The organism is Zoogloea sp. (genome assembly GCF_044344315.1).
Lineage (GTDB): Bacteria > Pseudomonadota > Gammaproteobacteria > Burkholderiales > Rhodocyclaceae > Zoogloea.
The window spans coordinates 1-44,436 of sequence record NZ_JBIJDC010000029.1 but is presented as its reverse complement, the minus strand read 5'-3'; the positions used below and the strand labels follow the sequence as shown (position 1 = coordinate 44,436).

Sequence of the window (44,436 nt, the reverse complement as noted above, 5' to 3'; positions counted from 1 at the left end):
TGATTTCCGCCAGGGAGCAATCGGTTTCCATGTACGTGGCATACAGCTTCTTGAGGGTGTCCACAGCCTGGGCGGTGGAGCCTTCGGGAACGCCGATACCGTTGGAGAGATACAGGGCTTGTTCGTCAGTCAGGCCGACGGCCGGATCAACGAAGACCTTGAGGATCTTCTCGGGGGTGGAGTGAGCGACTTCCTCGATGTCCATACCGCCTTCGCTGGAGGCCATCATGGCGACCTTCTGCGTGGCGCGGTCGGTCAGCGCGGCAACGTAGTATTCCTTCTTGATGTCGGCGCCTTCCTCGATAAGCAGGCGACGCACCTTCTGGCCTTCGGGGCCGGTCTGGTGGGTGACCAGTTGCATGCCGAGGATCTGCCCGGCGTACTGGCGCACTTCGTCCAGGGACTTGGCGACCTTGACGCCACCGCCCTTGCCACGGCCGCCGGCGTGAATCTGGGCCTTGACGACCCAGACCTTGCCGCCCAGCGTTTCCGCTGCCTTGACTGCCTCATCGACTGAGAAGCACGGCACGCCGCGCGGCGTCGTGACGCCAAATTTTCTCAGGATTTCCTTGCCCTGATATTCGTGAATTTTCATGGTTGCCCTTCGATCGAAGTCTTGGCCTTTTAAAGGCCGCTCACGCTTGGTTGATGGGACTCTTCGGAGCACACCCGTGCTCCGCGATGCAGTACGCCGTTCTCCCTCGTCCAGCGCACACACCGCTCCGTTCTTCATGCATCTGGCCACCATTGACCAGAGGCAGGAAAAGACGATCCTGACACCGCAGCAGCCCGGACATGCCGAAGTACTCCGGTTTTCGGATCAAATGATTATATACGAAAGAGAACGCGCGACCGGATTCACGCTGCAGTGCACATTTGCATGCCCCCGCTCATTCCTCAGCGGGGCCCCGATACCATTTCGGGTAGTGACGCATGACCGTCTCCGAGGTCGTCTCAAGGGCATGACAGCGATCCAGCTGGAACGGCTTTTCACCGTTGTCCTCGTTGTCCCGTCGAAAGGTGGCAAAGGTCTGGATGGCCGCCGTGGGCAAGGACAGCAGCAACTCGGTCAGGTGGGAGCAGCCCCGCACGTCGGCGAACATCTCTCCGACCGTCCGCCGAAACCCCCGGACGAGATTCAGGCCGATCAACTGACGATACGCCGGCCCAATGGTGTCGCACCCCCCGGGATACGGCACCCAGTCGGACACCGCCTCCACATCAACAATGAAAAAGTTCGGATCGATGGTCACCCGCACCAGCAAATCGTGCACGGGGTCGCCCACCCGGCGTATGCCGGAAGCGATAGGGTAATCGACGTCCTTGAGGTCCGTGATGCGGGCATCCAGGTCGAGCAGACCATCGTCACGCATGAACCCCTGGATCTCGATCTTGCGGGTATGAATGCGGGTGCGCCGGGGCGCGGGCTCGGAAAGAGGCATGACAGTAGGGAGAAAAGGGTCGATCAGGCAAAATAAGGTAAAAAGGGGCGTGCATGGCACCACCTGAAACACTCCGCGCCATCAACAGCCGACAAGTCGGCGCGGCGGGCTGCAAACTTCTTTAGAATACTGTAGCTTCGGCCGTGGCGCGAAGGTTCCGCCACAGCCCAACATACCCACAAGGCCACCTTAGCCGGATGTCCAACGTCCCCTTGATGAATAGCGCGCGCAAAACACTTCCCCTTCTGATCGCGACGCTTGCCCCTCTCTGCGGAGCCGCCGCCCACGCTGCCGGCCTTGGCGAGCTCACCGCCCATTCATCCCTGGGAGAACCCCTGCGGGCCGAAGTGAGGCTGATGCGGGCACAGGGAGAGGACATCGACGCCAGCTGCGTCAAAGGGGTGACCGGCAGCAGTGACGACATTCCATGGATTCGCAATCCGCAGATCAGGCTTACAGGCGATCGCCTGTTGGTCACCACCCGCGAACCTGTCAATCACCCCATCGCAATGCTGGGTCTGCGGGTCGCTTGCGGTTTTGAACTGCGCCGGGAATTCACCCTGCTGCTGTCGCCACCGACAATACACAACGCTGTGGCACCGGTCGACGCCCCCGTCAGCACGGCCATCACGGCCCCAGGCAAAGCCCTGCCCGACGCGCCGACGTCAACGCCGGCAGTAAGCCGTCGTACAGCAATGCCCTCGGCCGCAGCCCAGCACAGCCCCCGGACACCTGCGCCAGCCAAGGCGCGGCCGGCCCAGTCTTCGGCCAGACCTGTTCCTTTGGCGCGCCTTGCCGAGCCCCCCCCGACAGGAAGCCCCACCGCGGCTCGCGCTGCGGCTCCGCGCACCTCTGAACCGGTCCGTCAGGACCGCCTGCTCATCGGCGCAGGCGATGAAGCCAGCCTTGTCCCGCTACGCATGTCGCCGCTGCTGGCCAACCCGCCGAAGGCTGAAGACAGCGGCACCCAGCCCCCTCCGCGTAGCCAGGAGCAGCGCACCCTGGCAGAGATCGATGATCGCATTGCTGCACAGATCGAGCTGGACGAGAAGATCAAACGGCTGGAGGAGTACCAGGCCCTGCTCAAGGAAAGGGTGGCGCAGCTCGACCAGAACCGCAAGCCGGCCACCTTGCCGGCACCGGCCCCGGGCACGCCCGCGGCAGCCCCGGTGACCGCAAGCGATGACATGCAGACGCTGCTTGAACAATGGACCGGCCCGGTCGCCGGCCTCCTCGCAGTACTGCTGGGTGGAGGTGCGCTGATCTATCTGCGGCGCCGACGCAGCGCCTCCGACGCACCGGTCATGAGCGAGCCCGAGTTCCACACCACACTGCAGCATCCTGGCCAACCCGCCACCTCCGGTCCAGGCGCCGTCATCGCGCAGGCAACGCCCGCCGTCAGCATCGAAGCCGAATCGTCCCTGCCCGAGATGCGGGCACACGCGGTGTCACACAGCACGGCACCGACTCAGGCAGACGCGAACGGAGAGTGGGCCGAGCCCACCTTCGCTCCCGCTCACCCCATTCCCTTCGATGAGAACGTCGACGAGCATGACTCGGCCCTCGAACTGGCTGAAATCATGATGTCCTTCGGGCGCACCCAGGGCGCCGCCGAGACCCTCGCCGACTACATCCGCAACAACCCCAGGCAGGCCGTCAAGCCCTGGCTCAAGCTGCTCGAGGTGTATCACGTAGCCGGCATGCGCGCCGAATTTGAAGCCCTGACCCGCCAGCTCAACAAGACCTTCAACGTCAAGATGATCAGCTGGAGCGATTTCAAGACCATGCGCGGTGGCGCCGATACGATCGAGCAGATACCGCACGTCATCCAGCGCCTGCAGGAGCTGTGGGGCACCCAGGAAGCACAGGCCTACATCCACCAGATCCTGCGCGACAACCGCAACGGGACCCGCCAGGGCTTCCCGCTGACGGTGGTCGAAGAGCTGCTGCTGCTGCTGCTCGCCATCCTCGACGACGAGCTCGGCACCTACAAGCCGCCCACGGAACTGAGCCTGGTGGACATGGATCCGCCCAGCGCCGAGGACAGGAATACGGCTGCCGCCTGACGCCTCAGACCGGGTTATCCACCTCCACGAAAGTCGCATCCAGCCCGAAGCGCTCAACCAGGTGGGCACCCAGGGCCTGCACCCCGTAGCGCTCACTGGCGTGATGGCCGACAGCCAGATAGCTCACCCCGGACTCCCGGGCCAGATGGGTAGTCTGTTCGGACGCCTCGCCAGAAACGAAGCAATCGACCCCGCAGGCAATCGCCTGCTCGAAATAGCCTTGGGCGCCCCCGGTGCACCAGGCTATCCGCTCCACCGTGCGCGCCGGGTCACCCAGCAGCAGGGGCTCCCGCCCGAGCCGCGCAGCAACCTGCCGGGCCAGCAAATCGCCTCGTATTGCGTGGGGCAGGCGCCCCGTCCAGCCGATATCCTGCTCGCCGAAGCGCCCCTCCGGCATCCAGCCCATCAGACGCGCCAGCTGAGCGTTATTGCCCAACTCGGGATGGGCATCCAGGGGCAGGTGATAGGCGAACAGGTTGATGTCCCGGCTCAGCAGGGTGCCCAGGCGCTTGCGGCGCAAACCGGTGATCACCCCGTCCTCCCCACGCCAGAAGTAGCCGTGATGCACCAGCACCGCATCCGCCTCCCGGGCCACGGCGGCATCGAGCAGGGCCTGGCTGGCCGTCACCCCGCACACCACGCGCCGGATTTCAGCGCGTCCTTCCACCTGCAACCCGTTTGGGCAATAATCCCTGAAGCGCCCGACTTCGAGCAGATTGTCGAGATAACGCTGCAATTCGGCTCTTTCCATGGCCACTTCTCCTTGAAACCCAAGCACTCCGGCTGCGCACCCGCGCGCCACCTGTTAGCGATTTTACGATGCATCGCCTGTGGATAATCTTTGCCCAAGCCGTCACGGTCTCGGTAGCCGTGCTGTTTGTGGTCAGCACGCTCAAGCCCGAGTGGACCGGCGAGCGCCCTGCCCTGCCCTCCGTCACCATCCAGGAGAGCATCGCGCCAGCCAGTGTCGCGGGCGGGCGTCCGGTGGCGTCCTATTCCGACGCGGCCCGCGCTGCCTTGCCGGCGGTGGTGCATATTTTCACCAGCAAGGAGGTCAAGGCCCAGCGTCACCCCTTTGCCGACGACCCCCTGTTCCGGCACTTCTTCGGTGATCGCCTCGACAATCGCCCCCAGCAGCGCGCCTCGGGCCTTGGTTCCGGAGTGATCGTCTCGCCGGAAGGCTATGTGCTGACCAATAACCATGTGATCGAAGCCGCTGACGAAATCGAGGTGGCCCTCAATGACGGCCGCAAGCTGCCCGCCCGCATCGTCGGCCGCGATCCGGAATCGGACCTGGCCGTGCTCCAGATCAAGTCTGACGGCAAGCTCAAGGCCATCACCTTCGGGCGCACCGAGCAACTTCACGTGGGCGACGTGGTGCTCGCCATCGGCAACCCCTTCGGTGTCGGCCAGACCGTCACCATGGGTATCGTCTCGGCCCTCGGCAGATCCCACCTGGGCATCAATACCTTCGAGGACTTCATCCAGACCGACGCGGCCATCAACCCGGGCAACTCCGGTGGTGCCCTCATCGACACCGGCGGCACCCTGGTGGGCATCAATGCTGCCATCTACTCTCGCTCCGGGGGTTCCCTGGGCATCGGCTTCGCCATCCCCGTATCCCTGGCCCGCAGCGTGATGGAACAGATCATCCAGAACGGCTCGGTGACGCGGGGCTGGATCGGCGTCGAGGTTCAGGCCATCACTGCCGAACTGGCCGACTCCTTCGGCATGGTGTCCAGCGAGGGCACCCTGATCTCCGGCGTCATACGCGGCAGCCCCGCCGAGCGCGCCGGGGTGAAGCCGGGTGACGTTCTGCTGGCCGTGGAGGGCCGCAAGGTGAATGATCCCCAGGCCATGCTGGAGGCCATCGCCGCTCTCGCCCCCGGCCGCAAGGCGGGCTTCGAGCTTCGCCGGGGAAAGGAAAAGCTCGACCTCAAGGTGGAAATCGGCCGTCGCCCGGCCCTCTCCCGCGCCGACTAAGGCAGCTTTCTCGCTCCGATCAGCCGCCCGCCGCCACCCACTCCGCCACGCTGTCTGCCAACAGGCCGGCCACGAAACCGGTCAGCGGGTCGCTGCGTTCCCGGCGGTGGCGCACCAGGCTGATCGGCAGACTCAAACCCTCGATGCACAGGGGCTCGAAGCGCAGATCCACATGGGCCAGGAACATCCGGGCCAGCATGTCGGGCAGGATCGCCACCAGCGGGCTGCGCTTCAGCACAAAGGGGATGGACAAGGGCATGGCGCTGCGCGCCACCACCTGACGGCTCAGCCCCTGGGCCGTGAAAACCCGATCCACCAAGCCCGGCGGCTCCCCCACGTAGTTGGTGTGAATATGCGGCAGCCCCGCCAGATCGGCCAGTGAAGGCCCCGGCGGCACCTGGATCAGGGCGGGGTTGAAGACGCACGAGAACCCCGACTCATGCAGCACCAGGCCCTCATGCACCTCGCGCAGCTGGGGGAAATGCCCGACCACCAGGGTCACCGCCCCCGCGTCCAGTTGCTCCAGCTGACGTGACGCGGGGATCGGCAGCACCGACAGGATCAGGCCTGGCGCGCGCGCCCGCAGGCGTGCCACCAGGCCGGGCAGCAGCAGGGCCTCCAGCGGGTCGGTGAGGGCGATGCGCACGCGCCCCTCGGCCTCCGCCGGGTCAAAGGCCCGCGCTCCGCGAGCGAGGTGCTGGATATCGTCGAGCACCTGCCGGACGGCTCCGGCCAGCGCCAGCGCCCGGGGTGTCGGCCGCATCCCGGCCCCGTCGCGAAACAGGATGTCATCACCGAAGGTCTCGCGCAGACGGGCCAGGGCATGGCTCATGGCCGGCTGCCCCACAAACAGACGGGCCGCGGCGCGGCTGACGCTGGCCTCGCTGACCAGGGCATCGAAGGCCACCAGGAGGTTCAGGTCCAGGCGACGGAAGGCGGCGTAATCAATATCGACCATATTCATATTATGGATCGAGCAGATCGATTTGAGACATTCACTCACCCCGCCTAGACTCGAAGCACCTTTCTTCCGGCTCCCGCCCATGAACGCAGACCCCGCCCTCACCCTGCCCCGTTCAGGCCATCCACCCCACTCCGTGCGCGTGCTGCTGTGGGTGGTGGCCGCCGTGACCGGCATCGAGTTCATCGAGACCGGCATGGTCACCTTTGCGGCGGCCCCCATCATGGGCGGGCTGGGTATCGACGCCCGGGGCTTTGCAATGGCCTGGACCGTGTATGGGGTGGGTGCCATCTTCATGCTCTACAAGCACCAGTGGGTCGTCGAGCGCATCGGCTACCGGGACTTCATCCTTGCCTCCCTCGGCGTCTTCGCCCTGGGCGCCCTTCTCTGCGCCACGGCGGCAGGGCCCGGCCAGTTCACCCTCGGCCGGGCCCTGCAGGGTGCGGCAGGTGCCACCTTTTTCACCGCCGGCCGCATGCAGATCAACCGCCTGCCCGAAACCGCCCGCTTCTCCGGGCTGCTGACCTTCATCGGTACCCTGCTGGGCGGGGCTGCCATCGCCCCGGTGCTGGCGGCAGGGTTGATCGCTGCAGGAGGATGGCAGGCCATTTTCTGGGTGATGCTACCCCTCGCTGCCGGTCTTGCCGCCTTCCTCGCCCCCCGCCTGCCGCGGGACACGGTGGCGCCGGAAGCCCGCAGCCACGAACACTGGGGCTGGCTGATCGGGCTGGTGGTGGCGGTGTTCGCGCTCCAGTACTCCATCCAGGCCCTGCAGTTCAGCCTGTTCTCGGCCCCGCTGCCGGTGCTGGCCATCGGTATGGCCGCAATCGTTGCCCTGAGCCTCTTCGCCGCCCGCCAGTGGCGACGGGAACGGCCCCTGATCGACTACCGCAAACTCTTCCAGCAACGCTATCTGCTGGGCATCCTGTTCTATTTCGGCGGCTACTTCCTGATCGGCCTGAGCGGCTTCCTGATGCCCATCCTGTTCCAGCACGGACTCGGGCTCGACATGGGCAGCACGGCCTGGATCCTGAGCGGGGCCATGGCCTGCAGCGTGCTGACCGCCCTGGCCCACGCCGGCCTGGCACGTCACTGGCCCCGCCTGCGGCCCTTCATGCTCGTCGGCCTGGCCCTGATCAGCGGCGGTAGCCTGTGGCTGAGCCACTCGGCCACCACGGGCGACTGGCACGCCCTGCTGCTGCCAGCCTTCCTCACCAGTCTGGCGCTCCCGCTCTACATGGGGCCGGTGGCCTTCGGCACCTTCGTGCGCATTGATCCGGCAGTGTTCTCCCACGCCTACCAGGTGAAGAACATCGTCCGCCAGCTGGGCCTGTCATCGGCCATCACCAGCGGCACGGTATTGCTGGAGTGGCGTTACACCGCCCACCTGGGCCCGGACAGCACGCCGGGCGAGTGGACCACGCGCCTCCCTGACAGCCTGACCACACCGCTCGCTTCGCCCACGTCGCCAGCCCTGGCCCTGGCCTGCGCCGATGCCTTCATTGCCTGCGGCGTGCTGGCCGGCGGCATTTTTCTGGTGGTCGCCCTCCAGCGCGCCTTCCGTTAGGGCAAATTGACATTCCTCCGGCGGGCCTCTGAAATGCGCGGCACAAGCATAAATGGAGACCGCCGCCCATGACTCGCCCCTCGCCCTACCCGCACCTGCTCGCCCCCCTAGACCTGGGTTTCGCCACCCTCCCCAACCGGGTGCTCATGGGCTCCATGCACACCGGCCTGGAGGAGATGGACCACCCCTTCGAGCGCATGGCGGCCTTCTACGCAGCGCGGGCACGCAATGGCGTCGGCCTGATCGTCACCGGCGGCTTTGCACCGAATCGCGACGGCGGCATCCACCAGGGCAGCTCGGTGCTCGACAGCGAGGCCGAGGCCACCCGGCACCGCATCATCACCGACGCCGTACACGCCGAGGGCGGCCGCATCTGCCTGCAGCTCCTGCATACCGGACGCTACGCCTACGGCCGCCAGCCGGTGGCCCCCTCCGCGATCAAGGCGCCCATCAATCCGGCCACACCCCGGGCCCTCAGCGAAGACGAAATCCTCCAGACCATTGCTGACTACGCCCGCAGCACCACCCTGGCCCGCCAGGCCAGCTACGACGGCGTCGAGGTGATGGGCTCGGAGGGCTATCTGATCAACCAGTTTCTCGCCCCCGGCACCAATCTCCGGGACGACCGCTGGGGCGGCAGCTTCGAGAACCGCTGCCGTTTCGGGCTGGAAGTGCTGCGCGCCGTGCGGGCCGCCGCCGGCCCCGACTTCATCCTCATCTTCCGCCTGTCCCTGCTCGACCTGGTGGAGGGCGGCAGTACCTGGGACGAGGTCGAAGCCTTCGCCAAAGCCGCCGAAGACACCGGCATCAACCTGCTGAACACCGGCATCGGCTGGCACGAGGCACGCATCCCCACCATCATGAGCAGCGTGCCGCGGGCCGCCTTCAGTGCCTTCAGCGCCCGGCTGAAGAAGGTGGTGAAGCTGCCCGTGATCACCAGCAATCGCATCAACGACCCCCAGGTGGCCGAAGACATCCTGGCTCGCGGCGACGCCGATCTGGTGTCCATGGCCCGCCCCTTCCTGGCCGATACCGCGTTCGTGGCCAAGGCCGCCGCTGGCCGCGCCGACGCCATCAACACCTGCATCGCCTGCAACCAGGCCTGCCTGGATCACATCTTTGCCGGCAAGGCGGCCTCCTGTCTGGTCAATCCGGATGCCTGCCGGGAGTACGAGCCCGCCGCTCCGGCCAGCACCGCGGCAAAAAACGTGGCCGTGGTGGGCGCCGGCCCGGCAGGGCTGGCCGCAGCCACCACCCTGGCCGAGCGCGGGCATCGGGTCAGCCTGTTCGACGCGGCCGAGCACATCGGCGGCCAGTTCAATTACGCCCGCAAGATCCCGGGCAAGGAAGACTTCGCCGAAACCCTGCGCTACTTCCGCACCCGCCTGCGCGAGCTCGAAGTGACGCAGCAGCTGGGCCGCACGGTGCAGGCCGACGACCTCGCCGGCTTCGACCACGTGGTCCTGGCCACCGGGATCATCCCGCGCCGTCCGCCCATCCCAGGCCTGGATCACCCCAAGGTTGCCAGCTACATCGACGTCATCGAGGGGCGCCACCCGGTGGGTCGCAAGGTGGCGCTCATCGGCGCCGGCGGCATCGGCTTCGACGTGGCCGAACTGCTCACCCACCCGGGCGACAGCCCCGACCCCATCGCCGCCTACCAGAATGAATGGGGCATCGACGCGGCCTACACCGACAACCGGGGCGGCCTCACCCCGGCACGCATGCCGGCGCTGGTACGCGAGCTGTGGCTGCTCCAGCGCAAGACCGGCAAACTGGGTGCGGGGCTGGCCAAGACCACGGGCTGGGCGCGCGGCCTCCTGTTGAAGAAACGTGGCGTGCACATGCTTGGCGGGGTGGAGTACCTGGGTATCGACGACGCCGGCCTGCACATCCGGGTAGACGGACAGGACCGCCTGCTGGAGGTGGATACCGTCGTGCTGTGCGCCGGGCAGGAGCCCCGGCGGGAGCTGGCAGAAAGCCTGGTTGCCGCGGGGACGCCCTTCACCCTGGTGGGCGGCGCCGACGTCGCCGCCGAACTGGATGCCAAACGGGCCATCTGGCAGGCCACGGAGTTTGCCCGGCAGTTCTGAGCGATCGCCTGACAAGCGTCTGCACCGCTTCTCCCGTAGGGGCGACTTCAGTCGCCCACCACACGCGGATCAGAGGCAGGCCGTCGATTGAACCGCGGGCGACGGAAGTCGCCCTTACAGTCCCTCCAGCAAACGTCATACCGCCGTTGCAAGGGCTCGGTGCGTCCGGCAGCCCGAGCTAACGCAACATGCGCCGGCCCCAGAAGTCCACCACGTCGATCATGCGGTTGGCAAAGCCCCACTCGTTGTCGAACCACACCAGCAGGTTGAGCAGGCGATCACCACTCAAGCGCGTCTGGCCGCCATCCACGATGGCCGAGTGCGGACTGTGGTTGAAGTCGATGGAGGCATGGGGGTGATCGGTGTACATCATGCGCCCCGCGCCGCCGCCTTCCGCCGCCGCCCTCAACAAGGCCTTCACCTCGGCCGCAGTGGTGCCGCGGCGCAAAGTCGCCACCAGGTCGATGGCCGACACATTCACCACCGGCACCCGGATCGCCTTAGACTCGATACGCCCGGCCAGCTCGGGCAACATGCGCTGCACGCCCCGGGCCAGCCCGGTGGATACCGGGATCATCGACTGCATGGCCGAACGGGTGCGGTGCAGGTCGGTGTGGTGATAGCCGTCGATCAGGGGCTGGTCGTTCATCACCGAGTGCAGGGTGGTGAGCATGGCGTGATCCAGCCCGAAGGCCTCATCCAGGATGGACAGTACCGGCACGATGGCATTGGTGGTGCAAGAGGCCGCCGAGACGATGCGCTCCGTCCCGCTGAGCAATTCGTGATTCATGCCGAAGACGATGGTCTGATCCACGTCCTCCGCCGTCTGCCCCGGATGCGACAGCAGCAGACGCCGGCAGCCGGCAGCCAGAAAACGCTCCAGATCCTGGCGCAGGCTGTAACGGCCGGATGCCTCCACCAGCACGTCCACCCCCAGCTCGCCCCAGGCCACGCCCTCCGGCGTATCCGCATGAAAGACCGGGATCGTCCGTCCGTCGATGCGCAGGCTGCCCGGCCCCACCTCCACGGTGCCCGGGAAACAGCCATGGGTCGAGTCGAAGCGCGTCAGGTAGGCCATGCTCTCCAGGTCGGCCGGCTCATTGATGGCCACCACCTCGAAGTGCCCGCGCACCGGCGAGGCCAGCAGAGCCCGCAGGAAACACCGCCCGATCCGTCCGTAACCGTTGATTGCAATCCGCAAAGCCATGCCCGTCATCCTGTCCTGTCCGCCGGCCGCCACCTGACGGCCGGGCCTTACGTCCGCTGCAGATCCAGCGCACCGAAACGATTGCCGATGACCATGCCAAGGCCCATCGCCACCCCGTAGCCGAGCGCCTCGGCACTGCCGGCGCTGGCGGCCACCAGGGCCGGCCCCGGGCAATAGCCCGAGAGCCCCCAGCCAATCCCGAACAGCACGCTGCCCACGATCAGGCGCCCCTCCACCGGGCCGTGGGGCACAGCCGGATGGCGCCGCCGCGCCAGCTGGAACACGGGCAGGGCCACGGCAATCGCCCCGCCCATCACCAGCGCCAGCGACGGGTCCCAGCGCCCGCCCACATCCAGAAAGGCCTGTACCTTGGCCGGATCCATCATGCCCGAGACGATCAGGCCAAGACCGAACAACAGCCCGGCCACCAGCGGCACCACCCACCCCACCAGGTGGCTCATGCGGCCTCTCCCGACAGAACCCGCAGCACGGTCACGGTCACCATCCCCGACGCCATGAAGCACAGCACGGCCACCAGCGAACGTGGCGACAGGCGCGACAGGCCGCACACCCCGTGGCCGCTGGTGCACCCGCGGGCAATGCGCGTGCCGTAGCCGGTCAGCAAACCGGCAACGAGGAGCAGCGGCCACGACACCGGGAAGCGCGCCTCACCCGTGGCACCGGCCAGGCCCGGCACCACCCAGGGCGCCGCCAGCAGCCCGGCCAGGAAGGCCAGCCGCCAACCCAGCCCGTCGCGGGCACCGTTGAGGACCTCTCCGAAGATTCCGCTGATGCCGGCAATCCGGCGGGTGCCGATGACCAGGATCGCTGCGGCGAGTCCGATCAACGCCCCACCGCCAAGGGACGCCATGGGCGTGAACTGAGCCCAGTCGATGGTCATCCGAAAAACCTCCACAGTAAGCCGGCAGGCCAGCCCGAAAATACGGCCCTGCATTCGAAAGGCCGCGAGTGTACCCCGGACCGGCCCATCCCACCCACCCCGGCAGCGCAGCACACACCGACCGGCAACACCACTCAAACCTGACCGGAGGGGCTCGCCCGTGTGCCAAAAAGTTGGCGGCCCCTTTAACAACATCTCTTTTTGTGTCGAATTTAACGTATTTGACGTTTAGACATGAACTACATTGCACGGGAGCTCCCAGCCACCTCCGGAAACCGCGCCCCACACGGGTCTGCTCCGACAAACACCATGAACCAAGCCACCATCACCGCCGACATCTCCCCCGCGCAGCAGGTCGAACGCCTGACCCGACAGCTGGAGGAAGCACAGCGCAATAACGCAGCAACCCGCATCCAGCTGGAACAGGCGCTGGGGCGAGCCGAAGCCGTTCAACGGGAGCGGGACCGGGCCGTCAGCACCATCCGCAAACTCCACAAAGAGACCTTTTTTGATCTGGCCCGACGGGCCGAAGAGCGGGATGGCGAGTCGCCCCTGCACACCGCCCGGATCGGCGCCTACTCCGGTCTGATCGCCGCCAGCCTGGGCTGCACCGCAACCTGGTGCGCGCTGCTCGAAAACGCCGCCCAGCTGCACGACATCGGCAAGATCGGCATCCACGACAGCATCCTCAGCAAGACCGGCCCGCTTACCACCGAAGAGTGGCGCCTGATGCGCGAGCATCCGCGCATCGGTGCCGCCATCATCGGCCAGTCGGACGAGCCTCTTCTCCAGCTCGCCGGCGAGATCGCCATGACCCACCACGAACACTACAACGGCGCCGGCTATCCACTGGGGCTGAGCGGCCGGGAGATCCCTCTCTCCGGGCGCATCGTCGGCATCGCCGACTTCTTTGACGCCCTCACCCACGATCGCAGTTACCGCAAGGCCCTGCCCGTGGACACCGTGCTGTCGATGATCCGGGAACGCATTGGCGAGCAGTTCGACCCCCACGTGGTCGGCGCCTTCCTGCGCGTTGCCGACCAGATCAAGGCCACCCGCCAACGCTTCGTGGAACAGGAGCGCCTCTTCCAGGCTACCGCAGGTTGGGACGGCGACTGGTGGATGCTGGCCTGAACTCCGCCACGACGATGGGCCGTCAGCACGGTATCCGCCGGAAGGCTTCCCTGCTGCAGGGCTTCTGACGGACACTGACGGGCATGAACGCGCCCACCTCACAGCCCACGCCCCTCTCCTTCCTCGACCTGGTCGCCGTCCGTGAAGGCAGCACCGTGGCCGAAGCCCTGGCCATCGCCCTGCGCACGGCCCGCCACGCCGAAGCCCTCGGCTTCGCCCGCTACTGGCTGGCCGAACACCACAACATGGCCGGCATCGCCAGCTCGGCCACCGCCGTGCTGGTCGGTCACATCGCAGGCGGCACCCAGACGATCCGGGTCGGCTCGGGGGGCGTCATGCTGCCCAACCACGCCCCGCTGGTGGTGGCCGAAGCCTTCGGCACCCTGGCCGAGCTCTACCCCGGGCGGATCGACCTGGGCCTCGGGCGCGCCCCCGGCACCGACGGACTGACCATGCGCGCCCTGCGCCGGGACCGCATCGAACGGGAAGAAGACTTTCCGCGCGACGTGGCCGAACTCCAGCACCTGCTGGCGCCGGCCGAACCCGGCCAGCAGCTCATCGCCATGCCCGGCGCCGGCACCCGGGTGCCGATCTGGCTCCTCGGCTCCAGCCTCTTCTCGGCACGCCTGGCCGCGGCCCAGGGCCTGCCCTACGCCTTCGCCTCCCACTTTGCGCCACGCATGCTGCTGCAGGCCATCGAACTGTACCGTCGGGAGTTCCGCCCCTCGGCGCAGCTCGCCGCCCCCTACGTGATCATCGGCGTCCCGCTGATCGCCGCGCCCAGCGACGAAGAAGCCGAATTTCTCGCCAGCAGCACCTTCCGTCGCGTACTCGGCATCCTGCGGGGCGACCGGCGGCGCCTGCAGCCCCCGGAAGAGAACTTCATAGCCGGGCTGCACCCGGAAGAGCGGGCTGCCATCGCCGACTTTCTCGGCGCCGCCGTCATCGGCGGGCCCGACACCGTGCGCCATGGCCTGGCCCGCCTGCTCGCCGCCACCGCGGCGGATGAGCTGATGCTGGTCTGCGACATCTTCGACCCGGCCCTGCGCCTGCGCGCCCTGGACCTGGCCGTGGCCGCCCGCGACGCCCTGACGCCCCGGCCGTGAACCCCGAGGACCTGCAAGCCCTGGTCGATCAGAGCATGCCCTACGGCAAGTACAAGGGGCGGCGGCTTGCCGACCTGCCCGGCCACTACCTGGCCTGGTTCGCCCGGGAGGGATTTCCGGCGGGCCGGCTGGGCCACCTGCTGGCCCTGATGCACGAACTCGATCACAACGACCTGCGCGCCCTGCTCGGGCCCCTGCGCTCAGCCCCCCAAGATCACACGGGATAGCCAGTGGCAGGGGCTGTCGGCACCGGACTCAGGACTGAAAGGGCCAGAACAGCGGAATCAGGACGCTGCACAGAAGCCAAGTGATGATGTTCATGGGAATCCCCAGCCGGGCAAAATCACTGAAACGATAATTGCCGGCGCTATAGACAAGGGTATTGGTCTGATAGCCGATGGGCGTGGCAAAGCTGCAGCTGGCCGCGAACATCACCCCGACCACGAAGGGGCGCGGATCCACGCCCATCTGCTGGGCCAGGCCGATGACCACCGGCGTGAACAGCACGGCGATGGCATTGTTGCTGAGCAACTCGGTGGCGATGGAGGTGATCAGGATGACCAGGGACAGCATCATCCATGGAGACAGCCCCTGCCCCAGCTCGGCAAGCTGCACGGCCAGCATGCGGTCCAGGCCGGAGCTGCGCATGGCGATGCTGATGGCGAGCATGCCGAAGATCAGGATCAGGATGGGCCATTCGATGGACTTGTAGGCTTCGTCGCTGGTAATGCAGCCCGTGAGCACCACCACCGCCGCACCGATCAGGGCCAACCCCTCGATGGGCATCACGTCCAGGGCCGCCAGCAGCATCACCCCGACAATGGTCCCCAGGGCGATCGGCGCCTTGTGACGGCGACTGGCCAGCTGACGCCCCTCGGTGAGGGCAAAGAGATCACCGTTGTCACAGAAGCGCTTGATCTGGGCCGGCGTGCCTTCAACGAGCAGCACATCGCCCACCTGCAGCTGAAAGTCGTCGCCGATCTCGGAGAAGGAGGCGTCGCGCCGATGCACCGCAATCAGGTGGATGCCATAGCGGGTCAGCAGATCCAGATCGCGGATGGGGCGCAGCACGTAGCGCGAGGTCTGGCCGACAATCGCCTCAAGCATCACCACGTCCCGGCGCCGCAGGGTTTCCAGGTCATGATCGCCGGCCTGGGGCTGCCCCTGCAGGCCCACCAGATCGGTACTGCGCAAAGCCATCACAGCACTGCTGTGGCTGTGCACCACCACCCGGTCTCCCGCCTCGAGGCGGGTTTCCGGCTCCGGATTGGCAAGCTCAGCCTCACCCCTCACCAGATTGAGCACCTGGATGGTGTCGTCGCTCAGGCGGGCCTCCCTCAGTGTCCTGCCCACCAGACGCGAGTTGTCGGGCACAAACAGCTCGGTCATGAACCAGCGCTCCCCGCTGCCGGTGAACTGCTGGGTCAGGGTCTCGCGCACGGGCAACAGGCGTGGCGCAAAGATCAGCATGAACACCAGCCCGACTGCTGCCATGACCAGCGCCGGCAAGCTGATCTCGAACATGGAAAACGGCGCCAGCCCCTGGGCCCGCGCCACCCCATCCACAAGGATGTTGGTAGACGTCCCCACCATGGTGACCAACCCACCGAGGATGGTGGCGTAGGAAAGCGGGATCAGCAGGCGCGACGGGGCCAGCCCGCGACGGCTGGCCACCGCGATGACCGCGGGGATCATGACCATCACCACCGGCGTGTTGTTGATGAAGGGCGACACCAGCAGGCAGGTCAGCATCAGCGCCGCCAGCAGGCGCCGCTCGCTGCCCCCCGCTGCCACGGCCAGCCACTCGCCGAGGGTGTCCACACAGCCGGTGCGCGACAGGGCACCGCTGATGATGAACAGGCAGGCAATGGTGATCGGCGCACTGTTGCCGAACACCCCCAGCACCTCCCGGGATTTCAGCAGCCCCGCCGCCAACAGGATCGCCACCGCCCCCATCACCGCCACATCGGGCTTGAGCCACTCCCGCAGAAAAGTGACGAACAGACCGACAAGGACAAGACCGACAAAGGTCGCGGCGTAAGCGTCAGGGATCAGCATGGGGGGGCACATCCGGCACATTCAGGAGGCCGGAGCTTAGCGTCAGGGCCGGCGCTACCAAATATCAAATCCGGGAATGCTTATTCACTGGAGTGCAAAAACCCAGAGTGCCACCCCGTAACGTGCGGCAGCGCACCGACCACGCTGCGGCCTCAGCACATTCTGGAACTGCGAGGCGTATCCTGTGGCGACTCATCCTGACAAATGACTCGGATCAGGGTCATCGGTAGAAGCGGGGTGGCGTGAGATAGTCGTGCCCCCCGTTCATAGTGCCCCCATTAAAATACGGATCTCCGGAGCCGGCCCGTGCCCCGCAATCCATACTCCAGTCCGGCGAGATCACGAATGGCCCTCCCACATCCGCCACACACGCCCCATTCGGGAGCCCCGGACAACGCCCCCAAAACCGACTTACCGATTGTCGGGATCGGCTGCTCCGCAGGTGGTCTGGAAGCCCTCGAAGTCCTGTTGAGTCATACCCCGGCAAACAGCGGGATGGCCTTCGTGGTGGTCCAGCACCTCGACCCGGATCACACCAGCAACCTGCCTGCCCTGTTGCAGCGGGCCACGCCCATGCCGGTGCTGGAGGTCACCCGCACCACCACGCTGCAGCCCGACCACGTCTACGTCATCCCCCCGAACAAGGATCTGTCCGTCCTGCACGGGGCCCTGCATCTACTCGAACCTTCCGAGAAGCGGGGGCTGCGTCTGCCTATCGACTTCTTCCTGCGCACCCTGGCTGACGACCGCCAGCACCGGGCCATTGGCGTGATCCTGTCGGGCATGGGCTCCGACGGCGTGCTCGGCCTTGCCGCCATCAAGGAGAAAGGCGGCCTGACCCTGGTCCAGCCCCCCACCGAGGCCAAGGCAGGCAGCATGCCCGAGAGCGCCGTCAAGGCCGGCGTGGTGGATATCACCGCCCCGGCTGGCGAGCTGGTGAGCGCCATCATCCGCTTCATCCGGCATTTCCCGGCAGGCCAGGCCATCGACAGCCCGGTCGGCACCAGTGACGCCGACACCCTTGCACAGATCGTCGTGCTGCTGCGCAACCGCAGCGGCAACGACCTGTCCCTGTACAAGCCAAGCACCCTCTACCGGCGCATCGAACGGCGTATCGCGCTGCTCCAGATCGAAGGGATTGCCGCGTATGTCCATTACCTGCGCGACAACCCCCAGGAACTCGACCTGCTCTTCAAGGAGCTGCTGATCGGCGTGACCAACTTCTTCCGCGACCCCGCGGTGTGGGATTACCTGCGCGACACTGCCATTCCAGCCCTGCTCGCCCACCACCCGGACGGCGACGCCCTGCGCGCCTGGGTGCCTGCCTGCTCGACCGGCGAAGAGGCCTATTCGCTGGCCATCGTCTTCAAGGAAGCCCTCGAACTGCACCGGCCGGAGGCCCACTTCACCCTGCAGATCTACGCCACCGACCTGGACGTGGATGCGGTGGACCAGGCCCGCAAGGCCCGCTACCCCGCCAACATCGCGGCCGACGTCTCGGCCGAGCGACTGGCCCGCCATTTTGTTGCCGAAGACGGTGGCTATCGGGTCAACCGAAATCTGCGCGAGATGGTCATCTTCGCCACCCAGAACGTGGTTTCCGACCCGCCCTTCACCAAGCTCGACCTGCTCTCCTGCCGCAACCTGCTGATCTATTTCGGGCAGGAGCTACAGAAAAAGGTCATCCCCCTCTTCCACTACGCACTCAACCGCAACGGGCTCCTGGTGCTGGGCAGCGCCGAAACCATCAGCGGCTTCACCGACCTCTTTGCCCCCCTCGACAAGAAGACCCACATCTTCAGGCGCATCGAGCAAAGCGCCCGGGCCTCGTGGCTGGACTTCCCGGTGCGGACACCGGCCTCGGCACCAGCCAGCCCCGACAACGGGCACGTGGATTTCAGGGACAGCCTGGAATACCAGACCGACCAGCTGATCCAACAAAACTACGCGCCGGCCGCCGTGCTGGTCAATGGCGACGGCGACATCCTCTACATCAGCGGCCGCACCGGAAAATACCTGGAGCCCGCCGCCGGCAAGGTCAACATCAACATCCACGCCATGGCCCGCGAAGGCCTGCGCGAAGCCCTCGTGGGGGTGATTCGCAACGCCCTGCACCACCCCCAGCCCATCCACCTGGACGGCCTGCAAGTGGAGGTCAATGGGCAGCTGCAACGGGTCAACATCACGGTTCAGGGCATCGAAAAACCGGAGCCCCTGAGCAACCGCGTGCTGGTCGTGTTCACCGATGTGAAAGCGCCCGTGAGCGGACAACGGCACCGCCGCAACGCGGTCTCCGACCGGGAGAGTGCCCTGCTGCTGGAACTGAACCAGCTGCGGGAGGCCCTGCGCATCAGCCAGGAAGAGATGCAAGCTTCGGCCGAGGAATTCAAATCGGCCAACGAGGAGCTCCAGGTCACCAACGAGGAGCTCACCACCTCGAAGGAAGAGCTGCAGTCCATGAACGAGGAACTGCAGACCATCAATGCCGAGCTGCAAGCCAAGGTGGACGACCTGACCTGGGCCCGCAACGACATGACGAACCTGCTTAATAGCACGGAAATCGCCACCGTCTTTCTCGACAACGAGATGAAGCTGCGGCGCTACACCACCTACGCCACCCATCTCTTCAAGCTCATCCCCGGCGACGTGGGCCGCCCCCTCTCGGACATTGCCACCGACCTCAGCTACCCCGAGCTGCAAACCGATGCGCTCGCCGTACTGACCACCCTGGTGTTCTGCGAGAAACAGGTGCAAACCCGGGACGGGCGCCACTACCAGGTGCGCATCATGCCTTACCGCACCCAGGACAACGTGATCGACGGGGTCGTGGTGACCTTCATCGACATCACCGCCACCAAGCAGCTTGAAGCCCGGCTGCGCAAGCGCGAGGCACGCCGTGAGCACTGACCCCGATCTGCGCCAGCGGGCCGAGGCGCGCCTGCAGGACAAGGGCACAGCCGGCCATCCCGAAGACATCGCCACCCTGCGCCTGGTGCACGAACTCCAGGTTCACCAAATAGAACTGGAGATGCAGAACGACGAGCTGCGTCGTGCCCATGCCGAAGCCGAACAGGCACGCCAGCAGTTGAGCGCCCTCAATGCCCGACTGGAAGCCCTTGTCACGGAACGCACGGCGGAACTCCTCGCGGCCCGTGATGCCGCCGAAACCGCCAATCGGGCCAAGAGCAGCTTCCTGGCCAACATGAGCCACGAGATCCGGACCCCCATGAACGGGATCCTCGGCATGGTCTTCCTGCTGCGCCGCAGCGGCATCACTGACGCCCAGGCCGAAAGGCTGGACACCATTGAAACCGCCAGCCGCCATCTGCTCCGGCTCATCACCGACATCCTGGATTTCTCGCGCATCGAAGCCGGCCGGATGGAACTGGAACAGGCCGACTTCAACCTGGAGACACTGCTGGCAGAGACCGTGGGCATCGTCTCCGCCAACGCCACCGCCAAGGGCCTGCAACTCCATACCGACCTGCATGGCCTGCCCGCCGTCCTGCACGGCGACAGGCTCCGCCTGGCCCAGGCACTGCTCAACTACCTGGCGAACGCCATCAAATTCACTCCCCACGGAAGCGTCAGGCTGACGGGCCGGGTGGAGGAAGAGGGAGCCGACGACATGCTGCTGCGCTTTGAGGTCAGCGACACCGGCATCGGCATGAGCGCCGAGCAACAGGCTCGACTCTTCCAGCCCTTTGTCCAGGCGGACGAAACGACCACACGCAAGTTCGGCGGTACCGGGCTGGGCCTGGCCATCACCCGCAAGATTGCCCGCCGCATGAGTGGCGATGCAGGTGTAATCAGCGCGCCCGGAGAAGGCAGCACCTTCTGGCTGACCGCCCGGATGGGCAAGGGCTTGAGCCCCCCCTGAGCGCCGGTTGCACGCCTACTGAAGAACGTCCTGCGCACCCCGCACGTCCGGCCCCGCCTGCGGCGGCTGCGCTGCAAGCTGAGGCAATCTTTTGTCGATGGCCTCCATCACCACCATGCGGCACTCGCCCCCGGCCTCGTCGGCAACGGCTTCAATCCGGGCACGCAGCGCCGGCCGATGGGCCGTCTGCGCCAGTATGATCTCGCACTTGCTGCGGTTCCTGCCACCAAGCACCTCGCCCACAAAGGCATTGAACCTGGGCAGACAGTCAGGATTCACGAAGGCGGCAAAGCGCAGCTTGCCCATCTGCGAGCGCTTGATGCCGAGCATGATCGCCCCCGCCAGGTTGATCTGCAGGATGCTTCCCTCCGCATCCAGGGTCACATAGCCGACCGGCGCAAAATCGTAAAGATCAGCGTACTTCTCGCGCAGGGAATCGGCCTCATCGTAGGCGTGACGCAACTCCTCGTTGTGCATTTCCAGCTCGATCTGATGCACCTGCAGCTCATGCAACAAGTGGGCGGTATCCCACTGCCCGCTTACCAGCCCGGGGGGGCTCTGGCGGAGGCGCGCCTCGGCGCGCTGGCGCAGGGTTGCCGGATTCGGCCGGGGGCGCTGCCTCGCCAGGCTCGTCGTCACCAGGCCAAACAGGCGCGCGTATTCAGCCCTGACCACTGCGTAGCATTCGCACACCCGAGCCTCCAGGCCCGGCCGATCAGTTACGGTAATGTGGCCTCGCCGATACAGGATCAGCCCCGCGGCCTGCAGCTTTCCGGCCGCCTCGGTCACGCCTTCGCGGCGCACACCGAGGAAGCTGGAGATCATCTCCTGGGTCACGTCGAGCACCGTGCCGGGAATCTGGTCAAGGCTCTGCAGCAGCCACCGGCACAATTGCTGATCGACCGAATGGTGCCGGTAGCACAGGACACTCTGGGCCATCTGGGTCATCACTGCCTGGATGTAGCACAGGCAGAGGCGTCGCAGACTCCCCCCCTGGTCCAGCTCCCAGCACACCACTTCTGAACGCAGGCGATAGGCCTGCCCCGACCGCTGCACGATCACCTTGTAATTGCTGGTTTCTCCGCCGAGCACCAGGGGAATGCCCACCAGCCCGTCGCAACCGGTCATCGCCAGCTCGGCAGAGGCCCCATCGGCCCCCGTAGCAATTCGGGAAAGAATGCTAGACGTTGGAAAGTACACATAAGGCTGATTACCGCCGGATTGATGCACGATCTGGCCTGCGGCAAGCGCAACCCACTCCAGGTCGTCTTCCAGGCGGGAATACTCGTCTGCGGGCAGCGCCGCAAGAATGCGGTTCTGCCGCGGCGTATCGTGCAACTCACTGGACATCCCACTCCCCCCGTCCGGGACGCGCACGCGACGGTCGTCGACATGTCAACTTCCCTCGAGGACAGCATAGACCTTAAAACCTGTCGTGTACGTGCGGTAGCACACCTTGACCCGACCAACCGACCGGGATGAGGTCCGGTCAAAGGGCTCAATCCGGGGGCCGCGTGAGCAGATATGGCAAAAAGGCCCGATCACCGGAGCAATCGAGCCTTTTTGTTGAATCTGGTTGCGGGGGCAGGATTTGAACCTGCGACCTTCGGGTTATGAGCCCGACGAGCTGCCAGACTGCTCCACCCCGCGTCTGGAGGGGGCGAATACTATGCGCAATTCGCAGAAACGCCAAGCTATTTTTTCGGCGCCGGTTTCAGGCTCCTGAAAGCACATGGGCCAACCCGTGCGGGTCAGCCCATGTGCTGATCATTCTGGTGCCCCCTGACGGAATCGAACCGCCAACTGATGATTACAAGTCAACTGTTATACCACTTAACTAAGGGGGCCTTGCCGGGGCGCCTGAAGCGCTTTCCGTGATGCAGGTGCATGGACGGAAAAGGCTTCACTGCACTATCCTTGAAGAAGGCGCAGGCCCGAGCGAGGGCCGGATTATAAACAAACCGACCCAATCACGCAGCCTTCCGAACACGCATGTCTCCTGCCATCAAGCCGGACGCCCCCCAGGAGGATCCGGAAAGCCCCACCAAACCGCCGATTCGCCTGCTCTTCATCGAGGACTCGGAGAACGACGTCCTGCTGCTCCTGCATCACTTCCGCAACGCCGGCTACGCGCCCACCTTCCGTCGCGTGGCGTCATCCAACGAAATGCGCGAGGCGATGGAGCGGGAGCGCTGGGACCTGATCCTGTGTGACCACAACCTGCCCGGCTTCAGTGCCCAGGGCGCCCTGCGCCTGACCCGCGAACTGGCCCTCGACCTGCCCTTCATCATTGTCTCGGGGGTGATGCAGGAAGACGAGGCGATCGCCGCCATGCGCGCTGGCGCCCACGACTACCTGAGCAAGAACAAGCTCGAGCGCCTGATCCCTGCCGTTGAGCGGGAACTGCGCGAAGTGTGCAACCGCCGCGAGAAACGCCAGGCGGAGCACACCCTGCGCCAGAGCGAGGCACGCCTGCGCGCCCTCACCGACAACATCCCCGGGGTGGTCTTCCAGATGGGCTACACCCCTGAGGGCACCCTCGGCTTCCAATACCTCAGCGAGGCAGCGGCCATGCTCTTCGGCGCGCCGGCCGAGGAGCTCATCGGCGGATCGGCCGGCTGGATGACCTGGCTGCTGGACGAAGACCTGCCTGGCTTCATCGACGCCGCCGCCAGCTCGGCCGACAACCTGTCCACCCTCAACTGGGAGGGGCGCATCCAGTTGCCCACGGGGGAACAGAAGTGGATCAACCTGCGCAGCTCACCACGCCTGTCCGAATGCGGCAAGGTGGTGTGGGAAGGGGTCATGTGGAACATCACCCACAGCAAGCACGTGGAAGCCGACCTGCGCGAATCCCGCAGCCAGCTGGCCGCCCTCTCCAACCACCTGCAGCGCATCAAGGAGGAAGAGCGCGAACGCATCGCCCGTGACGTTCACGACGTGCTCGGCGGCACCCTGGTGGCCATGAAGTTCGAGATGTCCCTGCTGGAGTCCAAGCTCGACACTCAGCTCGCCCAGGCCAGGGAACGGGCCCGCAACGTCGGGCGCATGGTGGATGACGCCATCGCCACTGTCGGCCGCGTGACCCGCGAGCTGCGCCCCGGCATCCTCAAGGATTTCGGTCTCGCCGCGGCCATTGAAAGCCAGGGGGAAGACTTCGCCCAGCGCACCGGCATCACTTGTAACATTCTTTGCACCGACCACGACCTGGACCCGGACTACGATACAGCCTTGGCCCTGTTCCGCATTTTCCAGGAAGCGCTGACCAACGTCAGCAAGCACGCACGGGGTAGCGAGGTGAATGTTCGGTTGATGCAGGAGGGTGACGAAGTGGTCCTCGAGATTGCCGACAACGGCTGCGGCCTGGCTGCCGCCGACCTGCAGAAACCCCGCTCCTTTGGCCTGCGGGGAATCCGCGAACGCATGAGCAGCCTCGGCGGGCGTCTCGACCTGAGCCCCGTCGCGCCCCACGGCACCCGCCTCGTGCTGCGGGCTCCGCTTCTGCCAGGCCAGACCGAAGAGCCCCAGAACAACAACAGGAGTGCCCAACGATGAGCAAGCCCATCCGAGTCCTGATCGCCGACGACCACGCCATCGTTCGGCAGGGCCTGCGCCAGATCCTCTCCGACACGCCCGATCTCACCGTCGCCGGCGAGGCCGAGAACGGCGTCCAGGCGGTGCAGATGGTGCGCGCCGGTGAATGGGACGTGGTCCTGATGGACGTCTCCATGCCCGACCGCAACGGCATTGACGCGCTCAAACTCATCAAGAAGGAGTTCCCGCGGCTCCCGGTACTCATCCTCAGCATGTACCCGGAAGAGCAATACGCCATCCGCGCCCTCAAGGCCGGTGCCGCCGGCTACCTCACCAAGCAGAGCGCCCCGGACCTTCTGGTCACCGCCATCCGCCAGGTGGCCAGCGGCAAGAAGTACGTCAGCCCGTCCCTGGCCGAGGAACTCGCCAACGCCATCGGTGAAGACACCGAGCGCCCGGCCCACGAGAAACTCTCCGACCGGGAATACCAGACCCTGTGCATGATCGCCTCGGGCAAGACCCCCACCGAGATCGCCGAAGCCCTCAACCTGAGCGTCAAGACGGTGAGCGTGTATCGTGCCCGGCTGCTGGAGAAGATGCACCTGCGCAACAACGCCGAGCTCACCCACTACGGCCTCAAGCACGGACTTGCCGAATAGGGCAGGCCAACGGCCGCAACGCGGCGTCCCCCGGTTGGGGCCACCTCCTTCTTCAATGCGCGCCAGCGCATTTTTTTTCGGCTTTCTCCGGCCGCGGGGCTCAAGCCAGGGGCCAAATCGCCGATATCCAAAAGGATTTTCCCAAGAAACGCTTTAGAGCCTGCACGGCATCGCTTCACCGCAGGACGCCGGATGATTCAACGCTTCCCAGCCCCACGCCGACCCAAAATGACCGACACCAGCCAACCCTCGGAAGTCGCACGTGAAACCCTGCGCCAGCTCGCGCTGCGGCGGATCGCCCCGACCCCGGACAACTACCGTGCGCTCTACCACGAGATCGCCGGTTCGGTGGCCGAAGACGTCTTTCCCGAACGCGCGCTCAAGCTGATTGCAGCGGCCCTGCCCCGCAACAACCACGAATCCCTGCGCCTTGTCCGCGACTTCGAAAGCGCGGTTGCCCAGTCTGACTGGAGTGCCCTGCGCAACGTACTCAGCGAGGGCTTCGCCCGAAGCGAACAGCTCGATCTCAACTGGGGAATCCTGCTGCGCGACCTGATCGCCGAATGGGACAGACGCCAGGCCGGACTGACCCAGGCCCGCAAGCGCGACATGCTCGACCGCGTCCTCAGCGCCTCCGGCAACAACCCGGAGAAGCTCCACGAGCGCCTGCAGGGCCTGCTCCGCGCCTGGTCCCGCAACGGGGAGGACGAGCTACCCGGCAACGCACCGGCCACATCGGCGGCATCCGTCCCGGCACCGGCCGAGACCACCGAGGCGGGCGTAGCCTCTGTCAAGCAGGAGGGTTCAAGCACCGACAGGGCCTTTGCCGACATGCTGGCCACGCTGCTGGCCAGCCTCGCCACCCAGATTCGTGTCAGTGATCCTGAACTCGCCGGCGAAGCCGAAGCCCTCGCCGATGCAATCCGCTCCAGCCCCATGCCGGCGCCCCTGCGCGAGCGCCTCGACCGCCTACGCGCCAGCCTCGACTGGGCCGCCGAAGACCAGCACGCCCTGCGCGAGGCCCTGCAGCGGATCCTCCACCTGATCCTCGACAACATCAGCGAACTCGTCGTAGACGACCGCTGGCTGCATGGCCAGATTGTCCTGATGGGTGAAATGTTCGACCACCCTCTGGATGTGCGCATCCTCGGCGAGCTCGAAAACCGGCTGCGCGACGTGATCAGCCGCCAGGGCGCGATCAAGTCCGAACTCAGTGACGCCCAGGCCCGCCTGAAGGAAATGCTGGCCCGCTTCGTGGACCGCCTGGGTGATTTCTCCGAATCCACCGGCGAATACCACGACAAGATCGAGAAATGTGCCGAGCGCATCGTTGGTGCAGCCGACATCACCGAACTGACCGACGTGATTGCCGAGGTCATGCGTGAAACCCGCACGGTGCAGGAATCCACCCGACGCTCCCGCGAGCAGCTCCACGAACTGCAGGAACGGGTCCATGACGCCAACAGCGAAATCAGCAGGCTCCAGTCCGAACTCGAGCAGACCAGCGAGCTGATCCGCCACGACCCCCTCACCGGCGTCCTCAACCGCAAGGGGCTGGACGACGCCCTGTCCCGCGAAACGGCCCTGGCCCGGCGCCGGGGAACCGGCCTGTGCCTGGGCCTGCTCGACGTGGACAACTTCAAGCAGATCAACGACAACCACGGCCACCAGACCGGCGACGAAGCGCTCCAGCACCTGGTCGAAGTCGTCCGCGACAATGTGCGTCCCCAGGATTCGGTGGCTCGCTACGGCGGCGAAGAGTTCGTCATCCTGCTGCCCGACACCAGCCTCGACAGCGCCGTGGCCACCCTGGTGCGGCTCCAGCGCGCACTCACCAAACGCTTCTTCCTGGCCCGCGAGCAAAAGCTTCTGATCACCTTCAGCGCTGGCGTGGCCGAACTGCGTGACAGTGAAACCCCGGAAGACGCCATCGACCGGGCCGACAAGGCCATGTACATCGCCAAGCGCTCCGGCAAGAACCGGGTCATCGCCGCCGCCTGAACGCACCCGGCCCAGGCGGCCGGTTTATGCTAAATTCGTATCGAAATGACATACACATCGATACGAGCGGGACTGGCGCTGCTCGCCCTTCTCCCCGTCACCTCGCTGCAGGCCGCCCCCCTCGGGCGGCTCTTCTTCAGCCCGGCCGAACGTCACCACCTTGACCGGCAACAGGCCGCCCCCCGTCCGCCGGCACCCCCACCGCGGCTGGACGGCATCATCACCCGCAGCGATGGCGCACCCACGCTGTTCCTTGACGGCCAGGCCACCGTCGTCCGGCCTGGACAGGTCCGCATCCGGGACGCCAGCGCCCAGGTGAGCACAGCCGACGGACGCCAGCACCGCCTGCGGGTGGGCGTCCCCCCTCCCGACGCACCGTGAATTCCTGCCAGCGCCGCCAGCAGGGCATGATCCTGCCCGCCTTCGTGCTGCTGCTGTCCCTGGGCGGGCTCGGCTGGCTGCTCTCCGGCCAGGACAGCCCCGCCGACCGGGCCGCCCGCCAACTGGCCGCCGATCGACGCACTGACCACGCCCTGCAGGTCGCCCGGGAAGCCCTTCTCGGCTTCGCCGCCAACTACCGCAACAAGGAACACCCCAACGCCGACTTCGGCTACCTGCCCTGCCCCGATCTGGACGGCGACGGCTCATCGGAAACCTGCGGCGGCCAGGGGCAGCTGAGCGTAGGCCGGCTGCCCTACCTCACCCTCAACCTGCCCGATCTGCGCGACGGCAGCGGAGAATGCCTGTGGTATGCGGTCTCCGGAGCCTTCAAGAACAACCCCAAGGCTGACGCCGTCAACTGGGACAGCACCGGCAGCTTCCGCCTGCTGGACAGCGATGCCCGGGTAATCGCCCTGCCCGGCGACCAGGCCGGCCTGGCGGCGGCCCTGGTCATCGCCCCCGGCCGCCCCCTTACCGGCCAGCACCGCAGCCCCGGCCCCGGGCGTTGTGGTGGCGACCCGGAAGCCCGCCTCGTCGAGGCCTATCTCGAGAGCGTCGGCGCCACCACGGGCGCCGGGCCCATCGACGTTCCCACCCTCCGCCCCGACAGCAATGACCGCTTGGCGGCCATCGACACCAGCGACATCTATCGCCAGTTGAAGAGCCGTGCCAGCTACGGTCCCCACCTGCAGAGAGTCTTCCAGGCCCTGGCCGACTGCGTGCTCACAAGCAAGCTGCCCAGCCCGGTCGGCGGCCAGGCTCATGGCCCGGTGCAGCTGGGCCGGCTGCCCGCCCTCGACAAGCTGCAGGGCCCCTGCCGCAACCCCGATCTCCGCGACCCGGCTGCCAACTGGGCCGGGATGATGCGCTACGCCCGCTGCACGAGCGGCACCGCCTGCCTGGCCGGTATCGGCCAGGCCTGCCGGGGCGCCCTCATCTTCGCAGGCGAACGCCAGGGCAGCCAGCGCCGGCTCGGCCCTCAGGAACAACAGGGCATCGACGCGTACCTGGAGGACAGCACCCTGGCCGCGCTGAGCGCAGGCCAGCTCACTGCCCTGCCGGCGCAGATCCAACTCCCCTTCGCCACCCGCCACCAGCCTGCCGCTGGTGATGTGGCCCTCTGCCTCCCCTGAACCCGCCCAGAGCCATGCCGAACCCGCGTTTGAACCGCCATGCCAGCCCCGGCTTCACCCTCGTCGAAATGGCCGTGGTGCTCCTCATCCTGAGCCTGCTTGCCGGCAGCCTCGGCGCCGGTCTGTCCAGCCACCTTGCCCGCCGGGCCGAACGGGCCACCGACGATGCCCTCGACGAGGCCCGCGACACCCTGCTCGGCTATGCCCTGCGCAAGGGCCACTTTCCCTGCCCCGCCAAGAGCCCGCAGGACGGCGCCGAGGATCGCAGCGGCGGCAGCTGTGCCCGACATGTGGGCCTGCTGCCCTGGGCCACCCTTGGTATTCACGGTATGGATGGATGGGCCCACCGCCTGCGCTACGCCATCACCCCCGCCTATACCCGCAACATCGTCAACGTGGACGACGGCACCATCGAGATGGTCACCCGTAACCTGGACGGTGCCGAGCTCAAACTCACCACCGCCGGCGGCCTGACCCCGGTGGTCATCCTGTCCCACGGCCCCAACGGCCTCGGCGCGGTCGCCGCTGACGGCAGCCTGTTACCTGCACCGCTGACGGGCAGCGACGAAGCCCGCAATACCGACACCAGCGGCCGCCTGTTCGTCAGCCGTAGCCTGTCCGAAAACCCCGGCGCGCCGGGAGGTGCCTTCGACGACCGGGTCAGCTGGATCTCCCCCAACCTCATCGCCCACCGCCTAATCGGCGCCGGCCGCCTGCCCTGAAGACACAATTTCCCACACTTCGGGTGCAAGCCACCCTTGACCCCCGTTGCCTGCGGGCATGACACTCGGGCCGGTTCAACCACCGCGTGTCATGCCATGCCGGTCATCCGGTTCCTTGCCCTTCTCAGCCGCCTGATCCACGCCGGCGCGCGCCCGGAGGACGATGAAGAGCAGCGCCTGCGCCTCTCCCTGCTCAACCTGGCCAGCCTGCTGTTCGGTCCCGCCGCACTGATCTGGCTCCTCATCGGCCATCAGCTCGACACCGGCTTCACCGCTGCGCCCGGCGCCCTTGTGCCGCTGCTGGTCCTGCTTAATTACGCCCTCTTTCCCTGGCACCGGCACTTTGCGCGCTACCGGGGCAGCCAGCTCGGGCTGATGCTGATCTTCCCCCTGCTCACTCTGGTCAGCCTGCCCTCCACGCCGGCCACCTCGGGCCTGGCCCTGTGGGCAGTCATCGCCCCCGCCTGCGCCCTGCTCACCGTCGGCAACGCCGCCTCCAACCTGTGGTTTATCGGGTTCCTGGGGCTCACAGCGCTTTCTGCCAGTCTCGGCCCCCAGGCGGGCAGCCCCCTGTTCATGGCGCTTCACGTCATCCTGGTGTCCGGCGTGCTGTATCCCCTGCTGCGCTTCGCCCTGCGTCAGCGGGGCAAGACCCGCGCCCGCCTGGCCGCCGCCCACCGCCAGCTGCGCCGCGAACAGGAGCGCTCCGAGCGCCTGCTGCTCAACATCCTGCCGGCGCCCATCGCCGCACGCCTCAAGGAGCAATCCGGAACGATCGCCGACGGACACCCCGAGGTCGTAGTGATGTTTGCCGACATCGTCAATTACACCCGCATCGCCAGCGACATGCCGCCGAAGAAAGTCTTCGCGCTACTCAACCGGATCTTCTGCCGTTTCGACGAACTTACCGAAGAGAGAGGCCTGGAGCGCATCAAGACCATCGGCGACGGCTACATGGTGGCCGGCGGGCTCAACGCGCACCCCCGCGAGCCCCACGCCGCCGCCGCCTCGTTAGCCCTGGCCATGCAATCCACCCTGCGCGACCCGGCCATCACCGACAGCCTCGAGCTTGAGCTGCGCATCGGCATCGCCTCCGGCCCGGTCGTGGCGGGCGTGGTGGGGCGGGGGAAATTCATCTACGACCTGTGGGGCGACACCGTCAACCTGGCCTACCGGCTGTGCACGGAAGGCGAGCCCAGCGCGATCCAGTGTGACGGCCAGATGTTCGAACGGCTGCGCAATACCTTCGTCTTCGCCAAGCCCCTGCTGCTCTTCCTCAAGGGCAAGGGCTACGTCCCGGTGTATCGCCTGCGCAGCCCGCGCATCTTCGCCGTCAGCCCGGCGGCACGGCGGCGCACACCGGAAGCGGCCTGAGGGCGCCCTCAAGCGCGCTCAATAGTGCGGCGGGATCTCTTCCCGCAGATCCCGCGCCTCGGCCGAGGGCGTGGATGCCTGCAACTGCCTGGCCAGTGCCACCAGCTGGCGCTGCAGAGCATCGATCTGCTCCTGCTGACGGTGCACGGTGAGATTGAGGGTATCCACCAGGTCTTCGGTCAAGGCGAGCTTGATCTCGATTTCCATCAGTCGGGATTCCATGTTTCGGCCCTTTTATGAGTGAGAGCGGGATTGTCCCAGCGCCTCGGCCCCGCGCCAAGCCTTGCTTTCCCGGGCATGGTCGACGCTCCCGGCGCTACCGGGGATAATGCCGGGTTGCAAGCTGCCGCCCGAGCAGCACACCCACCCCGAGAGCGCTCCATGAACCATTCCCGCAAACAGCTCGAACTCCTCGCCCCGGCCCGCACTGCGGACATCGGCATCGAGGCGGTCAACCACGGCGCCGACGCCATCTACATCGGAGGTCCGGCCTTCGGCGCGCGGGCCAATGCCGAGAACACGGTGGCCGACATCGAGCGCCTGGCGCGCCATGCCCATCGCTTCGGGGCGCGGGTCTTCGTCACCTGCAACACCATCTTCCACGACGCCGAGCTCGACGGCGCCTCCGCCCTGATCCGCCAGCTCCACGAAGCCGGCGCCGACGCCCTGATCGTCCAGGACATGGGCCTGCTTGAGCTCGACCTGCCGCCCATCCAGCTCCACGCCAGCACCCAGACCGACATCCGCCACCCCGAAAAGGCGCGCTTCCTGCAGGACGTGGGCTTTTCGCAGATCGTGCTGGCGCGTGAGATGACCCTCACCGAGATCAAAAAGGTGGCCGCCGCCACCGACTGCACCCTGGAGTTCTTCATCCACGGCGCCCTGTGCGTAGCCTTCTCGGGGCAGTGCTACATCAGCCACGCCCACACCGGGCGCAGCGCCAACCGCGGCGAGTGCTCCCAGGCCTGCCGCCTGCCCTACGACCTGTCGGACAAGGACGGCAACGTGTTGGCCAGCAACCAGCACCTGCTGTCCATGAAGGACAACAACCAGAGCGCCAACCTGCGCGCCCTGGCCGACGCGGGCATCAGCAGCTTCAAGATCGAAGGCCGCTACAAGGACATGGCCTACGTCAAGAACATCACCGCCCACTACCGCCTGATCCTCGACGGCATCATGGAGGACGCGCCCGAGTACTCGCGCACCTCCGCCGGGCGCAGCACCTTCCTGTTCCAGCCCCTGGCCGACAAGACCTTCAACCGGGGCGCCACCGACTACTTCGTGAACGGCCGGACCGCCGACATCGGCGCCTTCGACTCGCCCAAGTTCGTCGGCGAGCCGGTAGGCAGCGTGATCCGCCTGGATGGCAAACAGCGCCGCCACTTCGACACCACCAGCGCAGTCGAGCTGCACAACGGCGACGGCCTCAGCTTCTACGACCGCAAGGGCGAACTGGTCGGCCTGCGGGTGAACCGCGCCGAGAAGATCGGCGAAGACTTCCGTGTCCATACCGCCGAGCCCGTGCCGCCCGACCTGTTCCCGGGCAGCGGCCTGTTCCGCAACCGGGACCATGAGTTCGAGCGCATGCTCGAAAAGAAGTCCGCCGAACGCCGCATCGCCGTGGACATACTGTTCGCCGAAACCGCCGACGGCTTCGCCCTCACCCTCACCGACGAGACCGGCATCTCCGCCAGTGCCAGCCTGCCCCACGCCAAGGAGCCCGCCAAGGATGCCGAACGCGCCCTCGGCGGCCTGAAGGACAGCCTTGGCAAACTGGGTACGACGATTTTCGGGGCGGGCCGCATCGAGCTGCAGCTGTCCGCGCCGTGGTTCCTCCCTGCCGGCGCCATCAACGCCCTGCGCCGGGATGCGGTGGAGCGACTCGAGGCCGCCCGCCTGGCCGCCCTGCCGCGCCTCATGCCGCGCCCCGCCGTCGAGCCGCCGGTGCCCTACCCCGAAACCGAGCTCAGCTACCTGGCCAACGTGCTCAACCAGAGGGCCCGGGACTTCTATCACCGTCACGGCGTCGAACTCATCGAGGCCGCCTACGAGGCCAACGAGCACACTGACGACGCCTCCCTGATGATCACCAAGCACTGCCTGCGCTACAGCTTCAACCTGTGTCCGAAGGAAGTGAAAGGCATCAAGCCCGACCCGATGACCCTGATCAACGGCAAGGAAAAGCTCACCCTCAAGTTCGACTGCAAGCGCTGCGAGATGCACGTCATCGGCCGCATCCGTCAGTCGGTCCTCGACACCCCGGCCGTCCCGGTGGTGTTCCATGCCAAGGTGCCTGCGGGCTTCCACGCCCCCCACTGACCCCCATCCATGAAATTCGCTCTCGGCATCATCCTTCTCGCCCTGGCCGTCCTCGTCGGGCCCGTGGTCTGGCAGTTCACCCACTACGACCCCCAGGCCGTGCCCACCTCCGGCCTGCCCTGGCAGATCGAAACCCTGCCCAGCGGCGAGTCAAAGGTCTTCGACCTGACCCTCGGCCGCAGCACCCTGGCCGACGCCCGCGCCCGCTTCGGCAACGAGATGCAGCTGGCCGTCGTCGCCGAGCCTCAGGAAACCGGCAACGCCGAGGGCTACTACGAAGCCATTACCCTCGGCTTCGTCGCCGGCAAGCTGATCATCACCGCCGACCTGTCGAAGGAAGTCATCGAAGGCATGCGCGAGCGTGCCCCGAAGACCGAGTACATGCAGAGCACCACCCGCAAGGCCACCCTCGCCCAAGCCGACCGGGCCGCCGTGCTGGCCGCGCCGATCCGCGGCATCGCCTTCATCCCCAGCGCCCAGCTGGACGAAAGCGTGATCCTCGAACGCTTCGGCCAGCCCAGCGAGCGTATCCGCGTCAATGAGCACCTGGAACATCTGCTCTACCCCGCCAAGGGCCTCGACATCGTCCTCGACAGCAAGGGCAAGGAACTCATGCAATACGTGGCGCCAGCCCGCTTCGAAGACCTCCGGGCCCCCCTGCGCAAGTGAGTCCGGCTGGCCGGGCAGGCAGGCACGCCGCGGTTTCTGCCCCATAATCCGGACGATCCCCTTCGGAAGGCGTTCCCATGTCGGTCATCCTCGAAATCGAGCACACCACGCTCTACCGCTACCGCAAGCCCGTCAGCTTCGGCGAACACCGCATGATGTTCCTGCCGCGTACCAGTCACGACATACGGGTACTCACCTGCACACTGGACGTGAGCCCCGATGCGGAGATCCGCTGGGTGCATGATGTGTTCTCCAACTCGGTCACCCATGTGCGCATTCCCGGCCAGGCCACCGAGCTGAAGTTCGTCGCCCGCGTGACCGTCGAGCACCTGGGCGTGCGCAACCTCGAGCTTCCCCTGGCCGCCTCCGCCGAAGTCTTCCCCTTCGAGTACGGCGTGTCCGAGCGCTACGACCTGCGCAACTTCGTCGAACCCTGCTACCCCGACCCCGGCGGGCATCTGCGCCTGTGGGCCGACCAGTTTCTCACCCGGGGCCAGCACCGCAAGACCCGCGAGCTGCTGATCGATATCGCTACCGGCATCCGCGAACAGTTCTCCTACACCTCCCGCTATGTCGAGGGCACCCAGTCTCCCCTGCAGACCCTGGAGCTGAAAAGCGGCACCTGCCGTGACTACGCCCTGTTCATGATGGAGGTCGTGCGTCGCCTGGGCTTCGCCGCCCGTTTCGTGTCCGGCTACCTCTACGACCCGGCCCTGGATGGCGGAACCGACGTCATGATCGGCTCGGGTGCCACCCACGCCTGGCTGCAGATCTACCTGCCGGGCGCAGGCTGGCTGCCCTTCGACCCCACCAACAGCCTGTTTGGCGGCGACAACCTGATCCGCGTCGCCTACGTGCGTGATCCCGCTCAGGCCAGCCCCCTCACCGGCAGCTACACCGGCCACGACGGTGACTTCATGGGCATGGAGGTGGACGTCAAGGTGCGCAAGCTCGCCGTCCTGCCCACCGACCTGCAGACCCGAGCGTGATCCGTGGCCAGCCAGTCCGCCGAACGCCGCCGCTGCCTCAGCTGCAACCGCTGGGGTGGTGAGCGCACGCCGGGCAGCACCCCCGACACGGTGGACTACGACGAAGACAATGACCGCGGCCCTTGCCAGGAGGGCCCCTGGCACGGCAGCAGCCGCCGCGGCCCGCGCAACGCCTGCGGCCAGTGGGTCAGATGGATCGCCCTCGCTCCGCCCACGCTGCCTCCCGCCCTCCCGTCGGCCCCCGAAACCGGCGACAATCCTGCCCGATGAACACCGACACGCCTGAATTCCTCGTTGCCTGCCTGTGTGCCGCCTGGTGCGGCACCTGCCGCGACTACCAGGCCGGCTTCCACGCGCTCGCCGAGCGCTTTCCCGCCGCCCGCTTCCTGTGGATCGACGTGGAGGACGATGCCGACCTGGTCGATGACTATGACGTGGAGAACTTCCCCACCCTGCTCATCCAGCGCGACGACACCGTGGTCTTCTTCGGCACCATGCTGCCGCATCTGGAACTGCTGCAGCGCACCCTCGAGAGCTTCCACGCCCAAACCCCCGAGGAGAGCCGCCGCCATGCCCATGCCGACCCCCTGCGCCGCAGCTGGCAGACCGAACGCAACCTGAAACGTGCCCTGGCCGCCAGGGGCAACTGACAACGACAACACGGAGACCCCACCCATGGACGACTGCATTTTCTGCCGCATCGTACGCGGCGAGCTGCCCGCCTCGAAGATCCACGAGGATGAGCACACCCTGTCCTTCCTCAACATCGTGGCGGCCCACCCCGGCCACGCCCTGGTCATCGTCAAGCCCCACGTAGCCAACATCTACGACCTGGACGAAACCCTGTCGGCGGCCGTTTTCCAGGCCACCACCCGGGTCGCACGTGCGGTCAAGGCCGCCACCGGCTGCGACGGCATCACCCTGTTCCAGGCCAACGAAGTTGCTGGCGGCCAGACCGTCTTCCACTTCCACATCCACGTCCTGCCCCGTTTCAACGACGACAAGCTGCTGCCCTTCTGGCCCGCCAGCTCCCCCGGCCGCGAGGCCCTCGACGCCATGGCCGAACGCCTGCGCGCCGTGATCTGAAGCCCCTCCGCCCCCTCCGGCACCCGCCCCTTCATTCGGGCGGGCGCAGTCCGTTAAGGGTAATACTGCGGCTCGCCGCGCCCGCCGACCGGCCCCCTTCCCTGCCATGACCCTGCCCTTCCTCAGCCCGGAAGCTCCCTACGCCATCCTGCTCATGCTGGTCGGCGCCGCCCTCATCCTGCGTCCGCTGCAGGCCTGGCGCCGCTCGCTGATGAATACAGGGGTGTTCTTTGCCGCCTGTCTGATGGGCGATCTGCTGGCCGGGCTGCTGGCCGATCAGGTCCAGCCTGCTGCCCTGCGCTGGCTGCGGGAGATGGCCGTTTTCGGCGAGGGCCTGGCGGTGATCCGCTACCTCGGCCTGGCCCTCTTCAATGTCGTACTGCCCCGCATGCGGGTGCACATCTCCGGCATCCTGGCGGATATCCTGGTGATCATCGGTTACGTGGCCTGGGCCTTCCTGCGCCTCAACCTGGCCGGAGTCGAGTTCTCCCACCTGTTCGCCACCTCCGCCGTCCTCACCGCGGTGGTCGCCATCTCCATGCAGGACACCCTGGGCAACCTGCTCGGGGGCCTGGCCCTGCAGATGGACAATTCGCTGGAGATCGGCGACTGGATCCAGATGGGCGACGTGGCCGGGCGGGTCAGCGACATCCAGTGGCGCTACACCGCCATCGTCACGCGCAGCGGCGAACGGGTCGTCATCCCCAACAGCCATCTCATGAAGAACCGTTATGCGGTGATCTGCAACAAGCGCCAAGCGGTACCCCAGCAGCGGCGGATCATCGCCTTCAACGTAGACCTGTCGGTGCCGCCAGCACGGATCACCACTGCCGTGCTGCAGGACATCCAGACCGCCCGCGTCCCCAACGTCAGCCTGGACCCGCAGCCCCAGTGCCTGCTGATGGATTTCGGACCGGGCTTCGCCCGCTACCAGCTGCGCTACTGGCTGATCGATCCCGGACCGGATGAGATCACCGACTCCGACGTCCGTCACCACGTGCTCGCCGCCCTGCAGCGGGAGGGCATCCGCCTGGCGGTCAGCGACCAGACCATCCACCTGGTGCAGGAGGGTGAAGCCCACCGGGGCGAAGTCCGTGCCCGGGAGCTCAATCGCCGCCTCCAGGCCATTGCCCAGATCGACCTATTCTCACGTCTCTCCGAAGCCGAACAGCTCGAACTGGCCGGACGCCTGGTAAACGCACCCTTTGCGCGGGGTGACATCGTCACCCGCCAGGGCGCCATCGCCCACTGGCTGTACATCATCGTCAGCGGCGAAGCCGAGGCCTGGTGGCAGCCCCCCGACGGCAGCCCCCAGCGCCTGCTGGAAAAACGTGGCCCCGGCAGCGTCTTCGGCGAGCTCGGCCTGATGACCGGCGCACCACGGCGGGCCACCGTCATCGCCACCACCGACATGGAAGCCTACCGCCTCGACAAGGCCGGCTTCGAACACATCATCCGCGCCCGACCGGAACTGGCCGAAGGCATCTCGGCCATTCTCGAGGCCCGGCTCGAACACTTCCAGGCCCTCGAAAGAGGCCATGCCGAGGGCAAGCCCGCCTCCCATTCCACCCAGGGCTCGGACGTCGCCGCCCTGGGCAAGAAAATCCGCGAATTCTTCGGGCTGTAAGCCAACCCGCAGCCCTTAACCGTTTCCCAGAAAGCAAACGCACCATGCCCGACTCCCGCCCCCTCATCACAGCCCTCGGCGCCGCCCTCGACGCCAGGCGTGACCTGATCGCCCAGCTGCACGCCGAGGGGACTGACGCCTACCGCCTGTTCCACGGCACCGTTGAAGGCCGCCCCGGCCTCACCGTGGACCGCTACGGCAGCCTGATCCTGACCCAGAGCTTCCACGGCCCCCTGTCCCAGGCCGATGAGGAGGCGCTGGAGGCCTTCTATCTCGAGGCTTTCCCCGACACCGATCACGTCTACAACGACCGCAGCCACGCCAACTCCCGGGTCAGCAATCCGCTGCCGCCCGAGCGCCTGGCCCGCGCCGAGGCCCTGCGGGAGTTTTCCGAACTGGGGGTCAAGTACAACGTCCAGGCCCGCCATGGCGGCCAGGACCCGTGGCTGTTCCTCGACCTGCGTGCGGCGCGTCGGCGCATCATGGCCGAAGCCCCCGAAAAATCCGTGCTCAATGTGTTTGCCTACACCTGCGGCGTCGGTGTGGCCGCGGCCAAGGCCGGCGCGCGGCATGTGGTGAATGTGGATTTTGCCGAGTCCAGCCTGTCCGTGGGCAAGGCCAATGCGCGCCTCAACACCCTGCCCTTCCGGCCGCGCTTTGTGAAGAGCGACGCCTTCGCCGCCATGCGCCAGCTGTCCGGCATCGGCCAGCCGAAGATGGTGCGGGGCAAGCACCTGCCCCCCTTCCCAGCGCTGGACAAGCACCGCTTCGACCTGGTGTTCCTCGACCCGCCCCGCTACGCCAAGAGCGCGTTCGGAGTGGTGGACCTGGTCAATGACTACCCTGCCCTGTTCAAGCCCGCCCTGCTGTGCACCCACGAGGGCGGCACGCTGGTGTGCTGCAACAACGTGGCCCAGGTGGAGCGTGAGGCGTGGGCGGATCAGCTGGTACGCAGCGCCAAAAAGGCCGGCCGCGAAGTCCGCGGGATGGAATGGATCGTCCCGGAAGCGGACTTTCCCAGCAGCGACGGCAACCCGCCCCTGAAGACCCTGCTGCTGCGCGTCTGAGCGCAGCGGGTCAGCGGCCCCGCCCCTTGCAGGCAGGGCCGGCGTTCATTCGTCCCGCTCTGCGTCACTCTCCCGGTCGGCCTCGAAGCCGGCCTCCTTCGCCGCTGCCTTCGCGGCCTCGGCTTCGGCATGGGCGAGCAGCATGGCGGCGCGGCTGTCCGGACTCTCCAGGCTGACCCGGCCAATGGCGCCATCCCGGTATTCCTGGAGCAGGATCAGGGATGCCTTCTCGATGTCGAGCCCGCCGCCCTTGAGCAGGCAGCCCCGGCGCCGGGCAATGGCCTCCACCAGGGCTGGCCCATCCAGCCCCTCGACGGACAGCTTGTAGCGAGCCGCCAACAGGGCCGGGTAGCGGGCCAGCAGTACATCACCGAGAAAGTTGGCCACCGCCTCGTCGATCACCGCGTTACGACCGATGGCGTGGCTGGCGGCAAGCATGTAGCCGTCGGAATCATAGGCGATCTTCGGCCACATCATGCCCGGGGTGTCGATGAGCGTGGCCGTGGGCGACAGATCCAGCACCTGCTGGGTCTTGGTCACCGCCGGCTCGTCCCCCACCTTGGCCACGCGCTTCTTGAGCAGGGCATTCATCAGCGTGGATTTGCCCACGTTGGGGATGCCCATGATCATCATGCGCAGCGGCTTGAGGCGGTCGTTGCGGTGGGGCGCCAGGGGCCGGCACAGGCCCACCACCTTGGCCACGTCACCTGGCTTCTTGCACGACAGGGCCACTGCATGCACCCCCTTCTGGGCGTTGAAGTGGGCCAGCCACTGGGCCGTGACCGCCGGATCGGCCAGATCGGCCTTGTTGAGAATCTTCAGGCAGGGGCGCTGGCGGTGCACCCGCAGCTCCCGGATCATCGGATTGCAGCTGGCCTCGGGCAGGCGGGCGTCGAGCACTTCGATGACGACGTCGATCCGTTCCATGCTCTCCGCCGCCTTCTTGCGGGCGGAAGTCATGTGACCGGGAAACCACTGGATGGACATGGGCGTGCGCTGAATCAATGTAAGCCCGCCATTATCAGGGCAAAATGTCGCCCTCTTGAAGGAAACTCTGCCGGACGTCCCGCACCATGAACCACGAAGAAGTCATCGCCGCCACCCGCGAATGGGTCGAAAAGGCCGTCATCGGCCTCAATCTGTGCCCCTTTGCCAAATCGGTCTACGTCAAGAACCAGGTCCGCATCGTGGTCAGTGACGCCCGCCACCTGGACGGTTTCCTGGAGGATCTGGACCGGGAGCTCGACCACCTGGCCGAGGTCGATCCCGACGTCACCGACACCACCCTGCTGGTGCACCCCACGCTCTTCCCCGACTTCCTGCTTTTCAACGATGTGCTCGAGATCGCCGATGAGGCCATCACCGAACATGAGCTGGAGGGCGTGCTGCAGCTCGCCAGCTTCCACCCGGACTTCCAGTTCGAGGGCACCGAGCCGGACGACATCACCAACTACACCAACCGTTCCCCCTACCCCACCCTGCACCTGATCCGTGAGGCCAGCATCGACAAGGCGGTGGAAGCCTTCCCCGAGGCCGAGGAGATCTACGAGCGCAACATGGAAACCCTGCAGAAGCTGGGGATTGCCGGCTGGAAGGCCCTGGGCCTGACGGTTTCGGGCGCTGCCAAAAAGCATGGCGAAGAATAAGCCCGCCGCCGCCAAGCCTGCCGGCACACCGGCAGTTCACCCGGAGATCCGCCCGGGTCAGTCTGTTGAGCTGCTGAAAGAACTGCACATCCTGACCCGCGACGGCCAGCTCAACCAGGACAGCCGGCGCAAGCTCAAGCAGGTCTATCACCTCTACCAGTTCATCGAGCCCCTGCTCGCCGAGGTGCTGGCCGAGACCGGCGACCTGAGCCTGGCCGATCACGGGGCCGGCAAGTCCTACCTGGGCTTCATCCTTTACGACCTGTTCCTCAAGGACAAGCCCGCCGGCACCATCCACGGCATCGAAACCCGCGCCGAGCTGGTCCAGCGCTCCCGCGAATTGGCCGAACGCCTGGGCTTTCCGCGCATGCACTTCCTGGATGTGAGTGTCGAGGAGTCCACCCACTCCGGCCAGTTGCCGGAGCGCATCGACGTGGTCACGGCCCTGCATGCCTGCAACACCGCCACCGACGACGCCATCCAGTTCGCCTTTGCCAAGGACGCGCGCTTTGTGGTGCTGGTGCCCTGCTGCCAGGCCGAGGTGGCCAGCGTACTGCGCCAGAACAAGAACGCCAGCTTCGGCAAGACACCCCTGTCGGAGATCTGGCGCCACCCGATCCACACCCGGGAGTTCGGCAGCCAGCTCACCAACGCCCTGCGCTGCCTGCAGCTGGAAGCCCACGGTTACCAGGTGACGGTGACCGAACTGGTGGGCTGGGAGCATTCCATGAAAAACGAGCTGATCATCGCGCGGCGTACCGGCACGCCCCGCAAGAACGCCCGCGAACGCATCGAGGCCATTCTGGAGGAGCTGAATCTGGATGAACTGCGAGGCCGCTTCGCGTGCTGAGCCTTAAACTGGCTCTGGCCCTTGGACTGGTGGCAGTCTTTGCCCCACGCCTGCCCCATCTGCGCCAGCGTTATGACGACACGGCGCTGAGCCCGATCACCCGCAAGCCCGAAGCCGATCCCGGTGACGAAGCCCTCAAGCACCGCCTCGCCGCCTGGGTTGCCGACGGCGCCGGTAACGGCACCAGCCTGACACCCTGGGCCATGCCCCGGGTGCCCAAGCCCCTTAGCGGCCTCAAGCTGCCTGCCACCCAGGAAAACGCCATCCGTCACTTCGGCTACCGCCTGGCCGGCTATCACCAACTCGACGAACGCGGCCGGATCGGCGGCATCGTGTACCGCATCGGCGTCCAGCTACGCCCCCTGCTGTGGTTTCTGCCACGCCGCGAGGACGAGCCTTGGGACGATGCCTGGCTGGACGAGGTGGACGACGGCCGCCTCGCCGCCCTGGCCCGGTGGAACCCCCGCCGCCCCACCCTGATCGTCCTTGATCGCCTGCCCCCCACCCGGGTGGATCAGGTCACCACCGCTCTGGGCTTTGCCGCCCGCAAGGCCGAGCAGCCGATCCGCCTTCTCGTGCTGGAAAACACGCCCCCCACTCAGCGGAACGGGTAGGACCGCATCAAGGCCGGTGGCGCCGCAGGCGCCGGCCGTGGGGCAGGCGGTACGACCACCGGAGGACGATAGCGCGGATACACCGGATAGATCGGAGCGGAGTACATGGGCACCGCGGCCATCCGGGCCTGACGCTCACTTTCCTCCCGCTCAAGGCGCTGACGCTGCGCCTCGGCCTGGCGTAGTTCCTCATCAAGCCGCCGCCGCTCGGCGGCCTCCCGCGCCTGACGCGCTTCCAGCGCCCGTGCCTCACGCACCAGGCTGTCACTCCGCGACATCGCCTCCATCTGCTCCTCCCGGCTCAGGGGAGGCGGCGTATCAACCCGCGTCACACGGCTCCCGCTGCCGCAAGGCCCATCCGTGTAGGTCACACGGCCGTCGGCACCGACGCACTTGTTGACTGCCTGGGCTGGCGCACTGCCCGCCATCAGGACCAGCAACGACAAGAGCATGCGGTGGCGCCACCGCGCAGCCACCATATCCACTACCTCCATTCCATTTCACTCCAGGGCTGAAGACCCTTCCACAGATTAGGCCGGCGTGAAGGCCGGCGCCAGCCTGGCGCACAGGGGACGGCGCGCACGCCTCGAAGAAACAATAAAAACACTAAAGTTATTTTATTAATTGACGAAATCCTCAAAATCAATAAATTAACAAGGAGAGCGTCATGAATAAGATCAAACTTGCCACCCTCGGCGTCGCCATGTCCATCCTACTGTCCGGCTGCACATCCGTGTCAGGGCCTTGCTGCATGAACGTAGCAGCCCCACGCCCGGCGGTGCTTGCACCGCAGAAAGTTCTGGCCGTTGGTTATGGCGCCCTCGGCAGCACTTCCTCCCAGTACACCCTGGGCCAGCAGAAGCTCATGGCGATGCGGGCAGCCCGGGTCGATGCCTATCGGGTCCTGGCGGAGCAGGTGTATGGATTCCGCGTGTGGGGCAATACCGCCGTTTCATCCTTTGCCACTCAGAACGACAACATCCGGACCTATGTGGACGCCTTCATCCGGGGGGCACGCCTGGTTAACATGACAGCGGTTGCCGATGGCAACTTCGAGGCCACCGTCGAACTGGATCTCACGCCGCATTTCTTCTCCTGCATCGCCAGTGCCGGTCAGTCACCGTGCAGCGTACCCGCCGTCAGCGAAGGCTATTGCGGCTTCTCCGGCTGCGTTCAGCCAAGCGCCTACTATTACTCGGCACAGTAAGGCATGGGCTGGCACATCGCTCCGCGGCTGCTCGGGCTCCTCCTGGCCCTGTGCGCAGCAGGCACCGCTGCCGAGCCGGTGACTGTTACCGGCTCGGCACCAATCCGCGGCGAACGCAGCGCGCTGGCCCGGGAGGAAGCCATCCGCAATGCCCTCGCCGACGCCAGCCGGCAGTCCTCCCTGCAGGTCGACGCGCGCCTCGGAACATCCGGCCAGGCCCTCGCCTTCGACCAGATCCTGGTGAAGTCGTCCAGCCGCATCCAGCAGCACAGCATCCTCAGTGAGGGCGTGCAGGGCGACACCTACCAGGTGACCATGAGGGTGGAGCTTGCCAACGAGACCCAATCGGGCCTCAACCAGGCCGCCTGCCGCGAAAGCCATGGCAAGCGTGTATTGATCATCGGCTTCCCGGTCAGCCGCCCTGAACATCTGAAGTTCAACGAACTGTCGGGCTATGCCCAACTGACTGCAGGGGAACTGGCCCGTCGCCTGGGTGGGGGAAACCTCCTTGCCGATCACGACGGTGACCTGATGCTCAACACCGGCGCGCCGGAGCGGGTCATCACCGCCCCGCCGCCCGACCAGCAGGCATGGCAGCAGATCCGGCAGAGCGCGCGACAGCACCGGGCCCAATACCTGATCACCGGACGTTTCCATTCCCTGGCCACGAGCGCCAACGAGACCCGGCGTGAACTCGATCTCGACGTGCAGATCCTGGACGGAACCACCGGAAGTTGCGTGGCCCGCCAGCGCTTCACCCACAGCGCCCACGGCCGGGTTCGCGTCCCCGAGAACGCGGTGTTTGGCAGCACCACCCACTACGCCAGTGATTTCGGGCGCGCCTATGCGGCCGCACTTGACGAGATGGCAGACTGGGCCAGACGCAGTATCAGCTGCCTGCCCTTCTCAGCCCGGGTCATCAAGGCGGACGGCGCAAACATCTACCTCGACGCCGGCGCTGAACAGGGTCTCGCTCCCGGCGACAGCTTCTCCGTCTTCAGGTCGGCGACGCGCCCTGTCATCAGCAGCGACGGTGAGATCCTCGGACTGGAGAAGACCCCGCTGGGCGAGTGTAAGCGCGCGGGACATTTGGCACAGATTCGCACGACAAAAGGCACGGTGAGGGGCGTTACTTCTGGGCCTGAACGCCCCTCTGATCCGTGGTTGTAACGCCCCCCTAGAACAGCTGTCCAAATGTCGCCGGATCCCAGTTCGTGATGACAAGTTCGCGGCTTGTCTTTGGGGCGCCAGTTGCCTGGTTGCCGTTGCTGTACTTGATGTCCAAGCCAAGCTGGTGGAACTGGCTGAAGAGGCGCCGGATATCCGGGTGGTCGTTGATGGAGAACATCACTTTGCCCGCACAACTAGCCATCAAATCCGCGAGTCTCTCGTACTGATCCCACCCGAAATCGACGCCGTAACCCTCGGTCTCCCAGTAGGGAGGATCCGCGTAGAAGAAAGTGCGGGGTCGGTCATAGCGGCGCAGGCATTCATCCCACGGAAGATGCTCGACATAGACCCCAGCCAGGCGCAGATGGGCCGCGCTGAGACCCTCCTCAATGCGGCACAAATTGATGGCTGGCCCTGTCGTCGCGGTCCCAAAGGTCTGGCCGGATACCCTGCCTCCAAACGCATGGTGCTGGAGATAGTAGAAGCGGGCGGCCCTCTGGATGTCCGTCATTGGCTCGGTGGGTGAGTCCTGCATCCACTTGAAGACCTGACGGGACGAGATCGCCCACTTGAACTGCCGGACAAACTCCTCCAGGTGATGCTGGACCACGCGGTAGAGGTTGATCAACTCGCCGTTGATGTCGTTGAGTACCTCGCACTGCGGCTGATGCCCCTTCAGGAAGAACAGGGCGGCGCCGCCGGCGAAGAGCTCCACGTAGCACTCGTGAGCAGGGAACATCGGGATGAGCTTATCGGCGAGACGCCGCTTGCCCCCCATCCAGGGGATTATCGGATTGGCCATGTCGGTCTCCAGTCGGGAGGCTCATGGCCTTCAGGTTGTTAATGAACTTGCACCTGTCACACTTGATGCTCAGCTCGATGTAGGTGCCTTCAGCGAGCTTCTTGCCGCACTTGCAGCAGCGGATTTCC

The 44,436-nt window shown here is 66.3% G+C and carries 43 protein-coding genes and 2 tRNA genes; 29 read left to right on the top strand and 16 right to left on the bottom strand.

Annotated features, from left to right (window positions below; all coding sequences use genetic code 11):
* Together ACIQ09_RS08705 and ACIQ09_RS08700 are read right to left on the bottom strand one after the other, a co-directional pair.
* Positions 1–595, bottom strand: a 595-nt coding sequence (locus ACIQ09_RS08705) for an ATP-grasp domain-containing protein (protein WP_398308243.1), incomplete at its 3' end; no start/stop codon positions are given.
* Positions 596–890: 295 nt separating this feature from the next.
* On the bottom strand, positions 891–1,442 hold the full coding sequence (locus tag ACIQ09_RS08700) for a DUF2889 domain-containing protein (RefSeq protein WP_398308247.1): 552 nt from the start codon (positions 1,440–1,442) through the stop codon (positions 891–893).
* A 215-nt stretch (positions 1,443–1,657) separates the two neighbouring features.
* Between ACIQ09_RS08700 and ACIQ09_RS08695 the strand changes: the two genes are divergently transcribed.
* Entirely contained in the window at positions 1,658–3,508 is a 1,851-nt protein-coding gene (locus ACIQ09_RS08695; protein ID WP_398308241.1) for a FimV family protein, read from the top strand.
* A 4-nt stretch (positions 3,509–3,512) separates the two neighbouring features.
* Here the strand turns inward: ACIQ09_RS08695 and ACIQ09_RS08690 are convergent, their stop codons facing one another.
* On the bottom strand, positions 3,513–4,259 hold the full coding sequence (locus tag ACIQ09_RS08690) for a Nif3-like dinuclear metal center hexameric protein (protein WP_398308239.1): 747 nt from the start codon (positions 4,257–4,259) through the stop codon (positions 3,513–3,515).
* A 68-nt stretch (positions 4,260–4,327) separates the two neighbouring features.
* On the opposite strand from ACIQ09_RS08690, the gene ACIQ09_RS08685 reads away from it, so the two are divergent.
* Positions 4,328–5,491, top strand: a complete 1,164-nt coding sequence (locus tag ACIQ09_RS08685) for a Do family serine endopeptidase (protein WP_398308237.1) — start codon at positions 4,328–4,330, stop codon at positions 5,489–5,491.
* Positions 5,492–5,510: 19 nt separating this feature from the next.
* Here the strand turns inward: ACIQ09_RS08685 and ACIQ09_RS08680 are convergent, their stop codons facing one another.
* Positions 5,511–6,455, bottom strand: a complete 945-nt coding sequence (locus ACIQ09_RS08680) for a LysR family transcriptional regulator (RefSeq protein ID WP_398308235.1) — start codon at positions 6,453–6,455, stop codon at positions 5,511–5,513.
* 79 nt (positions 6,456–6,534) lie between these two features.
* On the opposite strand from ACIQ09_RS08680, the gene ACIQ09_RS08675 reads away from it, so the two are divergent.
* Both ACIQ09_RS08675 and ACIQ09_RS08670 read left to right on the top strand, forming a co-directional pair.
* On the top strand, positions 6,535–8,019 hold the full coding sequence (locus tag ACIQ09_RS08675; RefSeq protein WP_398308233.1) for an MFS transporter: 1,485 nt from the start codon (positions 6,535–6,537) through the stop codon (positions 8,017–8,019).
* 68 nt (positions 8,020–8,087) lie between these two features.
* Positions 8,088–10,112 carry an FAD-dependent oxidoreductase gene (locus tag ACIQ09_RS08670; protein WP_398308231.1) on the top strand — a complete coding sequence of 675 codons (2,025 nt, stop codon included), beginning with the start codon at positions 8,088–8,090 and terminating at the stop codon, positions 10,110–10,112.
* A 178-nt stretch (positions 10,113–10,290) separates the two neighbouring features.
* Here the strand turns inward: ACIQ09_RS08670 and ACIQ09_RS08665 are convergent, their stop codons facing one another.
* Genes ACIQ09_RS08665 through ACIQ09_RS08655 form a run of 3 tightly spaced genes read right to left on the bottom strand, consistent with a single transcriptional unit; the run spans position 10,291 to position 12,220 of the window.
* Positions 10,291–11,319, bottom strand: coding sequence for a type I glyceraldehyde-3-phosphate dehydrogenase (locus ACIQ09_RS08665; RefSeq protein ID WP_398308229.1), 1,029 nt, complete (start codon positions 11,317–11,319; stop codon positions 10,291–10,293).
* A gap of 47 nt (positions 11,320–11,366) precedes the next feature.
* Entirely contained in the window at positions 11,367–11,780 is a 414-nt protein-coding gene (locus tag ACIQ09_RS08660; protein WP_398308227.1) for a DUF6691 family protein, read from the bottom strand.
* Entirely contained in the window at positions 11,777–12,220 is a 444-nt protein-coding gene (locus tag ACIQ09_RS08655; protein WP_398308225.1) for a YeeE/YedE family protein, read from the bottom strand. Before ACIQ09_RS08655 ends, ACIQ09_RS08660 begins: the two co-directional genes overlap by 4 nt.
* A 309-nt stretch (positions 12,221–12,529) precedes the next feature.
* Here ACIQ09_RS08655 and ACIQ09_RS08650 point away from each other — a divergent pair, with 309 nt between their 5' ends.
* The 3 genes from ACIQ09_RS08650 (at position 12,530) to ACIQ09_RS08640 (ending at position 14,687) form a co-directional block, all read left to right on the top strand.
* Positions 12,530–13,354, top strand: a complete 825-nt coding sequence (locus ACIQ09_RS08650; RefSeq protein ID WP_398308223.1) for an HD-GYP domain-containing protein — start codon at positions 12,530–12,532, stop codon at positions 13,352–13,354.
* An 83-nt stretch (positions 13,355–13,437) separates the two neighbouring features.
* Positions 13,438–14,460 (top strand): LLM class flavin-dependent oxidoreductase, encoded by a 1,023-nt coding sequence (locus tag ACIQ09_RS08645; RefSeq protein ID WP_398308221.1) that lies wholly within the window; start codon positions 13,438–13,440, stop codon positions 14,458–14,460.
* A complete protein-coding gene (locus ACIQ09_RS08640) occupies positions 14,457–14,687 on the top strand; it encodes a DUF3820 family protein (RefSeq protein WP_398308219.1) in 231 nt (76 codons plus the stop codon). The genes ACIQ09_RS08645 and ACIQ09_RS08640 overlap by 4 nt, the downstream gene beginning before the upstream one ends.
* 28 nt (positions 14,688–14,715) lie before the next feature.
* On the opposite strand, the gene ACIQ09_RS08635 is transcribed toward ACIQ09_RS08640, so the two are convergent.
* Positions 14,716–16,518, bottom strand: a complete 1,803-nt coding sequence (locus ACIQ09_RS08635; protein ID WP_398308217.1) for an SLC13 family permease — start codon at positions 16,516–16,518, stop codon at positions 14,716–14,718.
* Between the two features lie 345 nt (positions 16,519–16,863).
* On the opposite strand from ACIQ09_RS08635, the gene ACIQ09_RS08630 reads away from it, so the two are divergent.
* Positions 16,864–19,425, top strand: coding sequence for a chemotaxis protein CheB (locus tag ACIQ09_RS08630; RefSeq protein WP_398308215.1), 2,562 nt, complete (start codon positions 16,864–16,866; stop codon positions 19,423–19,425).
* Positions 19,415–20,398, top strand: coding sequence for a sensor histidine kinase (locus tag ACIQ09_RS08625; RefSeq protein WP_398308213.1), 984 nt, complete (start codon positions 19,415–19,417; stop codon positions 20,396–20,398). Before ACIQ09_RS08630 ends, ACIQ09_RS08625 begins: the two co-directional genes overlap by 11 nt.
* A gap of 15 nt (positions 20,399–20,413) precedes the next feature.
* On the opposite strand, the gene ACIQ09_RS08620 is transcribed toward ACIQ09_RS08625, so the two are convergent.
* The 3 genes from ACIQ09_RS08620 to ACIQ09_RS08610 form a co-directional block, all read right to left on the bottom strand.
* A complete protein-coding gene (locus ACIQ09_RS08620) occupies positions 20,414–21,748 on the bottom strand; it encodes a helix-turn-helix domain-containing protein (RefSeq protein WP_398308211.1) in 1,335 nt (444 codons plus the stop codon).
* Between the two features lie 223 nt (positions 21,749–21,971).
* Positions 21,972–22,048, bottom strand: a tRNA-Met gene (locus ACIQ09_RS08615).
* A 123-nt stretch (positions 22,049–22,171) separates the two neighbouring features.
* Positions 22,172–22,245, bottom strand: a tRNA-Thr gene (locus ACIQ09_RS08610).
* 145 nt (positions 22,246–22,390) lie between these two features.
* On the opposite strand from ACIQ09_RS08610, the gene ACIQ09_RS08605 reads away from it, so the two are divergent.
* The 7 genes from ACIQ09_RS08605 to ACIQ09_RS08575 all read left to right on the top strand — a co-directional run bounded on the left by ACIQ09_RS08605 (position 22,391) and on the right by ACIQ09_RS08575 (position 30,262).
* The gene (locus ACIQ09_RS08605; protein ID WP_398308209.1) at positions 22,391–23,953 is read left to right on the top strand and encodes a histidine kinase; all 1,563 of its coding nucleotides are present in this window, start codon (positions 22,391–22,393) and stop codon (positions 23,951–23,953) included.
* Positions 23,950–24,591: a response regulator gene (locus ACIQ09_RS08600; protein WP_398308207.1), complete on the top strand. Its 642-nt coding sequence runs from the start codon at positions 23,950–23,952 to the stop codon at positions 24,589–24,591. The genes ACIQ09_RS08605 and ACIQ09_RS08600 overlap by 4 nt, the downstream gene beginning before the upstream one ends.
* A gap of 228 nt (positions 24,592–24,819) precedes the next feature.
* On the top strand, positions 24,820–26,592 hold the full coding sequence (locus ACIQ09_RS08595; protein ID WP_398308205.1) for a diguanylate cyclase: 1,773 nt from the start codon (positions 24,820–24,822) through the stop codon (positions 26,590–26,592).
* 45 nt (positions 26,593–26,637) lie between these two features.
* The gene (locus ACIQ09_RS08590) at positions 26,638–26,973 is read left to right on the top strand and encodes a hypothetical protein (protein ID WP_398308203.1); all 336 of its coding nucleotides are present in this window, start codon (positions 26,638–26,640) and stop codon (positions 26,971–26,973) included.
* The gene (locus ACIQ09_RS08585; RefSeq protein ID WP_398308201.1) at positions 26,970–28,166 is read left to right on the top strand and encodes a hypothetical protein; all 1,197 of its coding nucleotides are present in this window, start codon (positions 26,970–26,972) and stop codon (positions 28,164–28,166) included. Before ACIQ09_RS08590 ends, ACIQ09_RS08585 begins: the two co-directional genes overlap by 4 nt.
* Before the next feature lie 14 nt (positions 28,167–28,180).
* The gene (locus ACIQ09_RS08580) at positions 28,181–28,888 is read left to right on the top strand and encodes a type II secretion system protein (protein WP_398308199.1); all 708 of its coding nucleotides are present in this window, start codon (positions 28,181–28,183) and stop codon (positions 28,886–28,888) included.
* Between the two features lie 96 nt (positions 28,889–28,984).
* A complete protein-coding gene (locus tag ACIQ09_RS08575) occupies positions 28,985–30,262 on the top strand; it encodes an adenylate/guanylate cyclase domain-containing protein (RefSeq protein WP_398308197.1) in 1,278 nt (425 codons plus the stop codon).
* Between the two features lie 18 nt (positions 30,263–30,280).
* On the opposite strand, the gene ACIQ09_RS08570 is transcribed toward ACIQ09_RS08575, so the two are convergent.
* The gene (locus ACIQ09_RS08570; protein WP_398308195.1) at positions 30,281–30,484 is read right to left on the bottom strand and encodes a SlyX family protein; all 204 of its coding nucleotides are present in this window, start codon (positions 30,482–30,484) and stop codon (positions 30,281–30,283) included.
* A 159-nt stretch (positions 30,485–30,643) separates the two neighbouring features.
* Here ACIQ09_RS08570 and ACIQ09_RS08565 point away from each other — a divergent pair, with 159 nt between their 5' ends.
* From ACIQ09_RS08565 to ACIQ09_RS08530, 8 genes are all read left to right on the top strand, one after another.
* Positions 30,644–32,581 (top strand): U32 family peptidase, encoded by a 1,938-nt coding sequence (locus ACIQ09_RS08565; protein ID WP_398308193.1) that lies wholly within the window; start codon positions 30,644–30,646, stop codon positions 32,579–32,581.
* Positions 32,582–32,590: 9 nt separating this feature from the next.
* On the top strand, positions 32,591–33,250 hold the full coding sequence (locus ACIQ09_RS08560) for a hypothetical protein (protein ID WP_398308191.1): 660 nt from the start codon (positions 32,591–32,593) through the stop codon (positions 33,248–33,250).
* 77 nt (positions 33,251–33,327) lie between these two features.
* Complete coding sequence (locus ACIQ09_RS08555) at positions 33,328–34,239, top strand: transglutaminase N-terminal domain-containing protein (protein WP_398308189.1); 912 nt, start codon at positions 33,328–33,330, stop codon at positions 34,237–34,239.
* Between the two features lie 3 nt (positions 34,240–34,242).
* Positions 34,243–34,509, top strand: a complete 267-nt coding sequence (locus tag ACIQ09_RS08550) for a hypothetical protein (protein ID WP_398308187.1) — start codon at positions 34,243–34,245, stop codon at positions 34,507–34,509.
* The gene (locus tag ACIQ09_RS08545; protein ID WP_398308185.1) at positions 34,506–34,889 is read left to right on the top strand and encodes a thioredoxin family protein; all 384 of its coding nucleotides are present in this window, start codon (positions 34,506–34,508) and stop codon (positions 34,887–34,889) included. The genes ACIQ09_RS08550 and ACIQ09_RS08545 overlap by 4 nt, the downstream gene beginning before the upstream one ends.
* A gap of 25 nt (positions 34,890–34,914) precedes the next feature.
* The gene (locus tag ACIQ09_RS08540) at positions 34,915–35,325 is read left to right on the top strand and encodes an HIT family protein (RefSeq protein WP_398308183.1); all 411 of its coding nucleotides are present in this window, start codon (positions 34,915–34,917) and stop codon (positions 35,323–35,325) included.
* Between the two features lie 106 nt (positions 35,326–35,431).
* Entirely contained in the window at positions 35,432–36,952 is a 1,521-nt protein-coding gene (locus ACIQ09_RS08535) for a cyclic nucleotide-binding domain-containing protein (RefSeq protein WP_398308181.1), read from the top strand.
* 44 nt (positions 36,953–36,996) lie between these two features.
* Positions 36,997–38,019: a class I SAM-dependent rRNA methyltransferase gene (locus ACIQ09_RS08530; protein WP_398308179.1), complete on the top strand. Its 1,023-nt coding sequence runs from the start codon at positions 36,997–36,999 to the stop codon at positions 38,017–38,019.
* A gap of 45 nt (positions 38,020–38,064) precedes the next feature.
* On the opposite strand, the gene ylqF is transcribed toward ACIQ09_RS08530, so the two are convergent.
* Positions 38,065–39,006 (bottom strand): ribosome biogenesis GTPase YlqF, encoded by a 942-nt coding sequence (gene ylqF, locus ACIQ09_RS08525; protein WP_398308177.1) that lies wholly within the window; start codon positions 39,004–39,006, stop codon positions 38,065–38,067.
* Between the two features lie 86 nt (positions 39,007–39,092).
* Here ylqF and ACIQ09_RS08520 point away from each other — a divergent pair, with 86 nt between their 5' ends.
* The 3 genes from ACIQ09_RS08520 to ACIQ09_RS08510 are packed head-to-tail and all read left to right on the top strand — an operon-like array spanning position 39,093 to position 41,129.
* Entirely contained in the window at positions 39,093–39,665 is a 573-nt protein-coding gene (locus ACIQ09_RS08520) for a DUF1415 domain-containing protein (protein WP_398308175.1), read from the top strand.
* Positions 39,652–40,515, top strand: coding sequence for a class I SAM-dependent methyltransferase (locus tag ACIQ09_RS08515; protein WP_398308173.1), 864 nt, complete (start codon positions 39,652–39,654; stop codon positions 40,513–40,515). Before ACIQ09_RS08520 ends, ACIQ09_RS08515 begins: the two co-directional genes overlap by 14 nt.
* Complete coding sequence (locus ACIQ09_RS08510) at positions 40,509–41,129, top strand: hypothetical protein (RefSeq protein WP_398308171.1); 621 nt, start codon at positions 40,509–40,511, stop codon at positions 41,127–41,129. Before ACIQ09_RS08515 ends, ACIQ09_RS08510 begins: the two co-directional genes overlap by 7 nt.
* Here ACIQ09_RS08510 and ACIQ09_RS08505 read toward each other — a convergent pair.
* Positions 41,114–41,623: a DUF4124 domain-containing protein gene (locus tag ACIQ09_RS08505; RefSeq protein WP_398308169.1), complete on the bottom strand. Its 510-nt coding sequence runs from the start codon at positions 41,621–41,623 to the stop codon at positions 41,114–41,116. The two genes, ACIQ09_RS08510 and ACIQ09_RS08505, sit on opposite strands and share 16 nt — an antisense overlap.
* Positions 41,624–41,796: 173 nt before the next feature.
* Between ACIQ09_RS08505 and ACIQ09_RS08500 the strand changes: the two genes are divergently transcribed.
* On the top strand, positions 41,797–42,336 hold the full coding sequence (locus tag ACIQ09_RS08500; RefSeq protein WP_398308167.1) for an LPP20 family lipoprotein: 540 nt from the start codon (positions 41,797–41,799) through the stop codon (positions 42,334–42,336).
* 3 nt (positions 42,337–42,339) lie between these two features.
* Positions 42,340–43,506, top strand: coding sequence for a flagellar assembly protein T N-terminal domain-containing protein (locus ACIQ09_RS08495; protein ID WP_398308165.1), 1,167 nt, complete (start codon positions 42,340–42,342; stop codon positions 43,504–43,506).
* A gap of 7 nt (positions 43,507–43,513) precedes the next feature.
* On the opposite strand, the gene ACIQ09_RS08490 is transcribed toward ACIQ09_RS08495, so the two are convergent.
* Together ACIQ09_RS08490 and ACIQ09_RS08485 are read right to left on the bottom strand one after the other, a co-directional pair.
* A complete protein-coding gene (locus tag ACIQ09_RS08490) occupies positions 43,514–44,308 on the bottom strand; it encodes a DNA adenine methylase (protein WP_398308163.1) in 795 nt (264 codons plus the stop codon).
* Positions 44,256–44,432, bottom strand: coding sequence for a Com family DNA-binding transcriptional regulator (locus ACIQ09_RS08485; RefSeq protein WP_398308245.1), 177 nt, complete (start codon positions 44,430–44,432; stop codon positions 44,256–44,258). The genes ACIQ09_RS08490 and ACIQ09_RS08485 overlap by 53 nt, the downstream gene beginning before the upstream one ends.
* Between the last annotated feature and the right edge of the window lie 4 nt (positions 44,433–44,436).

Bases quoted from the DNA above. Each gene is read 5' to 3' on its own strand.
- ACIQ09_RS08700 (WP_398308247.1), bottom strand. From the start codon at position 1,442: ATGCCTCTTTCCGAGCCCGCGCCCCGGCGCACCCGCATTCATACCCGC.
- ACIQ09_RS08695 (WP_398308241.1), top strand. From the start codon at position 1,658: ATGAATAGCGCGCGCAAAACACTTCCCCTTCTGATCGCGACGCTTGCC.
- ACIQ09_RS08690 (WP_398308239.1), bottom strand. From the start codon at position 4,259: ATGGAAAGAGCCGAATTGCAGCGTTATCTCGACAATCTGCTCGAAGTC.
- ACIQ09_RS08685 (WP_398308237.1), top strand. From the start codon at position 4,328: ATGCATCGCCTGTGGATAATCTTTGCCCAAGCCGTCACGGTCTCGGTA.
- ACIQ09_RS08680 (WP_398308235.1), bottom strand. From the start codon at position 6,455: ATGAATATGGTCGATATTGATTACGCCGCCTTCCGTCGCCTGGACCTG.
- ACIQ09_RS08675 (WP_398308233.1), top strand. From the start codon at position 6,535: ATGAACGCAGACCCCGCCCTCACCCTGCCCCGTTCAGGCCATCCACCC.
- ACIQ09_RS08670 (WP_398308231.1), top strand. From the start codon at position 8,088: ATGACTCGCCCCTCGCCCTACCCGCACCTGCTCGCCCCCCTAGACCTG.
- ACIQ09_RS08665 (WP_398308229.1), bottom strand. From the start codon at position 11,319: ATGGCTTTGCGGATTGCAATCAACGGTTACGGACGGATCGGGCGGTGT.
- ACIQ09_RS08660 (WP_398308227.1), bottom strand. From the start codon at position 11,780: ATGAGCCACCTGGTGGGGTGGGTGGTGCCGCTGGTGGCCGGGCTGTTG.
- ACIQ09_RS08655 (WP_398308225.1), bottom strand. From the start codon at position 12,220: ATGACCATCGACTGGGCTCAGTTCACGCCCATGGCGTCCCTTGGCGGT.
- ACIQ09_RS08650 (WP_398308223.1), top strand. From the start codon at position 12,530: ATGAACCAAGCCACCATCACCGCCGACATCTCCCCCGCGCAGCAGGTC.
- ACIQ09_RS08645 (WP_398308221.1), top strand. From the start codon at position 13,438: ATGAACGCGCCCACCTCACAGCCCACGCCCCTCTCCTTCCTCGACCTG.
- ACIQ09_RS08635 (WP_398308217.1), bottom strand. From the start codon at position 16,518: ATGCTGATCCCTGACGCTTACGCCGCGACCTTTGTCGGTCTTGTCCTT.
- ACIQ09_RS08630 (WP_398308215.1), top strand. From the start codon at position 16,864: ATGGCCCTCCCACATCCGCCACACACGCCCCATTCGGGAGCCCCGGAC.
- ACIQ09_RS08620 (WP_398308211.1), bottom strand. From the start codon at position 21,748: ATGTCCAGTGAGTTGCACGATACGCCGCGGCAGAACCGCATTCTTGCG.
- ACIQ09_RS08605 (WP_398308209.1), top strand. From the start codon at position 22,391: ATGTCTCCTGCCATCAAGCCGGACGCCCCCCAGGAGGATCCGGAAAGC.
- ACIQ09_RS08600 (WP_398308207.1), top strand. From the start codon at position 23,950: ATGAGCAAGCCCATCCGAGTCCTGATCGCCGACGACCACGCCATCGTT.
- ACIQ09_RS08595 (WP_398308205.1), top strand. From the start codon at position 24,820: ATGACCGACACCAGCCAACCCTCGGAAGTCGCACGTGAAACCCTGCGC.
- ACIQ09_RS08590 (WP_398308203.1), top strand. From the start codon at position 26,638: ATGACATACACATCGATACGAGCGGGACTGGCGCTGCTCGCCCTTCTC.
- ACIQ09_RS08580 (WP_398308199.1), top strand. From the start codon at position 28,181: ATGCCGAACCCGCGTTTGAACCGCCATGCCAGCCCCGGCTTCACCCTC.
- ACIQ09_RS08575 (WP_398308197.1), top strand. From the start codon at position 28,985: ATGCCGGTCATCCGGTTCCTTGCCCTTCTCAGCCGCCTGATCCACGCC.
- ACIQ09_RS08570 (WP_398308195.1), bottom strand. From the start codon at position 30,484: ATGGAATCCCGACTGATGGAAATCGAGATCAAGCTCGCCTTGACCGAA.
- ACIQ09_RS08565 (WP_398308193.1), top strand. From the start codon at position 30,644: ATGAACCATTCCCGCAAACAGCTCGAACTCCTCGCCCCGGCCCGCACT.
- ACIQ09_RS08560 (WP_398308191.1), top strand. From the start codon at position 32,591: ATGAAATTCGCTCTCGGCATCATCCTTCTCGCCCTGGCCGTCCTCGTC.
- ACIQ09_RS08555 (WP_398308189.1), top strand. From the start codon at position 33,328: ATGTCGGTCATCCTCGAAATCGAGCACACCACGCTCTACCGCTACCGC.
- ACIQ09_RS08545 (WP_398308185.1), top strand. From the start codon at position 34,506: ATGAACACCGACACGCCTGAATTCCTCGTTGCCTGCCTGTGTGCCGCC.
- ACIQ09_RS08540 (WP_398308183.1), top strand. From the start codon at position 34,915: ATGGACGACTGCATTTTCTGCCGCATCGTACGCGGCGAGCTGCCCGCC.
- ACIQ09_RS08535 (WP_398308181.1), top strand. From the start codon at position 35,432: ATGACCCTGCCCTTCCTCAGCCCGGAAGCTCCCTACGCCATCCTGCTC.
- ACIQ09_RS08530 (WP_398308179.1), top strand. From the start codon at position 36,997: ATGCCCGACTCCCGCCCCCTCATCACAGCCCTCGGCGCCGCCCTCGAC.
- ylqF (WP_398308177.1), bottom strand. From the start codon at position 39,006: ATGTCCATCCAGTGGTTTCCCGGTCACATGACTTCCGCCCGCAAGAAG.
- ACIQ09_RS08520 (WP_398308175.1), top strand. From the start codon at position 39,093: ATGAACCACGAAGAAGTCATCGCCGCCACCCGCGAATGGGTCGAAAAG.
- ACIQ09_RS08515 (WP_398308173.1), top strand. From the start codon at position 39,652: ATGGCGAAGAATAAGCCCGCCGCCGCCAAGCCTGCCGGCACACCGGCA.
- ACIQ09_RS08505 (WP_398308169.1), bottom strand. From the start codon at position 41,623: ATGGAGGTAGTGGATATGGTGGCTGCGCGGTGGCGCCACCGCATGCTC.
- ACIQ09_RS08500 (WP_398308167.1), top strand. From the start codon at position 41,797: ATGAATAAGATCAAACTTGCCACCCTCGGCGTCGCCATGTCCATCCTA.
- ACIQ09_RS08495 (WP_398308165.1), top strand. From the start codon at position 42,340: ATGGGCTGGCACATCGCTCCGCGGCTGCTCGGGCTCCTCCTGGCCCTG.
- ACIQ09_RS08490 (WP_398308163.1), bottom strand. From the start codon at position 44,308: ATGGCCAATCCGATAATCCCCTGGATGGGGGGCAAGCGGCGTCTCGCC.